This window comes from Telluria sp. ZT3P39 (assembly GCF_059685935.1).
On sequence record NZ_JCASIH010000004.1, the window covers coordinates 230,063 to 285,812 of the forward strand.

The window sequence follows — 55,750 nt, forward strand, 5'->3', positions numbered from 1 at the left end:
GTTTCATCTGGGTTGCGCCGGCGACCCTGGTCGGCTGGACGGAGGCGGTTTTTTCCGGCTGCGCGGTGACCACGTGGGCCGACATGGCGAAGGCCACTGCGGCCATGATCAGATGGTGCTTTTTCATTCGTCGTTTCTCCGAAACGGTTGGTGCCTTTGGCGCGTCCGGCAAGGCATGCCGGACAGGTCGCCCTTCGCAGCCCATTCTACAGGAAGCTGCAAGCGTGCAGAGCCAGCTTGTGTGCTATTGCGGCGCATCTTTAAGGCTGGCATAAGCCAGGCGTTCACCCTTTGACAAGCCCGGGCAGGCCGGCGCCGTATTTCATGGCCAGGACGGCAAGGAAGATGAGCGGAATCCATGGCCAGGAGCGCGCCGCCAGCCGCCAGTCCACGGGGGATGGCCAGAACGACAGGAACTGCGGCGCCAGGAACACCGCCAGCAAGAGGTCGAGCGGCTCGAAGGTCCAGCCGTGGCGGGTGCGCCACCAGGCCACCGCGAACGGCAGGCCCAGCACCGCCAGAGGCGCCAGTGCGCTGGGGGCCGCGTTGTACCAGCGCAGGTTGGCAAAGGTGACCGAGCCCAGTTCCCAGTTGTGGCCCTTGCCGGGACGCTTGATGCGGCGCGGCAGCACGCTCAGGCCCACCGGCTCGGCATTGGTCAGGAGGCCGACCGAGAAATGGGCCAGCTCATGGCAAAGCGTGCCGGCCGCGGTGAAGACGAAAAAAAAGGGATGGGCGCTCGAACCTATCCACAGCAGCAGCGCCAGCGCGCACGAGGGCGCCAGGTAGAGCAGCATGTCGACCGCGCCGCCTGGGGCGCAGGCCGCGGCCGGCAGCCAGGCAAGACAGCCGATTGCCGGCGGCATCGGGCTCAGCGCGCGTAGAAGCAGCGGCCGCAGGCCTGGCGGTAGCTTTCGTTGCCGCCGATACTGACCTGCTCGCCTTCGCGGATGCGGCGGCCATCAGGGTCGACGCGGATGTTCATGGTCGCTTTTTTCCCGCAGCTGCAGATGTTCTTGATTTCCTCGATGTCGTCGGCCAGCGCCAGCAGGTAGGCCGAGCCCGGGAAGGGCTCGCCGCGGAAGTCGCTGCGCAAGCCGTAGCAGATGACGGGAATGCCGCGCACCTGGGCCACCTGGTGCAGCTGCTGCACCTGCAGCGTGGTGAGGAACTGGGCTTCGTCCACCAGGATGCAGGAGACCGGCTGGGCGGCGGCGAGGAAGTCGGTTTCGCGCTCGAAAGTATCGACTTCGCGCTGGGGCCCCAGGCGCGAGGTGATCAGGCCGACGCCATAACGGTTGTCGATCGCCGCCGTGTAGAGCTTGACCGCCTGGCCCTGCTCTTCGTAGTTGTGCGCGACCTGCAACAGCGCGGTCGATTTACCGGCGTTCATCGCCGAATACCTGAAATAAAGTTTTGCCACGCCTGCCCCGGATGCAAGTGAAAAATTACCGCTGGAAACGCCGGATTATAGCAAGCAGCCAGGGTCCAGCACCAGCCGCCGGGGCGGCGGCCGCGGACCGGATCAGCTGCGGCGACGGCGCGTAAGGCAGCCCAGCACGCCGAGGCCCGCGAGCATCATCCCGTAGGTGCCGGGCTCGGGTACGGCTGCCGCCAGGGTCAGGTTGTTCGCCGTCGGCCAATAGCCTTCGCCGAAGGTGCCGACCACCACCGAGTTCAGGGGCGAGGTCGAGACAAAGCCGACGAAGCTGCTGATCTCGCTTTCCGGCAAGACCCAGGTGGTCGAGGTGCCGTCCAGCGCAGTCAGGATGATGGTCGTGCCCGGCGTGAACTGCCCCGCCAGGTTGCTGCCGAAGAACTCGCCGCCGAGCGCGTGGACCGTCGACGAGAAGTTGCTGAAGACCAGCCTGTCATAGCCGGAATTGGTCGACAGCCAGCCATCGCCTCCCTCCCCCGCGCCATACAGTCCCTGGCCGGCGGACACGGTATAGCTGAAGGCGCCTGCGCTGCGGTTCAGCGTTGCTGGATATTGCTGCACCAGCAGGTCATCGTAGGTATCGGTGCCGGCGGCGCCGGTGGCGGCCTGGAAGGCGCCGTAGTCGGTGTAGACGGCGATTTCGGCTTGCGCGGACACGGCGCAGCACAGCAGCGCGGCCAGGGTCAGGGTCTTTAGGCGGGTGGTCATCATTGCACTCCGGGGAAAGGAATATCGATCGGAAACGACGGTTCTGCCGGGTCCAGTAGACATCAGCTCGATCGGAGTTGCAGTGTTGCTAATCTTGTTTTTCCAGCATCTTGAGCTGGCTAAAAGAAGCGTCAGCTTGTCGGCACGCGGGCCGGGTTTCCCGCCAGCACTTCACTCTCCCGGGTGGTATTTCCGCTCAAGCGCCTTCTCGATGTCTTCCTTGTAGAAGAGCACGTCCTTGAACTCGCCGCGGCTGTACATCTCGGCCTGGTCGGCGAAATGCTTCGAGGCCGGGTTGTTGCTGTTGCCGCCGGCCAGGATGCTCTTGGCGCGCAGGCGCGGGCCGAACTCGACGACCGCCACGAAGCTGTTGCCGCGGTCGCCGTAGATGCGTTTGGTCTTTTGCTTGGCCACCATGCCGAACGAGGCCAGCGAGCCCCAGTTGGCCGAGGCGAAGCCCACCGGCCAGCTCGGCTTGCTGTCGTCATACTGCTGGTCGACATCGCCGCTGATGCGCTGGAAGCGGTTGATCTCGCCCCACGGAGTCTGCCAGGTGCCGAAGTCGGCGGTGAGCTTGTTCGATGCACGCGCCAGCGCGGCCAGGCGTTCTTCCGGGTTCAAGCCGGTGGTGATGAAATCGACTGTCGGCACGCCCGCGGCGCGGGCACGCGGCGCATGCTGGGCGAGCATGTCCTGCCCCCAGTAAATCGCCAGCGAGGTCGGCACCGAGGCGACGCCGAAGCGCAAGTCCCAGCCGCGCAGCGCGGCCACCTGGGCGGCCAGCGCGGACTTGCGCGGGTCGTGCGCGGGCAGCGCCTCGTAGTCGCCCAGCAGTTGGGGGACCAGCGGCTCGAAAGCAGTCAGGTGGCTGTCATAGGCCGCCGCGATCAGGCTCTCGAGGGTGAACCCCTTGGCGTTCCTGAGCACGCGCTCGGCATGGCGGCCGCGCGCATTCTCCGGGAGCGACCACATATAGGCCGGATAATCCTGGCGCCGCGGGCTGTTCGCACCCGATGAGCTGAACGGCCAGTTGTTGGTGTTCGAGATATAGCCGCTGGCCGGGTTGAACAGGGTAATGGTCTCGGGGATGGCGTGCAGGCCCTGCCATTCGGTGGCGCTCACGCTGCCGTCCACCGGCTTGTGCCAGTCGAAGCGCGGGTCGCGTTTCGGGATGAAATTGCCGTGGAAATAGGCGATATTGCCCTGGGCATCGGCATACACCGTGTTGTTCGAGGAATTGGTACGCAGCTCCATCGCTTTATAGAAAGCCTGGTAGTCGCGCGCCTTGGTGCGGGTGTAGGACTGGGTCAGCGCCTTGAGCGGCTCGTCCATCATCTTCACGGCCACCCACTTGCCGCCCTCTTCCCGCACGACCGGGCCATGGTGGGTGAACCAGGCAGTGACGGTCTTGCTCGCCATCGCACCAAGCGGCGTCTTGTAGGGCAGCACGATCGTCCTGGCCTGTACCGGCCGCTCCTGCCCGTCGTACTGGTAGAAGAACTTGCCGCCGCGTTCGCTTACTGTTTCCAGGTATTCGTCGATGACGTCCCCGCCGCCCGAGGTATGCATCCAGCCGGTCTTGTCGTTGAAGCCCTGGTAGATGAAGAACTGGCCCCAGGTCACCGCGCCATAGGCGTTCAGTCCCTGTTCGCTCACCATGTGCACTTCCGGACGGAAATAGAACGAGGTGTGGGGGTTAATCAGCAGCAGCGCCTTGCCGGAGGCGGACAGCTTCGGGGCGATCGCGAAGCCGTTCGAGCCGCGTGGTTCCGCATCCAGATTCTTGCCGGCCACGGCCAGCGCCGGCCGCGGGCCCTTGCCATAAAAACGTTCCAGCTCTTTCAGCTCGATCGATTCGATGTCGCCGCCGATGCTGCCTTCGCTGAAGCTCAGCGCCATCCAGGGCTCGAAGCGGGTGATCAGCTTCGGCTTGACCTCGGGATGGGTATGCAGGTAGTAGTTCAGGCCGTCCGCGAAGCCGACCATCAGCTCCTTGAGCCAGGCCGGGCTGGCGGCGTACTTGGCCTGCATGTCGCTCGGTGTGATGTACATCTTCATGCGCAGGTCGCGCCAGACCTCTTTCTCACCCTCGACCTCGGCCAGGCGGCCCATCGCATTGATGTAATTGAGTTCGACCCGGTTGAAGTCGTCCTCGGCCTGGGCATACAGCAGGCCGAAGACGGCGTCGGCGTCACGCTTGCCGAACACGTGGGGAATGCCCCATTTGTCGCGCATGATCGTTACCCGCCCCGCCGTCTTCTTCCAGCGCGCCAGTTCGGCGCTGTGGGCCGGCTTGGCCGCCGGCGCAGTGGCCGGGGCTGCCGAGGCCGGGAGCGTGGCGCCCAAAACGGCGAAGCCGAGGATGGCCGGGACGATCAGGCGGGATGCGGGCATGCGTTGTCTCCTGTTGTGGGTCCTGCGAATCTTCTTTTATCAGGCCAGGCCGGCGTGCACCAGGCGCTGCTTGAGCACTTCGTTCTCGGTCAGCAGGGTCGCGACGCGGTCTTTCAGCGAGGCCACTTCCGCCTTCAGGGCAGCCATCTGGTCCGCCGGATCCAGCGCCACGGTCTCCTTCTTCGGGCGGGTGGCCATTTTCTGCTCGCGCACCTGGCGCGCGGCCTGCTGCAATTCCTTGCGGCCGCCGGCCACGGCGGCAATCTGCATTTCTTCCGGCAGCTGGGCCACGTTGGCGGCGGCATTGATCGAGATGGTGCCGGCGCGCACGGCTTCGCGCAGCTGCGGCGTCGCGGCCTTCTGGATGCGTTCGATCTGGCTGATGGTATTGCTCGACACGCGCGCCGCCTTGGCCACTTCCTCGCGGGTATTCCACGGCGGCGGCGGGCGCGATTCCATATCGTCCGCTTCCGGCTGGGGCGGCTGTGACGCCAGCTGCTCGGCCATGCGCGCGGTAACGATCTCTTTCTTCTTGAGCGCCAGCACGCCGCGCTGAAAGTCCGACACGCTGCGGCGCGCCAAGTGGTTGTCGATCATCCAGAGCATCACGTCGTCGATCGACGCGAAGCTGTTGTTCTGGACGGTGCGGAATTCGATGCCGTGCTTGCGGCAGATCTCGTAGCGGTTATGGCCGTCGATCAGCGTCTCGCCCCACAGCACGAGCGCGTCGCGGCAACCCTCGGCCAGCAGGCTGCGCTCGAGCGCGGTGTATTCGATGGGGGTCAGCGGGTCGACAAAGGCGCGCAGGTCGTCGTTCAGTGTGATATTCAATTGGTGTCCTCTTGCTGCGGCGCCGCCAACATGAGGCGCCGTCCGGCATGCTACACCATACTCGGTTGAGGACCAATGGATGAGCCCACGGGATCGGCCGCAAGCGCTGGTTCGCCCGGGAAAAGTTGCATTTCCAACCCTGCCGAGCGAACGCATATGCTAGAATTCGCGCGCTGCCCCGATGGTGAAACTGGTAGACACCAGGGACTTAAAATCCCTTGCTCGTAAGGGCGTGCCGGTTCGATTCCGGCTCGGGGCACCATACAATCACAGCACCATGCATCCGCTATCGCGCCTGCCTTTACTTGCGCAGGGACGCGCCGGGATCGAAGGGCGTGAACACCGGCGGCATCGCCAGGTCGATGCCGTCGCGCACCGACCAGCGTTTGATATCCCCCAGCGTCAGCGCGAAATCATCGAGCAAGTCCGGCAGCGGCGCCAAAGGCTGGTCCAGCGACTGCGTCAGGTCGTCCCAATGGATCGGCAGCACGCGCCTGGCCTTGACGGCCAGCACCACCTCCTTCCACAGGCGCGCCCGGTAGGCCTCGGGCTGCTTGCCGAGCATGCCTGTACCAAGAAACACGACATCGGCCCGCCTGCCGGCGAGGGGCTTGACCGGCATGCCGGCGCTGCCGTGCACGAGCATGGTCGCGCCGGAGTCATGCTCCACCAGGATCGACCACACCTCCCCCTCTTTCCAGCGCAGGGCGTGCCGCGGGGGCGCCAGCGGCGCTTCGATGCTGCCTGCCGCTTCGAGCAGCTTCAGCGTCGGGCCGTGGCGCGAAGCGAGGAAGGTCAGCTTCCACTTCCCGAGGCGTATGGTTTCGTCCGCCACGACCTTGCGCATCCTGGCGTCCAGCAGGCCCTGGCCGCGGCCGATATTCAGCGTCGATTCGGAGCCGATCAGCACAGCACCGGTACGCTCGGCAACGACCGGGGAATCCATCGCATGGTCGTAATGGGAGTGGATCGGGACCACGGCCGCCAGCCTGGGCGAACCCAGCCGCTCAAGGTTGCGCTCGATGACGCCGGTATCCGGCGCGATCCGTCCAAACAGGGTTTTCAGGCCGCGGGGCCGCGAAAAGAAGCCGTCGATCATCCAGGCCGTTTCGTGGTCGTCGAAGAGCAGGGTCGAGACGCCGGCGAAGCGCACCTGGATGGGCGCGTCGGGAGCGGCGGCGGGCAGCGCCGGCACCGCCGGCGCCTCAGCCGGCGAAACGGCCAGGGCCGGCGGTGCGAACACCGCATGCAGGCTCGCTGCCAGCGCTGCCGCGCCCGCGAACCGGCCCAGCCGGCCCGCGATGCCGGCCCTTCCCGGCATGCCTAGCGGACCTCGCGCTTGAACCATTTTGCGAACGAAAACCGGTTATATTCGTGCAGGCTGGCTGCCGCCATGATGCTCAGTACCCGCTGTTTGTATCGCGGGTCTGCCATCCTCTGGTCGATGCCTGCTTCGGCCGCCTGCAGGCGTGCCTCGTAGTGGGTCCAATTCGCATCCGCGTCGTCTTTGCATTCGTTATAGTCGTCCAGCTTCGTCGGCGATACATACGTGGATCCGCCGCGGTTCAGGTCGAGGTCACGCAATGCTTCAGCAGCTTGCAGGTGACGGCATAGTTCAGGCCCGGTAGGAAGCTCGGGGGAAGGCTTGTATGCCATCATGGGTAGCGCAGCTGCGACCGGCAGGTGCAGGATCTTGCTGCCGAAATGGATGCGCTGTGCGGCCATCGGCCAATCCGTCGTCGAACCAATGTTGATTTCCTTCGCCGCTGTCCCGTGCGAGCGCAGTGTGACCGGATCGTGCGTATGGGCCGACAGGTAGGTCCATTGCGGGCCGCCGGTTTCCTCCATCAGGCGCATGAACGGCACCCGGTCGCGGTCGATGATGTCGTTCAGCGGAAAGTGGCCGGCGAACACCACCTTGCGGCCACTGCTGCGGGCGTCCTGTTCCATCGACCGGATCAGCGCGATCTGGCGCTCCTGCATGCAGCCTTTCAGTCCGAAGTTTTGCGCCGCATACCTGGCCGCCTGTGCCACCCATGGGCCAGGCAGCGATGCACATGCCGAGGTGTCGACCAGCACCAGGCGATGGGCCGTCCCGATGTCGACTGCCTGGACCATGAACGAATCGTAGGTCTTCATGAGGCCGTCGTCGCTACTGTCCGGACCGATCAATTCGCCCCTTAGCGAGTAGTTCATCGCCGCCAGTGGCGAGCCGGGTTTGCCGCTTCCCGAAAACAGCATTCTCCCCTTGTCCGCACCATCGGATTTCACTTCCAGCCCGGCGTCCGGGCCACTCAGCGAGCGGATGTATTTCGCCATCCACTGGATCTTGTGCATCGGCTTGCTGTTCGCGGCAAGACTCTGGTAACACAGGGCCTTCCAGCCATCCGAAGATTGCCGGGCCGGGGTCGCGACGTCGCCCCACCATGTTTCATCAACAGGAAGGCTCATGTTTTTAAACCCGGCCAAGTCTTTCGGGTCGTTCGAGCCTTGCCAGTAATTGATGGTTCCCATCAGGTAGCTGTCGTGGTTTCCATGAGCAATCAGCATCACCCTGTTGCCCTTGGCCTTGGCCGCAATTTCCATGAAACGGTCGTATTCGCCGGTGCAGGCAGCGTTGGTCGCATCGCCCAGGACAACCACCAGTGCGGGCTCCGTGGCATCCAGCCCGGCCGTGCCGCGCTCGATCAGGTCCTGCATGGCATACCGCGCAAGCAGGTTGGTTTCCGGATGCCGGCGTGCGACTCCCGACGCGAGGTCGGCCTCGGGTTTGGTCTGCAGCACCTTGGCCCCATAGACATTGTGGATCTGCGGGTCGGCGAAGAACAACACGGTTGGGCCACTGGTATCCGCCACCGGCGACCGGTCCATCATGCTGGTGGCGCAAGCCGACAACAGGGCTGCTACCACCATGAAGACAGGGAGTCTTTTCATTGTCATTTATCTTCTCCATGCTGCTTGGGGTTGATGAAATCGAGCACGGCCGTGATCAAGGCACGGCGCGGGAAATGGTTGTTGGTGCTGAAAGCGCGCATGCGAGGCTCGTCGCTATCTTCAAACGGCAGCGTGATCGACCAGTGGTCGGCCCGGAACATCCCCAGGAAACGGCTGCCCGGCAGGATCGTGTCTTCCAGCAGCACCTGTCCATCATTGCGTCCATCGAGCTTTGCCAATAGCTCATAGGACTTCTGGAGGAAGGGGTTGACGGCCCCCTCGTCGGCGATGGCGGCGATGCTATAGGTGGGATATGGCTTGTCCAAGGCTGCAAAGGTATTCCGTGTCTTCGATGCTGCGAGATAGGACAGGCTGGCCACGCCGCCGCCATCCTGGGCCTCGCATAGCGACAGCGGCATCCTGGCCAGCAGTGCCTCGTAGAGCTTGTCCCCATGGCTGGCCAGCGCGGTGCCGTTGACCACGCCGGCCACCGATACCAGGGCGCCGATGCGCCTGCTCCACGACTGGGCCTGGGGCTGGATGGCAGCCGTCATGAAATCGATCGTGCCTTTCGAATACGCGATCACGATCGCGCGCTCGACGGGGGTTTCGGCGAAGAAGCGATGGATCCTGGCGGCGTTCTGTTCGGAAGAACCACGGCCGGTGACGGGTATGACCACGACCCGGTAGCCGAGCCGCTCGAGCTCTTGCCGGTCACTGGAATACGGCCTTACCCATCGGCTGACGCACTCCCCGAATATTCCCGGGATGACGACGACGGTCGCCAGGGGTTTGCCGGCGGGGGAAATCTCAGGGGACGGGACCGATGCGGGCGCTTGGGCGCCGTGCAGCCAGCGCGCGCAAGCGGGATCGCCCGGCTGCTGGTAACGGAGGTAGTTGCGGCAGAAGACAGGCGTGAATTCGCTGCGCATGTCGGCGATGCCGGCCGCAGCCAGTTCGGTGCGTACCGTCGGCTGCGGGAAATCGGCGGGACGCAAGGCGACCGAACTACAACCGCCGAGGGCCAGCAACACCGTGCACAGCAAGGCAGCGAAACATCCTGAGATCGAAACGCGCATCGTCTTCCCTTGAAAGAACGACAGACGAAACCACGCCCGATGGAGGGCGGCCTGGAATCCTTGTTCGACAGCGCTGTCAGCTAGCTGCTACGGCCGATGACAAGTGCTCATATACTAATTGTTAATTGACCATTGTCAATACATTATTGGCCGAACTGGGCGGCGAACGGACAAAAAAAATCCGCCACCCTTTCAAGGGCAGCGGCGAATAACTCAGTCTGTACTGAGCTGGAGACACACGGAGAGGTAAACTATCCAAAAGAGGATGGAATAGAGATAGGGACGATGGTCCTGCTCACAAGCTCCGATGTGGCTCACCGTTTTGTCAGCCAAATCGCACACGCACAATGCAATATCCAGGCGAATACGGCGACTGCCTTGGCAGCTACAGGCTCTGCCAGGCCACCGCCAGGCAAACGATCGCGACAAAAAACAGCAGTCCGTACACGAAGATCCGCATCGACGAGGCCAGCCCGACGACCGCGCGGTTCGCGTCCTCGCTCAGCTTGCCACGGCGGCGCGCCGCGTTGAGCAACATCGACACGAAGACGAACAGCGTCGCCAGGATCAACACGAGTTTCATGGCGGGACCCTAGGTACGCCCGAGCACCAGGGCCAGCGCCACCAGGGCGAACACCCCTGTGACCCCGGTCGCCACGCCCAGCCACAGCAGCCGGCTGCGCGCCAATTCCATCTTGGCGATCAGCTGGGCGTTCTGGTCGGCCAGGTTGGCGATGATCTCGGATGCCTGCAGCATCTGGTTGCGCAGGTCGGCCAGGGTCGATTCGTTTTTCTCGACGCGCGAGACCAGGTTGCCGATCAGGTCTTCCTCCGGCTCCATGTCCATGACCGGCCCAGGGGCCATCCCTTGCGCGGCGCCCGACTTGCGTGCCACCGTATCCCACAGCCTGCGCGCGCCGGTCGCCACCTGCGGCGCGGCGTTGATGACTTCGCTCCAGGGCACGGTTTTCAAGACGCTCCACCAGCCAGTTGCCATACCGTTTTCTCCCTCGTTATCAATTCAGCCACGAGCATACCACTGCGCGCCGGGGCGGACCCGCGTGACGCCGGCCCTGGCGTGCCGCATGCTCTGCGGGGCTGCGATACCATGCGCCCATGTGTGGACGATTTGACCAGAGCCAGACGGCTCGTTACTACGCCAGCGTGTTCGGCTGGGCCGACGCCGTGTATGACAGCGAGGCTGCCCCTGCCTGGAATGTTTCCCCCGGCAGCTACCGGCCCGTCATGCACGTGCAGGACGGCGAGCACCGCGTCGACGACGTGTTCTGGAGCTACCGCGCCAAATGGGCCGAGGGCAAGGTGCCGATCGTCGTCAATGCGCGCATGGACAAGCTGACCAACCGCTACTGGAAGCCGCTGCTCAAGTCCGGGCGCGCGATCGTGCCGGCCGAGGGCTGGTACGAGTGGACCGGCGAGAAAGGCGCGAAGCAGCCCTGGCATATCCACCGCAAGGACCGCGCGCCGCTGTTCCTGCTGGCGCTGGCCAATTTCGGCAGCTTCAGCGAAAACCGGGCCGAAGCCGGCTTCGTGCTGGTGACCGACGACGCGGCGGACGGCATGCTCGACATCCACGACCGGCGACCGGTGGTGCTCGATGCGGCCGATGCCGAGCTCTGGCTCGACCCCGCCCGCACGCCCGAAGAAGCGCTCGACCTGGCGCGCCGCGCCGCCCTGCCCCCGGATGCCTTCGACTGGTACAAGGTCACCACGGCGGTGAACCGGGCCGGCTCGCAGGATCCGCAGATGGCCCTGCCCCTCCCCGACTGAAATTTTTTACGTGCCGGTCGCCGGCGCCGGCATGCCGGCGGTCGGCATGCCGGTCTCGGGATCGACCGTCGAAGGCACGGTGGGCGCCGCGGCCGGGGTCGACGATGCGCTTGCCGTGGCTGCCGGGTTTCCGCTGGCGGCAGCCGGCGTTTCCACCGTGGTCTCGTAGCCGGTCAGCTTGGCGGCCGGGGCTGGCACGGCTGCCGGCTGGCTGGCGCCGGCCAATGGGGATGTCGCCGCAGGGGCTGTTGCCGCCACTGCGGCCACAGGCGTTGCGCCGGCCGGCCCGGTCCTCGGGCTTGCCGCCACAGGCGCCGGCACGGCTTCCGGTGCGGGAACAGGCGCGGTGTCGACCGGGCTCGCCTCCACTGGATCGACGGCAGCCGATTCCGGCGCATCGGCACTCGCCACGCTGGTCACATCGGCTGCGGTGGCGGACTGCTGGATCGCGGGTCCGTCGTGGATCTCACCGCCGCAGGCCGTTACCAATACCGCAGCGGCACAGCACAGCGCCGTGTTGAGGCGGAAGCTGGAAGCAAAGCCGGCATATCGTTTCATGTAAGTTCCTCGCGTCATTGAATGAGTGAGTAGCTTTGAGCGGTGGAAACTTTCTAAGTTCAACTTTTGTCCGAAAAACCTGCCGTGTTAGCGCATCACCAAGGGAGGTTTCCGCAGTGAAATTAAGCACTTGTATGAGCCAGATCGAACGGTGGACGCAACCAAAGGCCGATCCGCACGGTCTTAATAGAACGCTACCAACCACGAGGAAATGTTATATGGGCGAGTTCATGCAAGTGCGGGCCATGCTGCAAGACGGCGAGGCCTATGCGGGTCTGATCCTGGGCAAGGAAGACCTTGATTATCACCTGATCCTCCTGCCGGGCGAAGCAGCCGACGTCAGCTGGCCGACGGCGGCCGACTGGGCGGGCGCACGCGGCGGCGCGCTGCCGACGCGGCGCGAGCTGGCGCTGTTGTTCGCCAACCAGCGCGAAGGCTTCGAGCGCAACTGGTACTGGTCCAGCGAACCGCACGAGACGCGCTCGCAATTGGTCTGGGGCCAGAATTTCGCCAGCGGCATCCAGACGATTTACGGGCGGCCGTACCGGGGTCATGCCCGTGCGGTGCGGCGCATTCCCGTGCCTTAATTAACCCCAGGTACGTTCGCGCGCCCGATCGGCTGCTCGATATTCGCCAGGAACCAGGTGGTCGCGGCCATCAGCGCCACGTGCCGGCGCAGGTGGTCCGGATCGACCTTGTCCAGCGTATCGGCCGGCGTGTGGTGATAGTCGAAATAGCTCGAGGTGTCCAGCAGCGGCGCGAAGCTCGGCACGCCTGCGCGCTCCAGGCCGGACAAGTCGCCGGTCGAGAGCGCGTCCTGGCGCTGGAACACGCCGGCGCCGATCGGCAGCAAGGCCGCCTGCAGCGGCGCGAACAGCTTGCTCGACGCAGCCGGCACGCTGGCGCGCAGGCCGAAGGGACGGCCGGCGCCATTGTCGCTTTCGATGGCGGCGATATGCTTGTCGGCATTGGCCTGCTCGGCCGCCAGGTAGCCGCGCGCACCGCGGGTGCCGTTCTCTTCGTTCATCCAGGCGATCATGCGGATGGTGCGGCGCGGGCGATAGTCGAGGTTCTTCAGTGTCTCCAGCACGGCCATGGCGCTGGCCACGCCCGTGGCATCGTCGTGCGCGCCGGTGGCCAGGTCCCAGGAATCGAGGTGGCCGGAGACGATCACGATTTCCTCCGGCTTGTCGGTTCCCGGCAGGTCGGCGATCACGTTATAGCTGTCGGCGTCCGGCAGGTTTTGCGGGGTCAGCAGCAGGCGCATGCTGATCGGGCCGCGTTTGGCCAGGCGGCTCATCAGCATGGCGTCTTCCGCCGTGACGGCAGCGGCCGGGATGCGCGCGCCGTCAACCAGCCCAGTGCCGCCCGTGTGCGGCAGGCGGTAGCTGGCCCCGCCCACCGAGCGCACCAGCGCCGCGGCCGCACCGAGTTCCGCCGCCAGGCGCGGGCCGTCGCGGCGGTAGGCCGAACCCTGCCCATAAGCCTGGCCGGCCAGGCCGCGGTCGGCCATGTGCTGGTCGAAAGCGACGTCGAACAAAACAATCTTGCCGCGCACCTCGGCGCCGCGCGCCTTCAGTTCGTCGAAGCTCTTCACCACCACGACCGGCGCGGTCAAGCCGGCTGCCGGTGTCGCGCTCGAGCCGCCCAGCGCGGTCAGCACCACGCGCTGCGTGACCCCGGCCGGCCGGCCCTGATACTCGACCAGCTCGCCCGCCTCCGCGCCGCGCACCCAGTGCGGCACCTTGACCGGCTGCAGCGTGACTTTCGCGCCCAGCTTGCGCATGGCGTCCGCCACCTGGGTCACGGCGGCGGCCGCCCCGGCCGAGCCGGACAGGCGTGGGCCGATCAGGTCGGTCATGTCCGCCGTGCGTTCCCATGCATAGTCGCTGGCCATGGCCGTATCGCGGATCCGCGCCAGCGCCGCCGGATCGTTTCCGGGGCTGGCGGCCCAGGTGGAAGGCGCGAGCAACGCCGCGGCGAGGACGGTCAGGACAGGGAGACGGCGGATGCGGCGGTTCATGCGTGGAATCCTTGGGTGAAATGCGAGGAATCCAAGCTTAGCGCATCCAGCATCTTTTCGCTGCGCAATATTGCCGTCTTTACACGATTGCCGGGCCGGCGACCAGCCGCACCAGCGTGATCTCCGACGGCGCCCCGAAGCGCTTGGGCGGCCCCCAGTAACCGGTGCCGCGGCTGATGTACACCCACATGTCGCGCACCCGGTGCAGGCCTGCGACAAACGGTTGCTGCAGCGGCACGAACAGATTCCAGGGAAAGAACTGGCCGCCGTGGGTGTGGCCCGACAGTTGCAGGTGGAAGCCAGCCTTGGCCGCCTCCGGTGCGCTGCGCGGCTGGTGCGCCAGCAGCACGCGCACCTGGACGTCCGCCGGGGCGCCGGCGGCAGCCGCGCGCGCATCGCTCTTATGGGCCGGATGAAATTGATGGGCGCCGTAATCGGCCACTCCGGCAATCATCAGGCCGGCATCCTGGCGGCGCCGGATCACGTGCTGGTTCATCAGCACCGTGATGCCGAGGCGCCGCACTTCGGCGATCCACTCTTCCGCCCCCGAGTAATACTCGTGGTTGCCGGTCACGAAAAACACCCCGTCCGGGGCGCGCAGTCCCGCCAGCGGCTGGGTGTGAGCGGCCAGCCGGTGCACGCTGCCGTCCACCAGGTCGCCGGTGATGGCGATCGCATCGGCGCCGAGCGCGTTGACGCGCTCGACGATGGCTTCCAGGTAGGGACGGCGGATGGTCGGACCCACGTGAATGTCGGACAACTGGGCGATCGCATACCCATGCAGCGCTTGCGGCAGGCCGGCGATCGGCACGTCGACATGCACCACCCGCGCCAGGCGGCGTGCGTTGACGAAGCCCAGCATGGTGACGGCAAGCGCAAGCAGCGGCGCCGCCACGGCGCTGCCGTAGATGACGCCGGGCGTGAGCATGCCGGCCAGGCGCAGCGCCAGCAGCACCAGGTCGCGCACCTGGGTGGCCACCAGCAGCGAGGAAAAGAAACCCATCGACAGCAGCCCGGCCCAGGCGACCGCCTCGGACCAGCGCCGCCGGCGTAGCGAGGCCGACAGCAGGCCCACCGGCACCAGCACGGTCAGCAGCACCAGGAGCAGGACCGCGGCGACAGCCGGCAGCACACCGAGCGCCAGGTCCGGCAGCAGGCGGATGCCGATATACACCTGCAGCAGCGCAAGCAAGGAGAGGACGATGGCAAAGGATCTGTTCACAGGCGGGCCCGGGCGGGGTTAAACGGTAACAATTGTTAGATGGGGCGGCCCGGCCTCACTGCAAGAGAGCGTTTTCCCTTGTTACGGCCAGTGTCCACTTGTAATAATCTGTATTAACGAGTGGCAGCGCGAAGGCATGGCCCTATAGTTCACTCCTGCCTGGCGTCGTCATGATCATCCTGATCCCCGCTGAGGTAATAAAAGGAAAAAGCCATGTGGAAATCCAAATGCTTTGGTGCGGTGGTGCTGGCCGCGGTTGCCGTTTCGCCTGCTATGGCGGATGACCGTGGCGTGAATACTGCAATCGGCGCCGTGGTCGGCGCAGCCATCGGCCACAGCGCCGGCGGCTCGGGCGGCGCCCTGATGGGTGGCGTGATCGGTGCGGCGCTGGGCAATTCGGTGTCGCGTCACAACGATCGCGGCTATCACGATAACCGTGGATACTACGATAACCGTGGTTACGACGACAACCGTGGCTACTACGACAACCGTGGCTACTACGACAACCGTGGCTACTACGACAACCGTGGCTACTACGACAACCGTGGCTATGCATCGGTCGGCTACGGCAACGGTGGCTACTACCAGCAGCGCCCGGTGTATGTCCAGCCCCGTCCGGTCTACGTCGAATCGCGTCCGGTCTACGTTCAGCCGCGCCCGGTGTATGTGCAGCCTCGCGCAGTCTACGTCGAGCAGCGCCGCGACTGGGACCGCCATGACCGTCGCGACCGCCGTGACTGGGACCGCGACGGCCGCCACGACCGCCACGATTGGGACCGCAACGACCGTTACGGTCGATAATCCAGAAAACCGCGCACTGCGCGGTTTTTTTTCGTTTCCACCTCCCCCCGCTAGCCATCCCCGAGGGCGCACGGCGCCGGTTGCGGAGGCAGGCATGAACCAGCAAGGCAGCATCGTTTCCCTGGCGCGCGGCCAGTATGTTTTGCGCGAGCGGCTCGGCGGTTCCGCCTATGGCCTGGTCTGGCGCGCCGAAGCGCCGGGCGGCGCAAGCGTCGCCATCAAGCTGGTCAACCGCGAGCAGATGAATCGCGCGCCCGCCGCCCTGCGCGGCCACTGGACCGACAGCGCCCGCAATGAAACCCGCTTCCTGTCCAGCCTCGCACCCTGGGATGGCCGCCACATCGTGCGCCTGCTCGACAGTGGCGAGCACGAAGGCTTGCCCGCGATGGCCCTCGAGCTGCTCGACGGCGACCTGGCTGGCCTGCTCAAGGCCGAACACGCCGCTGGGCGGCGGCTGGCTCCCGGCCAGGCGCTCGACTGGGCGGCCCAGGTCAACCAGGCCCTGGCCAAGGTCCATGCGGCGGGATTTCGCTATCTCGACCTCAAGCCCGCCAATGTGCTGGTCGAGCACCGCACCCGCAGCCTCAAGCTGGCCGATTTCGGCACCAGCCGCGCGCAGCAAGCCGCGCCGCTGCAGCCGTATGCCGGCACCGCCAGCTGGCAGGCTCCCGAGCAGTTCTTTCCCCAGGCCGGCGGCCTGTATGCGAGCGATGCGCGCAGCGACTATTTCGCGCTCGGCGCCCTGCTCTATTACCTGGCTTGCGGCCAGGTGCTGCGCTACAGCGCCGCCTGCGCCCAGGCCTATGCGGCGCACGGCCGCGACGGCGCGGCCTTCCTGCGCGAACAGCACGGCGGACTGCCGCCCATCCTGCAGCCGGACGAAGCGGCGCGCTTTGCCGGCTGTTTCAAAGGCGCGCAAGTCGACGCGGCGGCGCTGCTCCGATCCCTGCTGGCGCCCCAACCCGGCGAGCGGCCACGCCATGCGCTCGAGATCAGCCGCATGCTTGGCGCAGTACGCGACGACATGGATCGACTGCCGCTGTGGAGGGCCGCATGAAGGCGCGCCTGGCCTGGGCCGCATTGGCCCTCGGGCTCGTTTGCATGCTGCAGCTCGCGGCCCTCGTGCTGACGCCCCAGCGCTGGCTGCCGGCCGCCATCACGGTACAGCTCAAGCAAGGTGAATCGACGCGGCTGGGCCGCGCCGAGCTGGCCGCGCCGCGCGCCGGCAGCCACCATTTCACGGTGCGGCGCGACGCGCGCGGCGGCTGGTGGCTACAGAACGCCAACCCGGCGCAGCCGGCCGTGCTGCGCCGTGGCGAGGAACGCCGCCATACCGGCAGCACCGTCCTCGCGCGTAGCCAGGGCCTGCACATCGGCGCAGCGCTGTTCGAGGTGACGGGCTTGGAGGATGGACGCGCCGCACTGCGTGGCGCCGGCCACACCTGGGCCTACGACGGCGCGCTGCTGCTGCGCGATGGCGCCGTGCAGCCGGCCTGCCCGGATGCCGGCGCCGGCGCGCGCCTGGCCACTTACTGGAACCGGATCACGCCGCATGCGCTCGCCTTCGAACGGCCGCTCGTCTTCGGCGGCCATCTCCATTGCGGCAACCGGCTTGCCGTGCCCGGTCTCGACACCGGCAAGGTCACGCTCGCGCGCGACAGCGGCGGCGGCATCGCCCTGATCGTGCGCGGGTCGCAACCGGTGCTGGTACGCGAACATGGCCTGTGGCGCGATGCGGCCCAGCGCGAACATCCTCTGGAAGGCGTTTCCAGCCTCGCCGTCGGCCGCACCGCCTATGCGCTGTCCATCGACAACGGCGCCTTGCAGCTGCTGCCATCGGCCCAGGTCGAGCTGTTCGCGGAGCCGAAGACGGATTTGTCCGCAGCCGTGCGCTGGACCTGGCGCGAGCGTTCGCTGTGGCGGCCCGCCGCGCCGCCGGCCGCCGCATGGGGCGCGGCGCTCGCCGCGCTACTTCTGGCCGGCCTGGCCGGCTGGCGTCTCGGCGGACCGCGAGGCGACGCCATCCCCGTTGCCCGCGTAGTGGCCGGTGTCGCCATCGTCGTTCTATCCGTGCTGGTGCTGGTCATGCAGCGTACCGGCGCGGCCCCTGGCGTGGGCTGGACCTTGCTGCTGGCCTGGGCCGCGCTCTGGCATGCCTTGTTGTGGCCGCGCCGGGTGCCGGTGCTGGGCGCACTCGCCCTGCTGCTGTTGGCGGCCGGCCTGCTGGTGCAGCTCGAACTGGGCCTGGGCGCGCGCGACACGGCCTGGCTGCGCCACGTGGAAAACAGCTGCGTGCTGCTGGCGCTCGGGCTGCCGACGGGCTTGTTGCTGTTGCAGGGCCTGGCCCGCAACCGCGTCTCGCGCCCCGCCACCGAATGGCTGCTGGTGGCGCTGGCCATCGCGGCGCTGGCGGGCCTGGTGCTGCAGGTGGCGTTCGGCAACGAGACCGGCGTGTTCGACGTGCAGCCGGTGGAATTCGCCAAGCTCGCGCTGGCGGCCCTGAGCGCCCACTGCCTGGCCCTGGCCACCGGCGGCGCTGCGCCCGGCCAGCGGCCCTGGCGGACCTGGCTGCGCCTGATTGCGCCGGCCCTGCTGTTCGTGCTGCTGCTGGCGGTGGCCCTGGTCCAGGTCGACGACTATTCGCCGCTGATCCTGCTGCTGGTCTGGGCCGCGGTGAGCTTTCTCGCCTGGTGCCTGGCCAGCGGCCGCCGGCGCGGCGCCGCTGCTTTCGGCGCGCTGTGCCTGGCCGTGCTGCTGGGCGCCGCCGCCTTGCAGCAGGCCGCGCCCAGCCTGGGCGCCGCCGGTTTCTACACCGAGCGTTTCCAGGTCTGGTCCGACCCCACCGCCCACCCGCATACCGGCCAGCAGATGCTGATGGGCGCGCGCGCCGTCGCCGACGGCGGCTGGCTGGGCAGCGACGGGCTGTTCGGGGTCGCCTCGCTGGGCCAGGCTGCCGGCGACGCGCTGCGCATCCCGGCCGTGCAGGACGATTTCGCGCCATCCTTCCTGCTCAATCGCCACGGCCTGCTGGGCGGTCTGCTGTTGTGGCTGCTGCAAGCCGGCCTCTTGGGCGCGCTGCTGCACGCGGCCGGCACGGCCTGGCAGGCGGCGCTGGCGGCCGGCGACTTCCGGCGCGCCTGGCTGGGGCGCTTCCAGTGCTTCGCCCTGTGCGGCGGCGCGGCCTTCCTGGCCGGGCATTTCCTGCTGTCCTGGGGCACCAACCTGGCCCTGTTTCCCATCATGGGCCAGCCCATGAGCTTCCTGTCCGCCGGCGGCTCGCACCTGCTGTTTTTCATCTGCCCCCTGCTAGCGTTCGGCATGGCGAGCGTTCAATCATTCGAGGAGAGTCAATCATGCCGGTCTACGTCCAACACGAAGTCCTAGCCAGGGTCAGCGACGTGTTCAATGCCGAGGCGCTGTGGCAGGCGCCCGGCCTGGCGCTGTTCTCGCGCCGGCCCCTGCTGCGCGACCTGCTGGAGCGCTCGCCGCGCGAACAGCGCGGGCGCGCCGCCACCCGCTGCTTCTCGCACGTCACGCTGATGCTGCCCCAGGACGAGGTCGACGACGACCGCCACCTGACCCGGGGCGCGCGCGTGCGCGACCTGGCCGCTTCGCTCGCGGCCCTGCACCAGAAGGATTTCGGCGACCTGTTGCAAGGCGACGAAGTGCGCTACCAGGTGGTCGGCGCGGACGAAGTGAACCAGGGCGAGGTCAAGGTGAAGTTCGGCCACGCCGTCTACCTGCCAGCTCCCGGCGAGCAGGTGCTGTACACCGTCAGCGCCTCGCGCGACAGCGCGATCTGGCAGCCGGTGTGCGCCATCTACCCGAACCAGCGCTTGAGCGTGGTCGGCCAGGACGCCGCCAGCGCGACCTTCGGCGTGCCGGGCTGGCCCTTCGCCCTGGAAGGCGGCGTCCTGCTGATCAACGACGGGGCGGACGCGCCGATCGAAGTACAGGTGCGCCCGAAGGACGCCCTGGACTGCCAGTTCGACGAGGCCAACGGCTACTACGTCATCCGCAGCAAGCGCGGCACCGGCGACACCGCCGGCCAGCGCCTGCTGCTGCGGGTCACGCGTGCGGCCGGCGCGCCGCTCCCGGTACCGGTGAAGCAAGACAGCACCACGCCGGCGCGCGCGCCGGCGGTATGGAAGACGCGCGCGCTCGTCCCTGAGATGGCGGAGGGCGACATGACCGCCATGCCGATCAATGACGAGCCACCCGCCGCATCGGCCGCCTTCGAGAACGACGCCACCTACGCACCGGTCGCGCGCCACCGCATCACGCTGGCCGCCCTGGCCTTGCCGCGCCTGAGCCGCTACCGCGACACCGGAGCCGAGGCGCTGGAAATCGGCCTGGGCGCCACCCTCCTGCCCGCCGCACCTGGCAAGGAGAACCTGATTGGCTTCGCCGTCGACCATGCCGACGAAGTACATGCGATCACCAAGGCCGGGCGCCAGCGGATCAGCGTCCCGTCGAGCTTCGCGCCCTTCGATGGCGGCAGCGTCCAGCTGCACGCGGTGCCGCCGCAGATGGCCGACCGTTACTGCGCTTTGCTCGGGCTGGCCGCGGGACCAGGTCAGCCGGCAGCTTCCGGCACCCGGCTCGTGTTCGGGCGCGGCATGCCCGCACTGGCCGGCCTGCGCGTGCTCGATGCGCCGCAATTCCTGCGCCAGCAAGGTGGCGGCCTCGCCGCCAGCGCGGACCGCCTCGGCCTGTCGCGCAATGCCTTCAGCTGGGAAGCCGCCGGCGACGGCATGCGCATCGTGCGCCTGTCCGAGACCCAGGCCCTGTTCCATCTGGACTCGGACCTGCGCCTGGTCGCGCAGGTCGATGTCGCAACCAGCGAGCAGCCCTATCTGATCCCGCCCGGCCACCACCTGGTCGCCGGCCATTACGTGCTGCGCTTCGACGCGTGAACCCCGCCATGTTCTCCGCGACCATGATCGCCGCCTGGGTTGGCGGCCTGCTGCTCTCGCTCTGCCTTGCGGCCTGGCTCACGCCGCGCGCCTGGTGGCGCCGGCCCAATGCGCGCGCGCTCGCCGTGCTGGTGTGCGGCACGGCGCTGTTCGGGGCGCTGCTGCATGGGATGTTCGGGCCGGCCGCGACCGTGCACGCGGCCGCGCCGCCGGCCAGGCCGGCTGCACTGGAGACCCCGGTCGCCGGTGAACGCTACCGCGTGCGCGACGACCTGAACCTGCGGGCCGCGGCCGGCGTCAACGCGCCGCGGCTGGGGATCGTCCCGGCGGGCGCGCAGGTGACGGCGACCGGCCAGTTCGAGGGCGACTGGTGGCGGGTTACTGCCCAGGTCGAGGGAAGACGGCAGGAAGGCTGGGCCAGCAGCCTGTGGCTGCGCCGGCGCCAGGAAGGCTCAGTCTTCTAGGGAGTCGAGGCGCATCGGGTTGAAATACAGGCCCTTGGCGCACTGGGTCGGGCCGACCCGCACGAAGCCGAAGCGTTCATAGACCGGCACCGCGAAATTCGAGGAGTTGACGGTGAAGCTGCCGTCGCCGCCGGCGGCCAGCGCCGCATCGCGCCCGGCGTCCCACAGGGCGCGCGCCACCCCGCGCCGGTGCCAGCGCTTGCCCACGAACAGGTGGAACAGGTGGCTGCGGTCGCGCACGGCCACGAAACCGGCCAGCTCGCCATCGATGACCGCCACATGGTAGACGTGGCCGCGCGAGAGAAAACCGCGCACGCCCATCTCGTCGTTCTCCGCGAGGAAGGTGGATGCCCCTTCGGGCGTCGACTGGTGCACGATGAATTCGCGCGCGAGCTCGCGCAGCAACGCAGCCACGGCCGGAATGTCCGTGACCGCCAGTGGTCGGATCAGCATGGCCGTCAATACAAGATGTTTTGGGAACGCCACAATATCATATTAAAGACTTTCCTCAAGGCAATTTTATTGACCTCCAGCACGGAACCCTTCTACACTGTGCTGACCATGTCCAACCCCAGCAACAGCGCCGCGCTGTCTCCTCCCACCACCCGCCGCAAAGTCGCCCTGACCCGGCCGCTGCGGCACCGGCGTTACCGCAATATCTGGCTGGCCAACATGGTATCGAACCTCGGCACCTGGATCCAGACCTTCGCCTCGGCCTGGCTGGTGGCCTCGATGTCGCAATCCGCCTCGATCACCTCGATGGTGCAGACGGCGACCTATGTGCCGATCTTCCTGTTCGCCCTGCTCGCCGGCGTGGTGGCAGACGGCGTGCACCGTCCCAAGTTCCTGTTCTTCTGCAATCTCTACATGGCCTTGTGCGCCACCGCCATGGCCGTGCTGGTGACGACCGGGCTGGTGTCGAGCCGCGCGGTGCTGGCGATTACCTTTTGCGTCGGCATCGGCACCGCCTTCGTCTGGCCGGCCTGGCAGGCGGCGATGTCGGGCCTGGTGGAGCCGGACGAAGTGGAAGCGGCGGCCACCCTCAACAATTTGTCCTACAACCTGTCGGCCATCATCGGCCCGGCGCTCGGCGGCCTGCTGTTCGGCTGGATCGGCGCCAGCGCCCTGTTCCTGGCCAATGCGCTCTCGTTTGCCGGCCTGCTCGGGGTCTACTGGTCGTGGTGGCAGGAGCGCACGCCCCAGGCCAGCGTACGCGAGAGTTTCACGCAGCGCTTCCGGCTCGGCATGTGCACCGCCTTCGGCTGCGCGCGCTACCGGCGCATCCTGCGCAACGTCTGCTCGGTGTTTTTCGCCACCATCGCCTTCGCCAGCCTGCTGCCGGTATTCGTGCGCGACGTGCTGCACCGGGAGTCCAGCACCTATGGCCTCCTGATGGGCTGCCTGGGCGGCGGCGCGGTCATCGCGGCCTTCTTCCTGCCGCAGGTACGCGCCCGGGTCGACAAGACCGGCGTGCTGGTCGGCGCGCTGCTGGTGTATGGCCTGATGCTGGTGACGATGGCCAGCACCCGTTCGCTGTCCCTCCTGGCGCCCTTGATCGTGTGCGGCGGCATGGCATGGTCGGCCACGGTCTCGACCCTGAATGCTGCGGCCCAGCTGTCCTTCCCGGCAGAGGTGCGGGCCCGCACCCTGTCGATCTATCTGTTCGTCATGTCCGGCGGCTATGTCGTGGGCAGCGTGTTCTGGGGACAGGTCGCGGATCGCTGGGGCGTGCCGGCGGCCCTGGGCGCGGCCGGCGCCTGCGTGCTGGCCAATGCGCTCATCCTGGCCACGGGAAACCGGAAAAACCCCATCTGATCGGCGCTTTGCCCGATCTTGTTCAGGTGTAAAGTGGCAGGATAGCCACGATTTTCATCCGAACCATGCAGCCTGCCTTGCTTGACCTCCTGTCCGCCTTCCAGTTCGCGCCGCGCTACGACGTCGCCGTCGCCAGCCGGCGCGGCAGCGGCACAAACCAGCGCGCCGAAAACCAGGACAATTTCGTGGTCATCGACTTTGCCGGCAGCGCCTGGCATCTGCTCGGGCAGGCGCCGCGCCGCACGCAACTGGCCGGCTGGCCCGCGGGCCACGGCCGGGTTGCGGTGCTGGACGGGATGGGCGGGCACGGCCATGGGCGCGAGGCGGCCGAAGCGGTGGCGGCCGGCCTGCTGGCGCTGCCGCCCTGCCGCACCACGGACGAGCTGTCGAGCCAGCTCGACCTGCTGCACGCCAGGCTGCAGCGCCAGTTCGCGGGCGAGCCCGGCGCCCGGCCCGGCACCACCTTGACCCTGCTGGAGCTGCCGGCCGGCGGCCAGCCGCTGCTCTACCACGTGGGCGACTCGCGCCTGTACGAGATCAGCCTTGAAGGCGCCCTGCCCTTGACCGTCGACCACGTGCCGGCCACCGCCGCGGCGATGAGCGGGCGCATCGGCGAACACGCCTGGCGGCAGCAGGTCCACGGCGCGCATTCGCCGCAGATCGCCCAGGCTTTCATTCTCGGCAACACCTTCAGCCACCCGTCCCGGCTGTCCGACCCCCTGGTCGAACTGACGCCGCCGATGCTGCCATCCTGGCTGCGCCAGCTGCCGGACCGGCGGGTGCTGAGCCTGCGTCCTGATTGCGCCTACCTGCTGGCGACCGACGGTTTCTGGTCCTGCGCCGCGCCCGACCGGTTCGTCGGCCGCTGGCCGGCACTGCTGGCGGACGCCCCGACTGCCGCCGCGATGGTCACGCGCCTGTTCAATGCGCTCGACGAGACGCCGCCCACCGGGCTGCAGCCCGATAACCTGACGGCGCTGGTCGTGCGTGCACTGGCTCCCCTTCTGGATGAGACGGCCTTGCCGCTTGATGCCGGGACTTAAAGAATTCCCGATAGAAAATAATGTTACTTATCAATGATTGCGGCGCGCCGCCGGCTTCCAAAAGCGCATAAACTTGCGCATGCGCTCGCCAACCTGTCGAAAGCCCGTTCCGGACCATGAACCGCTGCCGTAATCCCGACCATCCGCACTGCACCGTCTGGGTCATGCCCGGCGAGGGCGTGTGCGCGCACGGGCATGCGCAGCCGGTGAGTGAGCCTGCCGCCATGGCGCCGCCGCCTCCCATGGTGGCCGGCGCCGGTCTGCCCTCGAGTTTCGATGCGATCAGCGCCCTGCGCGCCGGCCGCGGCCCGGTCGCGGCAACCGTGTTCGCGCCGCAGCCGCCGTCGCGGGTCCAGCTGCAGCGCCCGCAACTGCACATCAGCGGCTTCGACCCGCGCGCCGCCGGCGGACGCCAGGCCATCAAGCTCGAGCTGCGCGGCATGCCGATGGATTGCGCGCCGGAAGTGCGCATGCTGGTGCATACCGCCCTGCGCCTGCGCGACGCCGAACACCATGTCTTCCAGCGCACCTCGCGCGGCGACTGGCGCCCGGTCTTCCTCGAATTTTCCTCGCGCGGACTGGAGCACGGCCAGTACCGGGTCGAGATCGAACTGCACAGCCGCCACCCGCAGCGCCTGGACGCCGGGCGCACCTGGACCTGCAGCCCGGTGATCCTGGTGCCGCGCCAGGACGCCAGCCTGGGCGAGATCCACCAGGCTTTCCTGGCCACCTGCAAGAATGTGCGCGTGACGGCCGACGACGCCGGCATCGCCCGGGTGCAGGCGCCGGGCGGCGGCCGGGTCGACATCGACGTCACCGCCCGCAACGCCTCGATCGCGCAGGTCAACCTGGGCGAAGACACCGGCAAGATCGACCTCGGCTTTTCCACCATCGCCTGGGATGAAGACCTGATCGAGATCGACGTCCCAAGCGAGGCGCAAGACCACCCCTGCCCTGGCAGCGCCGCCTGCCTGGTGCACGCCGAGCCCGATGCGGCGGCGCCGCGCCACCTGCGCCTGTTCGCGCTGGACGAATGCGTGCTGGGACGCCTCGAAGAATCCGGGGCGCAAGCCGACCTGCTGCTGGCGCATCACGGCGAGCATGGCATGGAGCGCGGCGGCCTGACGCGGCGCCTGTCCGGTCGCCATGCGGTGATCCGCCAGGGCCGCCACGGTTTCGAGATCGAAGACGTCTCGCGCTACGGCCTGCTGCTCGACGGCGTGTGGCCCGGCAAGCACGCGCCGGTGCTGCTGCGCCTGGGCATGCGCATCGGGCTCACGGCCAGCATCCGCGGCGTGGCCGAACTCGAAGTCACCGCCCTGCTGCCGCACGGGGTCATCCTGCACCGCGTGGATGCGGGCGCGGGCGCCGAAGCCTTTTACATCCTGGCGCCGGACACCGATCCGGTCAAGACGGCCATTGCCACGCAGCCGCGCGCCGCCGCGCTGCCGCTGCTATTCCACCGCGACGGCGGCTTCTGGCACCGCGACCCGCTGTCGGGACAGGACACGCCGCTGGCGCCGGGCACGGCCCTCGACCGCCTGCGCGGCGTTGGGCAACAGCGCCGCTTCGCAGCGCAGCCGTATCCGGAAGCGCGCGATCTCAAGGTGCGCAGCAGCGAGCGCCGCCGCACCCTGCCTGCCTGGCTGGACGCCTGAATCGGTCCGGGGCGCTTCAACCGCCTGGCGGACGCAGTATCAGGAAGACCAGCGAGGCGCCCGCTATCAATGCCGCCTGCAGGGCAAACACGATGAACGGTATCTGGAGGTGTTCTGGAATTTTCATGGCGCATCCTTTCGCGCGTGACATAAAAACCCGGGATGGGATCACCAGCTTACTCCTTTCGCGCACGCCGTGCGCGCGTCAACCTTGCCCGTGCCGCCATGCCGCCGGCCAGGCCGGCAGAGGGATACGCTCGTCGTCGCCCGGCACCGGCGTGAAGCCGCCCGCCTCCCAGTCGCGCGCGGCCTGCACGATGCGCTCGCGGCTGGACGAGACAAAATTCCAGAAGATGTAGCGGCGGCCATCCAGCGGCGCGCCCCCCACCAGCACGAAGCGGGCGCCGGCGCTGGACGACACCCGCACCGGCAAGCCGGGCTCGAGCATCGCCATCGTATTGGCGGGGATCGCTTCGCCGTCGACCTCGATCGCGCCGATCGGTGCGTACACGGCGCTTTCTTCGGGCAGGCCGCCCAGCTCGATCGAGGCGCCCGGCGCCAGCTGGACGTCGAGGTAGAGGGTCTGGCTGAAGGTCGGTACCGGCGAGGTTTTACCGAAGGCCGTGCCGACCAGCACGCGCACGGTGGCGCCTTCGAATTCGACTTCGGGGATCTGGTCGGCCGGCGTATGCGAGAACGCGGCCGGCGCTTCTTCGTGCTCGCGCGGCAGCGCCGCCCACAGTTGCAGGCCGTGGGTGCGGCGCAGCTTCTGCAGCAGGTCGTCGGGCGTGCGCTCGGAGTGGACGATGCCGCTGCCGCCGGTCATCCAGTTGATCGCGCCGGGCTCGATGCGCTGCTCGGTGCCCAGGCTGTCGCGGTGCATGATGGCGCCCTCGAACAGATAGGTGACGGTGGCCAGGCCGATGTGCGGGTGCGGGCGCACGTCGTGGCGCGCGCCCGGCTGGGCTTCCACCGGCCCCATGTGGTCGAAAAACAGGAAGGGCCCGACCGACTGGCGCGCGGCCGCCGGCAGGATGCGCCTGACCGTGAAGCCGCCGCCGAGATCCTTGTCATGCGATGTGAGCAGGTGCGCTATGGCCATGGCGGGTCTCCCGAAGGTGAATGGTCTTGTTACTCTACCATCCTTCAGGCCAGCTCGCGCACCACCCGGAAGCCCACGATGTCGGTCGCGAGAGAGCTGGAAAAGGCGTTGCGCAGCGCCGAGCGCAGGTAGCGCGGGTTGTACAGCCAGGAACCGCCGCGCAGAATCCGGCGGCCCGGGTCGCCGCCGCTCTCCCAGGCGCTGCCGTCGAGCGGCGCGCCTTCGTAGTTGGCGTGCAGAGCGTCCTGCACCCATTCCCAGACATTGCCGTGCATGTCGTACAGCCCCCAGGGATTGGGCGGGAACAGGCCGGCCGGGGTGGTGCCGCGGCGGTAGGCGCCGATCGGCCCGCCGTTGTAGCTGAAGCGGCCATCGTAGTTGGCCAGCTCCGGGCTGATCGTGTCGCCGAAGCTGAAGGCGGTCTTGGTGCCGGCGCGGCAGGCGTATTCCCATTCCGCTTCGCTCGGCAGCCGGTAGGCCATGCCGGTGGCCTTGCCGAGCCAGTCCAAGTAGGCAATCGCGTCGTCCCAGCTCACTCCGATCACCGGGTGGGCGTCGGTCTGCGCAAAGCCAGGGGCATCCCAATGCACCTCGCCCTTCGGCTGCCAATGCGTGGCCTGGACGAACACGCGCCACTCGGCCACCGTCACCGGATAGCGGCCCATGGCGAAGGGACGCTCGATGCCGACCCAGCGCTGCGGTGTTTCGCGCTCCAGCCACTTCTCCTGCGCGCCCGCCTCCATCGCAATTTTGCGCTCGTGCTCGTGGGAGCCCATCTGGAAGCGGCCGGTCGGAATCAGGACCAGCGCCGGGCCGAACCCGGCGCCGTCGAGGAAGGGATCGCGCAGCACGCCTTCGCCATCGGGCACCGGGTGGTCGAACGCCGGCGTCAGGCGGGCCAGGTCGTCGGCCGTGCGCGCCGCCTGCAAATCGCGCACCCGCTGTTGCTCGGCCAGATAGATTGCCGCGGCGCGCGCCTGCGTGAGCTTGTGCTGCGCCGCCTCCTGCGCCAGCCGGGTCCTGGCGGCTTCTTCGTCGCGCCTGGCCAGCAGCTGCCGGCGCAGCGCTTCCTTGCGCGCGGCCCGTGCCGCCTCCTCGGCGGCGCGTTCGGCGCGCTGCTGCTCACGGCGCTGGCGGTCGATCTCCGCACGCGCCGCCAGTTTCGCCTGCTCCTCGAACTGGCGCCGCATGGCCAGTTCGCGTTCGCGCTTTTCAAGCTCCGCGCGCGCGGCCGCTTCCCGCACCGCGATCTCTTCAAGCGTCGGGCCCACGGCGCCGCGCAATGCCTCCAGCAAGGCGCGCACGCTGGGCGGACGCGCGGCCGGATCGCGGGCCAGGCCGCGGCGCAGCACCTCCCACCGGTGCGGAGCGAGGGCGACGGGGGCCACGCCTGGATCGCGCGGCAGCGCGCCGTCGAGCATCTGGTAGACCATCATCGAAACCGCGTACACGTCCAGCGCGGGCGCCGGCTGGCCCGGCTTTCCCGCTTCCGGCGCGCGGTAGCCGGCGGTGCCCGAGGTCCCAGGCGCGTCCGGCGGCAAGGCCACGCCGCCGCCCGCACGGGCGCGCGCCGCGATGCCGAAGTCGAGCAGCTTCACCTCGCCGCGTTTGGTGACGAAGACGTTGCCCGGCTTGATGTCGCGGTGGACCAGCCCATGCTTGTCCCAGGCGTAGTCGAGGGCGGCCGCCACCGGTTCCAGCAAGGCCAGCACGCGCTCCAGGGGCAACCGCCCTTCGCGCGCCAGCAGGCCGTCAAGGTCTTCGCCTTCGAGGCATTCCATGATGATGAAATAGCTGGACGTCGCCGGGTCCTGCGCCCATTCATAGACGCGCACGATGTGCTCGTGCGCCAGGCGCCGCGCGCGGGTGGCTTCCTGGATCAGGAGCTTGGCGTGGCTGGCCGATTGCGTCAGCTGGGGCGGCAGGATCTTGAGCGCCACCTGGGCGCTGTGGCCCAGCTCCGCGTGGGTGGCCAGGTCGGTGGCCTGCCATACCTGGCCCATGCCGCCCTGGGCGATCAGGCACTCCAGCCGGTAGCGCCGGTTCTGCGGACCCAGTTCCTGGCCGGCCATCAGGCCGATCTCGGTGCCGGGGCGGAAGGACTGTGCCTCTTCGTACGGCACCGCCGGCGCCTCGTCCGCCATCGGAGCCGGCGCGTAGACCGCATCGAGGATGGCGTTCTTGCGCTGGTCGAACTCCTGCCGGCTGAGCAGCCCGTCCTCGTGCAGTGCACGCAGTTCGCGGATCTTGTCGATGGCTGTCTGCATCGCTTCCGTCAGCTTGCGACCGGCGCGCCGCAGGACGCGCAGAAGCGGTCGCCCTCGCGCGCCGGATGGCCGTGGGCGCACTGGCGCACGGCCTGCACGATCCCCGCGCCGAAACGCGCTTGCGTGGCCAGCAGCTCGACCTGGTGGCGGCGGTCCTTGTCCACTTCGGTTTCACGGCGCGCCTGTTCCTGCCGTACCTGCTCGAGCGCTTCGGCCGGCGTCAGGCGCCCGGCGCCAACCACGCCGGCCAATGCCGCCAGCTGGCCGGCGTCCATGGTCGCATGCACGCGGGTCTTCATGAAATCGTTCAGCGCCTGGGCATTCGGCGCGGCTGCCAGCGCCAGCCTGGCGGTATCGTCCATCGCGGCAAACGCATCCATGCGGCGCAGCTCGCGCTGCGACTGGGCGTCGCCCTCCTGCAATTGCAGCGCGTGGCGGCGTTCCTCGGCTTCGAGCTGGACCGCCTGCTGTTCGCGCGCCTGGCGCGCATCGAGCTCGATCGTGCGCTGCAGCTTGTCCTGCTGCAGCGCGGTGCGGGTGGCGTCGACCTGCTGGCGCGCCTGCTCGTCTTCCCATTCCTGCAGCCGTTCGGCTTCGCGCCGCCGGGCGGCGTTGGCGAGGAGCAGGATCTGGTGGCGGGCGACATGTTCTTCTTCGTCGATCGCGCGCGCACGCCGGGCCGCATCTTCTTCGCCGGCGCGCAGGCGCACGAGTTCGGCCTGCCTGCGCGTGGCGTCCTCGATCAGGACGGCTTGCTCGATCTTGTTGCGGATCTGCTGCTGCAGCAAGGCTTGCGAGAAGCGCTGGCGCGCGACCTGGCGGGCCTGCTGGGCTTCCTGCTGCGCCACGTCGAGTTCGGAACGCATGCGCACCTGGGCCAGCGCGCGCAGGTGGCGCCACTCCTGGGCTTCATCCAGCCTTGCCGCGCTTTTCTTGCCCAGCTCGTGCTCGAGTTCGGCCAGCACCTCGCCGGCGCCGCGCTCGAGCGCCTGCTTGCGCGACCCGGCGTCGAGGATGCGCGCGTACAGTTCGATCTGGCGCGACCGCACGGCATGGGCGCGCCCGGCCCCGGCAAGCGACAGCTCGGCGCGCGCGATGGCGTCATCCTGGCGCAGCTCGGCCTCGCGCTGGCGCACGCGCGCCTGCTGCTCGCTGCGGCGCAGGCGCTGCCATTCCTCGGCGTCGTACAAATCGTCCAGGTGCTTGCGGTGCTCGACCTGCACGTGGCGCTCGTCGGCCGCCAGCCACAGGCTGCCGACCCTGGCGCGGTTGGCGTCGTATTTGTCGTGGCGCAGTTCGACGGTATCGACCTTCACCACCGCCAGGCCGTATTCGAGCAACAGCAGTTTGAGGCCGCCCTGCAGGCGCTCATCCAGCTGCTCGCGGAGTTCCCGGTTGCCCGCCATCTCGCGGATCGAGCGGGCGCCGACGAATTCCTCGGCCAGCTGGCGCACCGGCGCGGCCAACAGCTCGGCCAGTTCGCGGCCGCCGATGGTGCCGGGCATGGTCATGAAATGACGGGCGAAGGCCGGCACGTTCTCGATGCGCAGGCTGACCGTCAAGCGGGCGCTGACGGCCAGCTGTTCGGAGGTAGGAACGTCGTCGAAGCGGAATTCGACGGGCAGCGCGCCGGTGCGGGTGACCAGGATTTCGGCGTGCTGGTCGCGCAGCAGGTGGTTCAGGCGGGTGAAAAAGCCTTCGATCTCGTATTCGCCATGCGGCACTTCGGTGGTCTTGTCGCCCTGCAGGATGAAGGCGCGGGCGGTGGCCGGCACGCGCAGGGTCTTGACGAACACGCCGGAGAGTTCGCGCACGCCGAAGAAGACGGCCAGTTCGTCGGGTCCGGCCACCCAGCGGTTCTCGCGCAGCACCGGCGCATTACGCGGGGCGCCGAGGATCATGCCGCAGCCGGCGCAATAGCGCGCATCGCTCCCCTGCTTTTTCTCGCAGCGCGGGCAGCTGGCGCCTTTCACTCCGAACATCTGGAACATATCCGACTCCATTTCATTACATGCAACAAGCTGCTTCAATCGATTTTAACAGGGGCAAGGGCGATTCAAATGATGCCGATCCGCTCTACGCACGCAAGACTGGCCCCGCGCTCGCGCAAGCTGTCCCTCCAGCCGGGCGGCAGGTCCGGCTCCCAGCTGCGCGGCACCAGGATGCGGTCGCCCGGCGCCGCTTCGCGCAGCAGCAGCGCGCATTTCGGCGCCAGGCCATCGACGGTCTCGACCCGGCCCGCGTGCCAGCTGGCCGACTGTCCCGTGGCCAGCACCCGGCCGCGCGGCAAAAAGTCGCGGCCGCGCGCCATGCGGTCGGCCATGACCAGCGCCAGCTCGAAGGAACCACCCTGGAAGCGCGCTTCGCCAAAGCGCACCGTGGTGCGCCACTGGCCCATGCCGCGCCCGTCGTAATGGCGCGCCCCCGCCAGCACGGTGCGCACCCTGGCCTGCAGGGCCGCGTCCACGCCAGGGGCCGCAATGCTCGTTTCCTCGTCCCCGGCGTGGGCCGCGGGCCGCACGCTCACCTCGACCCAGCACAGGGTGTCGCCGCTGCCGCCGCTATGCAGCGGGAACCAGGCGCGCGCCGTCGAGATCGCGGCGGCCGGGTCGGGATGGCCGCTCAGGGCGCCCAGATGCGGCAAGCCGTCGCCGCCCGCCAGCACGCCAACGGGTACCTCGCGCAAGCCGTGGCCCTCGATGCGGCCCAGATGCCAGGCGTCGGACCAGCCGTTCGCCACCACCGGCCTTTGCGGCGTCCATACGCCGCGCACGATGCGGTCGGCCAGCACGGCGGCCAGTTCCCAGTCGCGGTTCTCCGGCGCCGGGGCGCGGTCGAGGCTCAGCACCACCTGGTCGCGGCTGTCGAAGCGCGGCTCCGTATGGCGCGCCAGGCGCACCACCTGCTGCATGCGCTGGGCCAGGTCCGGCGCATCGGGCACGCTGCACTTGACTTCGGCGCGGCCACCGCGCGGGCGCACCGTGGCGGTGATGGTCAGGAGCGAGCCGTCGGGCGCGATGCTGCGGCAAGTCACGCTCGGCGCGTTCATGCGGCCTCCTCGCGCAGTGCGCGGCGCGCCGCGCAATCGCATTCAAGATTGGCGACGATCCGGTCGGCCTCGTCCAGCAGCAAGGCGACCCTCGCGCCCTCGCAATGCTGCATCCGCGCCAGCAAGGCCCAGGCCTCATCCAGGGCGCCGGCTGCGCGCCGGCTGGCACGCGCACGGCGCAACTGTTCGCCGGCCGCCAGCGGCTCGTTGGGCGCGGCCAGCGCCAATGCCGGCATGGTGCCCACCGACAGGCTGGCCAGGTCGAGCCGGCGCAGCAGGTCCTGGTGGCGGCGGAAGGTCGCGCAATCCGGCGGGAACACCGCCAGACGCAAACCGCACATGACGCCGGGCAGTTCCAGGAACAAACGGCGCAGCGACCTCGCATCTTCCGCGGCCGCGTCGAAGGCTTCCGGCGGCGGCGGCGCCGCCATGACTGGCGCGCCCTGCAGCGCCAGGCGCGCACCCAGGAGGGCCGCCAGGTCGCGCGCGGCGCCCAGGTCGACCGGCACGCAATCGTCCACCATCACGCCGTAGCGGGTATAGAGCAACTGGTTGAAACCGGTGCGGAAAACATTCCACTCTTCGAAGCTGGTGCAGGGCGGCAGGTCGAGGTTGCCCTGCGCCAGCTCGCGCTGCAATGCGGCCTGCAGATCCGCCACGAAACCATCGAGCGCCACCTGCGGCCCGCCTTCGCTGGCCAGGAACAGGTCGAAACGCTGCCGGGCCTCGCGCGGATCGGCGCCGTCGATGGCAAAGCGCACGCGCAGGCCGATTTCGGGGGCCGCCGCAAACGGCGTCAGCTCGCAATCATAGGGCCCGGGATGGACGCACCAGGCGGTTTCGCCGTCCAGGATGCCTACGCGCGCACCTTCGCCCAGGCGCCGGGTATGGCCTTCCCGATTGGCCAGCACCGCGAAGCAGCCCTCCGGCACCGTGCTTGCCTTGGCCAGCGGCAGCGCGATGAAGGCCGCGCCCAGGCCGGTCAGGTCGGGGGACGGCTGGCGGAACGGCCGTGTGAACAGGTTCAGCATCTCAGTTCCCGGCCGGCTCCACGCAAAAGCGCGCGCCGTGCTGCTGGAAATGCCGCGCCGGGGCCTGCGCGAAGGGCCACGGGCCTTCGCATTCGCCGTCGCTGTCGAGCTGCCCCTGCAGCACCACTGCGCCGGCGCCGTCGCGCACCCTCAGGGGCTGGCCGCCACGCAGCAGCGCTGCAGCCAGGTGCGATTGCGGGTCGAGCTGCAGGATCACGCGGTCGTGCACGAAGTGCAGGCGCCAGGCGCCGTCGTCGGTGACCAGGGTGTCGAGCGCGGCGCCGCCGTCGGCTGCGCGCAGCATGCCGGGGCTGCCGCGCCAGGCTGGGGGTGCAGCGAGAGCACGGCGCCCATCGGCCAATACCTGCAGCCGCCGTGTGGTGAGCGGCGAGGCCTGCAGCGCCGCGCGTTCGCCCGCGGTCAAGGGCCGGCTGCCGTCGAGCGCCCCCAGGAGCACCGCGTCGGCCAGCACCAGCCGGTCGCCCTCCACCCTGGCCCCGGCCAGCAGTCGTGCCTGCAGCTTGCGGTCCAGTCCCGTCATGTCCATCATGTCTCCTCCTTCATGCCTGCCGCCGCGCCAAGGCGGGCAATGGCGGCGTCGCGCCGTTTGCGCAAGGTCGGCAGCGAAACGCCGTCGAGCAGCGCGAGCTGCTGCATTGTCGGCAATTCGCCCGTTTGCGGATCGAGCCATTCGGCCGGATAGCTGTCGTCGAACAGCCCGAGCAGTTTGGCGTAGACCGCCAGCCGCACCGGCAGCGAGTCGTCCGCCATCGTGCGCATTGCCCAGCTGCCTGCTTCCTGCGCCGCCGCTGCCATTTCAAGATAGCGGGGGGGCAGTGAAACGCGTTGCGCCAGGCAGGCATCGAGCAGCATCGGCGGTTCGGACGCGGCTTCAGGCAGCTCGCCGTCAGGCGCGGCCAGATCGAATTCATCCTGGCGCGCTTCCAGGACCTGGTCCGGTCCCGGCGTGCCGGCCGCTTCCGATTCGCCCAATACCCGCCAGTAGTCGTCGAGCCAGGCCGTGGCCTCGTTCGCGTCCTGCAGCCAGTCGCGGTCCCCGTTGGCCGAGAGGGTTTCGTACTCGCCGATCTCGCGCAGCATGGCGCCGATCTTGTCCGGGTTCGTTTTCAGGCTCGCGAAACGCTTGGAGCGAGTGTGCAGCGGACCCGCAGCCCCCGTAAACGCTTCCAGCGTTTCGCTCCAGCGCATGATCCACTCCGGGCGGCAGCCGCTGACCGAACGCAGCTGGCGCGCCTCGATCGGTTCCGCGTCGAGCGAGCGCCCGAGAATGACGCCGACCTGGTCGCGGTGCCCGCGCCAGGCCGCGAACAGGCGCGCCACCTCGCCGTAGGCGGTGTCGAGCATGCGGTAGGCGTACATGCGGTTCGGGCTGCAGGCACGCCCGCAGGCGGCCTGGTAGTTGTCGCTGTCGACCTTGTCGCGCAGGACGGCGTACAGGTCGTTGAATTTCTTGCGCAGCAGCGCCTCGCCGCCGGGCGCGGTCCAGAACGCATCGACGCGCGCATGCTCGGTCGCTACCGCCGCGCACAGCGCTGCCCAGTCGGCGGGACGCGCCTGCAGTTCGTAGACCAGGGTGAGCGCCAGTTCGCGGGCGGTGTCGCCGTAGCTGTTGCCGGGCACGGCGCCGCGGCTGCCGCTCCTGCCCAGCAGGCCGGCAACGGCATCGACATACTCCGCCAGGGCGTCATCGATGCCCGGCCCGGTCAGCCGAGCAGGATCGAGCCGGGCGAACGCGGCCAGCGAGCATTGTCCCAGCAATTTGCGGACCTGCTCCCAACCGTGTTCCTGGTACCGGGTTCCCGGCAAACGCATGCTTTCCTCATCCTCGGTGGCGACCCGCAAAAGGGCGGATTGTCAACAGATGATGCCATACAAACACATCTTCGAGGCGCGCAGGAGAAGGCTAATCCGGCTTCTGTTCGGGCGACCGGGCCTGCATGGAACGCAGCAGCGCGGCGACGATGGGAGCCGCATGGGCGCCGCCCGTCAGGCGCGATTCGCTGACAAAGGCCGCAAAGGCCAGTCGCCGGGTCTGGCCGGGAAGCGTGCCGGGCTCGATCCAGCCCATGAACCAGACCGTCGCCATGCCGTCCTCGCCGGTGGGCGCGGTGCCGGTCTTGCCGAACAGGCCGGGGCGCAGGCGGTCGAATTCGCCGGCGCGGAAGGCGCCGGCCGCCGTGCCGGCGTCGACCACGCCCTTCATGCCGGCCCGGATGCGGTCGAGGCGCACGCCCAGTTCCGCTCCGGGCTGGGCGATGGCCTCGCGCCCGTCGAGTTCCAGCAACAGGCGCGGCGCCACCAGCCGGCCCTGCCCGACCGCCGCGGCCACCAGCGCCATCTGCAGCGGGGTCGCCTGCATGCGCAGGCCGATGGCCATCTGGCGCACTTCGTGGCGGGTCTGGATCGGATCGAGCATCGCGGCGCTGCCCTGCAGGGCATCCCAGCCGGACCAGCGGAAGCTTGCCGGCAGCAGGCCGCCGTCGAGCCGCAGCGGCGTGCCGAACCCCAGCTTGCGCGCCATGCCGGCCACCGGACGCACGGCGTCGAGCGCACCCGGCTCGATCTCGCGCACCCCGGGCGCCCCACCCTGCGCCTGGCCGCCGAGGCTGCGGTCGCCCAGTTCGGCGGTCCAGGCGAACCAGGTATTGACGCTGTGGGTCATGGCTTGCGCCAGCCCCAGGCGCCCTTCGCTCGCCCGGGCTCCGGCCAGCTGCTCGCGGAAATTCGTGATGCGCGCGCCCCCGTCGACCGGGTAGCTCGGCGCGCCGGTGCGGAAACCGTAGCCTTGCACCTGGGCCTGGCGGTCGATGTCGGGGAGCAGCATGCCCGCCAGCAGGCGCTCCAGCCGCTTGTCGCGGCGCGCTGCGTCTTCCAGCCCCAGCGCGCTGACCACCTTGAAGGTCGAGCCGGGCGCGCGGTGTGCGCCGCCGTCGTGCTGGAACGCCGGCAGGCGCAAAGGGCTGCGCGCCGGGTCGGCGCGGTCGAAATCGCGCACTTCGGGCCAGCGCGCGGCCGCGACGCTGCCGGCCCCAAGGCCGGCCGCCGCCAGCACGTCGCCATTGCCCGCATCGAGCAACACCAGCCCGCCCTGGCGTCCGGCCGGGACACCACCCCCGCCGGCACACTGCCTGCCATCCCATTTCCCCTGGCGCATGCCGATGCAGTCGAGCGCCGCCTGGCTTGCCGCCTGCAGGCGCAGGTCGAGCGTGAGGCGGGCTGCGTGCGCCGGCCCGGGAATGCGCGCCAGCATGCCCGCCACGCTGGACGCGTGATCGCGGTGCACGCCCAGCAGCGTGCCCAGCCCCGCCGCCTGCGCGGCCGTACTGGCCAGGCCGTCGCTCCATACCGTATCGCCATGCCGGTCGGCCAGCCGCACTTCGGCCATCGCCGCGTGCGCTGCCACTTCGCCAACCGGCAGCGCATGCCAGCTTAGTTTCCCGCCGTCGACCCGCAGGTGACGGTAGGCAGCGTCGGCATTGCCGGAGAGTGCGCCCAGGTCGAGCGGCTCCACTTCCAGCACGATGCGCCGCGCACCCGGCTGCGGCGCCAGGCGCAGGTGCTGTACCGCGCCGCGGTCCGGGCAGGCGCGTCCATCGCATTCGCCGCGGATGCTGGCCGTGGCGCCGGCAATCTTGCGCACCCGCCCGGCCAGCAGCAGCTCGACCGGGCCGGCAGCGTCCAGGGCCAGCACGGCCGCGCCCTTGGCGCCGCCATCGTCCCAGGCCGCCACCCGCCGCCATGGCGCCCAGCCTTCCGGCAGGCGCGCGAACAGCCGCATGGCGGCCACCGGCAGCGTATCGAGCTGGGCGACCGGCGTGCCGGCGACGCTGGCCTGCCATTGTGCGGTGTTGCCGGGGCGGACCCGCCAGGCCAGCAGGCGGCGCTCGCTGTTGAATACCCGAACCTGCTCGCGCACGAAGGCGCCGTCGGCGCGGTAGTACAAACGGTCGAGCAGTTTGCGTCCTGCCTCGCTCAGGCGCACGCCCTCCCAGCCCGGCAGCGGAGCGCGCCCCTCCGGCTCCGCGGCCTGCCATGCGCCGAGGTCGCGCGGCGCCATCTCGGCCAGACCGCCCGGCCCCAGGCGGATGAGTCCCTGCTCCTGCAGGCGTTCGAACAGCCGCGCATCTTCCAGCCCGCGCGGCGCGGCCGCCGGCACCCGGTACTCGCCGGGCGCCAGACGCAGTGCCGGCAAGGCCGTGCCCACCCCGAAGGCCTGCACCAGGGCGGCCCCGCCGGCGCCGGGCGCGTAGCGCTGCACGAGCAGCTCGCCCGCCTGCGCGCAAGTGCGGCTTGGACGGCGCGTGAAGCGCAGGGCGCCCTCCTTCCAGACCAGCCAGCCGGCCTGGCCCAGCCGGCCCTCGCCGTTTGCGCCGCGCAGCACCCGGCCATTGCCGGCGTCGCTGATCCATGCGGCCTTGCCCGCGCCCCCGTGCCAGCCCAGGCCCAGGGCGCCGCGCGCATCGCCGCGCAATTCGACGCGCGGCATGGTCGAGCCGGGCGCGGCGACCAGGGCGTTGCGGGCCGACACCCCCGAGGCCGCGCTGAAGGGATAGCCGATCCGCAGCGGCAGCAGGGCCGGGCGCCGCGGGTCGGCCAGTTGGGTGCAGAGATCGATCCGCACCGGCGCCTGCGCCTGCATGCCGGACGCCACCACGAGGGCCGCGCCGCCGTGCTGGCTGAGGGCGATCCCGGGTTCGCCCGGCACCCGGATGGTGACGCCCCCTAATAGTGGCTGGAGCCCGGCCAGCGCCGAGGCCCCTTCGGGCGCGGCGCCGCCGGCAGCGGCGGACAACGAGCGCGCCGCCTGCGCCAGCACGACGCCGCCCAGCAGCACGGCCAGGCCGGCGAGCAGCAGCCACAGGTTGAGCTTCACGCGCCGCCCCGCCGCCGGGCGCGTGCCCGCACGCAGGTTGCGCGCGCGGCGCCAGGCGGTGCGGGTGGTGGCGATCTGTCCGGCTAGTTGGCTGAAAGTGGCTGTCATCGAGGCTCGGCTGGCTGGCGCAGCCCTGGATGAGCCGCATCGACCAGGCCTAGCGGGGGGATGCTGAAAACCATCCATTGCACGCATGGCGTGCGCACGTTCGCGTGGGCTTTTCGACAGCTTGTTCCGCGTTTTCCGCGTCTCGTCGCAATCGGCTCGCGGCGCGTGCGGCCCTGGCCTACATTGCACACATCGACAAGCCGTCGACAACCAGCTCCAGGGAGAAATACCATGAACGTCATGAAGCATATGGAAGCCGTCTTCGTCACCGCGATCTGCCTCGCCGTCTCCGGCAGCTACCTGCTGGAGAGCATCCCGGAAGCGCAGGCCCGCAACTACAGCCTTGATACCGCCCTGGTTGCCAGCGGCGACAAGGTGGCCGTGGTCACCGTGACCGCCAAACGCCTCACTGACGAAGAAAAACAGGCTGCAGGGAGCCGTGGATGAGTGCCGCAGGCCGCCCGGCTGTCGCGCAAGGGCGACAGCCGGCGGCTCGCAGCACAGCCATTTGTATCAGCGCCCCCAGCAATTCCCACCCCCATCTGTTTCAGATGTAAGCATCCGCTTCAAGCCTCCATTTCCCGCACCGCCGGCGATATAGTGGGTCATCCATTTTGGATCTGGAGACCGACATGAAACGCACTCTGACCCTTGCAGCCCTGATCGCCATTGGCGCCGCCTTCGCGCCGCTGCCGGCCCTGGCGCAATCCGACTTCCAACTGTATATCGGCTCGGCCCCGCCGGAACCGATGTACGAGCGCATTCCCGTCGCACGCCATGGCCACGTCTGGGCTCCCGGCTACTGGGAGTGGCGCGGCCACCGTCACCACTGGGTGCCGGGCCATTACATCGTCGCCCGTCCAGGCTATGTGTATGCACCGCCGGCCTGGCGCGAGCGCCAGGGCCGCTGGCACATGGAACCGGGCCGCTGGAGTCAGCACGGCGGCCGTGACCGCGACCGCGACGGCGTGCCCGACCGCTTCGAGCGCCGCGACTACCAGCCGGTGTATGCCGGCGGCTACCGTGACGGCCGCGACGGTTACCGTGACGGCCGCGATGGCTACCGTGACGGCCGCGATGGCTACCGCGACGGCCGCCGCCACGACCGCAACGGCTACCGCGATACCGACCGTGACGGCGTCCCGAACCGCTACGACCGCGATCTCGACAACGACGGCATCCGCAACGAGTACGACCGTGATCGCGACGGCGACGGCGTGCGTAACCGCTGGGACGACCGTCCGAACAATCCGTACCGCCGTTAATCCGCTCTAGCGGGTCCGGAATGGAAAAGGCGCCCTCGGGCGCCTTTTTGTTATGCTCCTGCCCATGACCGACCGTGACGCCGACTTCGCCAGCCTTCTTGCCGCCGCCTTCAAGGGAGAACTCGCCGCCAGCCGCAAGCTTGCCGAACGCACTGGCGTACCCCAGGCCGAAGCCCTGCGCACGACCCTGAGCCTGCGCGCCGGCACCGCGGGCCTTGAGCATTTGTTAAGTACCCGTGCGGCAGCGCGCGAGCATGGCGAGATGCAGGCCGCGGTCCGGCGTGCCCGCGCCGCCGCTTCCGCGGCCCGCCGCCAGGCGCCCGCCTCAGCGCCAGACTGGCGCGCCTGGTTCGACGGTTCCGCCCACCCGAATCCCGGCCGCTGCACCATCGGCGCGGTTCTCGAAGGCCCCGGCGGCGTGCTGTCCGAATTGTCGCGCGCTTGCGGCTATGGCAACAGCAGCGAAGCCGAATACCTGGCCCTGATCGCGCTGCTCGAAGCGGCCGTGGCGCATGGCGCGGGTCCGCTCGCGATCCACGGCGACAGCCAGGTGGTGATCGACGACATCAATAGCCCCGACTGCGCCGGCGCCCCCAGTCTGGCGGCCTACCGCGCACAAGCACGCGCGCTGCTCGCACGCCTGCCTGGCGCCACTCTGCGCTGGATCCCGCGCCACAAGAACACCCGCGCCGACGCGCTGTCGCAGCGCGCCGTCCTTTCCCTCCTTGACGAAGAACCGCATGAACCAAGCGCCGAACACGCCTCCTGAACCCGATACCGACCTCGCCAGCTGGCGCCCGCGCCTGGCCGCGCTTGCCGCGGGCGGCAGCGGGGGCGACGGCGCCCATGACGCCAACCACCTGGAACGCGTCTGGCGCAATGCCCAGGCCCTGCTCGAGCAGCATCCGGAGGCCGACGCGCTCGTCGTGATGGCGGCCTGCTACCTGCACGACCTGGTCAACGTGCCGAAGGACGACCTGGCGCGCGACCAGGCCTCGCGCCGCTCGGCCAAGCTGGCGCGCCACCAGCTGGCATGGCTGAACTTCCCGCCCGAGAAGCTGGACGCGGTGGCGCACGCGATCGAGACGCACAGCTTTTCCGCCAACATCCCGGCCGAATCGCTGGAAGCGAAGATCGTGCAGGATGCCGACCGGCTCGACGCCCTCGGCGCCGTGGGCCTGGCGCGCATGTTCTATACCGCCGGGCGCATGGGAAGCGGCCTGGCCCATCCGGACGACCCGCTGGCGACCAGCCGCGCGCTGGACGACCGCGCCTATTCGCTCGACCATATCGCGGCCAAGCTGGCCACCCTGCCCGGCAAGATGCAGACCGAGGCGGGCCGCGCGCTGGGCCTGGCCCGCCTGGCACTGCTGGAATCCTTCCGCACCGAATTTGCCGCCGAATGGGGTGAAGCAAAAGATTCCTGAATGCATAGTGCAGTGCTAAGATTGGCGCTTGACCCCAACCCGAGGCCAGCATGACCAGCACCAGCGCGCTTCAGACGTCCAGCACCGGCAAGCTCAATTTCGTCCTGGTCTGCATCTTCATCGACATGCTCGGCATCGGGCTGATCGTCCCCGTCATGCCGCTGCTGGTCGGGCAGTTCGTGACGGCCAAGGAAGACCACGCGTTGTGGTTCGGGGGGCTGGCGGCGACCTTCGGCGTGCTGCAATTCCTGTTCATGCCGGCCCTGGGCGCGCTCAGCGACCGCGTCGGACGCCGCCCAGTGCTGCTGTATTCGATGGGCGGCATGTGCCTGAACTTCCTGGTCACGGCCTGGGCGCCCAGTCTGGCATGGCTGTTCGTCGGCCGCATCATCGGCGGCATGTCTTCGGCCAGCATGTCGGTGGCCGCGGCCTATGCCTCGGACATCTCGACCAAGGAAAACCGCGCCAAGAGCTTCGGCAAGATCGGCGCCGCCTTCGGCCTGGGCTTCATCTGCGGCCCCATGCTCGGCGGCCTGCTCGGCAACAACGACCTGCACCTGCCCTTCTACGTGGCAGCGCTGCTGAGCGGGGCCAACCTGGTCTACGGTTACTTCATGGTGCCCGAATCGCTGGCGCCGGGCGAGCGCGCGCCCTTCGCCTGGGCGCGCCTGAACCCGCTCGCAGCCCTGCTGCGCCTGGTGCGGCGCCAGGACATCCGCGGCCTGGTCGTCGTCGTCACCCTAATCACCTTCGGCCAGATGATGCTGCAGTCGACCTGGGTGCTCTACACCACCTTCCGCTTCGGCTGGACCCCGCGCGACAACGGTCTGGCCATGTTCTGCGTGGGCCTGGTCTCGGCGGTGGTGCAGGCCGGCCTGCTTGCGGTGCTGATCCGGCGCTTCGGCGAAGTGCGCCTGTCGCTGCTGGGGATCGCCTCGGGCGCGCTCGCCTTCGTGGGGTATGGCCTGGCTACGCAAGGCTGGATGATGTACGCGATCATCCTGTGCAATGTGCTGGCCTTCGCCGCCGGGCCGGCGCTGCAGGCCATCATCTCGAAGACCACCCCGGCCAACCAGCAGGGTGAGCTCATGGGGTCCTTGCAATCGATCAGCAGCCTGGGCGTGATCATCACGCCGCTGGTCGGCACTGCGATCCTGGCCGGCGTCAGCCACCTGCCACCCGGCGACTGGCGCATCGGCAGCCACTTCCTGCTGTGCGCGGCGATGCAGGCGGTGGCGATCTTCGTGGCCTGGCATTACTTCCGCAAGCACCACGTCCACGCCGGGCCGCAAGAAAGCCCACAGGAAGAAGAAGCGCCGGCCGGCCGCAACACCGCCTGAGGCCTCAGAACTTCATTTCCAGCGTGGTGCGCAGCTTGACGCCGCCCGGATAGGCCCAGCTGCGTTTTTCCAGGCCGCGCACCGGGTCCGCATATGACACCTCGAAGCCGCCGTCCTCGCCGAGCAGGTTGGAGAAGGCCACCCGCCACTTCAGCTTCGGATTGAAGGTCCACAGCACGTAGGCATCCAGGTCGGTGCGGGCATAGTTGTAGAAGCCGCGGTTCACCGCCACCCGGATCGGCCCGCCGCGCCGGTGCGCGACGCTCGCCCCCAGCGCCATTGCGCCCGACTTGTAATCGGCGCCCGCATTGGCCGTGAGCGGGGTCTGCTGCTCCATCCGGTTGTTCGGGCCCGGCACCGATTCGACCCGCGACCAGTTGCGGCTCACGCTGGCGCGCACGTCGATGGCCGGCGCATTCGCCAACAGGGACTTGAGCGGGAACCTGGTCTCGACTTCCAGGGTGCGCAGCATCGCGCGGTCATCGTTGACCGGCGTGAAAATCCAGCGCAGGCCGTCGAAATAGATGCGGTTGCTCGTATAGTCGTCGATGCGCTTGACCGAGCCGCTCACCGACACCATCGCGCCCTCGGCCCAGTAATGTTCGTAGCCGGCGTCGATGCCCCAGGCCATCTCCGGCTTCAGGTCCGGGTTGCCGACGAAATCGGCCTCGGTGGCGCTGTTGTTTTCCCAGGCCGAGCGGCGCGGCACGAGGCTGTACAGGTCCGGCGCCTTGTAGGTGCGGCTCAGGGCCAGGCGCAGCTGGTCGCCGCTTTTCTTCCCATCCTTGTCCGCGAACTTGTACAAGGCCTGGAGGATCGGGCTCAGGACTCCGGAGTCGATCCGGGTCGGCTCGAAGCCACTGCCGGAGACGCGGGTGCGCCCTCCCTCCCAGCGGCTGCCGAGGTAGACCGACCACTGCGGATCGAGGGTCCATTCGTCCTGTACGTAGAGCGCGGCGCGGACGGCCCTGGCGCGGAAATGCTCGTCCAGCGGCGTACCCAGGGGCTGCCCGGGCGCCAGCAGGCGCAGGCGGTCGCGTTCGACGCGCACGTCCGAACTCGCGTTCACGCCGATGTCCCAGCCGAGCGACAGCGCATGGCCGCCTTCCAAGGTGCGCGTGGCCTTGCCGGTCGAATTCGCGCCACGGGTATGGGTATCGAGCAGGGTCGAGCCGTCCGATTCCGGCAAGCCGGCGCCGTCCCGTCCCAGGCGGCGCACGAACATCTTGCGCGAGGACCACTCCAGGCCCAGCTTCGCATCGAGCTTGGCGCCGGTGGGCAGCTCCCTCGCCCAGCGCAGGTCGGACTTGGCCATGCGGTCGTCGAATTCCCCGAAGATCCGCAGGTCCGGGGTCTGCGGCGGCGGGCCGACCAGGGTCGTCACCCGCGGTTCCGGATTATTGCGGAAGCTGCTGCTGTTCAAGACCGTTTCCCAGGCCAGCTTGTCGCCGTTGTCCAGGGTCCAGTTCAGGGTGGGGCCGAGGTTCAGGCGGTTCATGTGGCCACGTTCCTGGGCGAAGGTGGTGCGGCGCATGTCCACCACCCCGCCAGGGCCGATGTTCTCTTCGAAGCCGCTCCATTCGCGGTCGAGGGCGTCGTGGTTGCCGCTGGCGGTGAGCGACCACGACGAGGTGTCGCCGCGCTCGGCCAGCTGGCTGCTGAAGGTCGGCCCGCGGAAGTCGTTGGATAACAGGTAGCCCAGCTTGGCCTCGCGCTCGCGCTTCCTGATCGTCTTGCGCAGCACGATGTTGATGGTGCCGGCCACCGCCGCGGTCGAGAACTCGGCGCTGGCCACGCGCAGCACTTCGATGCGTTCGATGGTCTCGGGAGACAGGTTGTCGAGAGTGAAGCCGGCGGGCGTGCGCTCGCCGTTGACCAGGATCTGGGTATAGCCCGCGCCCAGGCCGCGCATCCGCACCTGGGTGCTGCGACCGGCGCCGATGGTGACCGTCACCCCGGGAATGCGCTTGAACACGTCCAGCACGCTGGTGTCGCCATAACGCGCGATCTCCTCGCGATTGAGCACGATGCGCGAGGCGGTGTCGTCGCGGCGCGGGTCATAGGTCTCGCTGCTGCCCTTGACTTCCACTTGCGGCACCGGAGCGCTGCCTGGCGCCTCCTGGGCGAATGCCGGGGCATATAGCCCGGCGATGATGAGGGCGAGGCAACGGGGGCGCAACAAGGTCATTTACCAGTCTCCGGAAATAGTTATTCGGCTTATGCGAATGACTATATGCTAGGACTGAGCAATCTGTAAACATTGTTAGGTATATTTTATTGCTATTACATAGCAGTTCACAGTTCCCCCCTTCAGTGGCAGGCATCGAAAGCCCGGTTGCTCTAGGGTGGGCGGGTCTCCCGCCCGCGCGTCCAAATCACGGTGCTGCTGCCTGTGCGGCTATTCATCCCATAACTATCACCGCGCGGGCAGGAGACCTTCCCACCCTACGATTCCCGGCGAACTCTAATGCATCGGGCACGCGGCCAAGCCACACCCACGATAAGGCAGCCTAGAACTTCACCTCATACGTCGCCCGCACCCGTACGCTGTTCGGGAAAATCACCGCCCGCGTCTGCGCACCGATCTGCTCGTCCCGGTAGATGTTCTCGGCCAGGTAGTCCTCGTTCAGCACATTGGCCAGCGCCACGCGCAGTTGCTGCTTCGGGTCGATCTTCCACAGCGCGTACAGGTCGAGGTCGCGCCGCGCCCAGGAATAGGCGTACTGGTTCAGCGAGGAGCGCACCAGGCCTCCGGTGCGGAAGGCGAAGCTGCCGCCCGTGGTCCAGGCCCCGAGCTTGTAGTCGGCGCCCAGGTTGACCGTGAGCGGGGTTTGCTGGTCGAGGCGGTTGCCGGGCCCCGGCACCGAGTCGACGCGCGACCAGTTGCGGTTGACGCTGGCGCGCAGGTCCACCGCCGGCGCGTCCTTCATCAGCGCCTTGAGGGGGAACTTGGTCTCGATTTCGAGCGTGCGCGTGACGGCGCTGTCCTGGTTGCTCGGGGTAAGGACCCAGCGCTCGCCGTCGAAATAGGTGAGGAAGCGCGTGAAGTCGCTGATGCGGCGCATTGATGCGCTGGCCGAGACCAGCGCGCCTTCGGCCCAGTAGTGCTCGTACGAGAGGTCGATGCCGAAGGCCAGTTCGGGTTTCAAGTTCGGGTTGCCCTGGTAGTCCTGCTGGGTCGGGCTGTTGTTTTCGTTGGTATTGCGGCGCGGGCTCAGGTTGCCGATGTTCGGCGCCTTGTAGGTGCGGCTCAGGGCCAGGCGGAACTGGTCGCCGTTCTTTCCATTCGCGCCCGGGATCTTGTAAAGCGTCTGCATGATCGGGCTCCAGACGTTGGAGCCGTTCCTCGCCGTGCCGAAGGTATTGCCCTCGACATGGGTGCGGATGCCCTCCCAGCGCGCGCCCAGGTACATCGACCATTGCGGCGTGATGTTCCACTCGTCCTGGCCGAACACCGCCAGGCGCTTGACGCGCGCATCGGCGAATTCGTCCAGCGGCTGCGGCCCGCCGAGCAGGCGCGCTTCGCGGCGCTCGTCGTCGCGGGTGTCCAGGCCGCCGTCCCAGCCGAAGGCCAGCGCATGGCCCGCATCCAGGGTGCGGGTGTACTTGCCGGTCGAGTTGATGCCGCGGTCCCTGCTTTCATTGACGATCACCGTATCGAGCTGCGGCGCGCGCCGGTGCACCTGGTTGGCGGCCTCCCCGGCGGACACGCCCAGTTTCATTTCCAGCTTGGCGCCGCTCTCGAACTTGCGGGTCCAGCTCAGGTCCGAGCGCAGGGAGGTCCCCTCGTTGTCGGTCCGGTGCAGCAGGTCGGGCTGCGGCGCCGGCGTGCCGATCAGCGTTTTCGTCAGCTGCCGCAGGTCGTTGTGGAAGCGGTTGTTGTTGACCCAGGTCTGCGAGGTGATGGTGTCGCCGTTGGCCAGCGTCCAGTTCAGGCGCGGATTGATGTTCAGGAAGGTAAAGCCCCCGTCCTGTGCCATGGTGCTGGTGCGCAGCAAGGTGGTGCGGCCGTCCGGCGCGACGATGAAGTCCAGGCCAGGCGGCACGTTCTCGAAGCGGTCCTGGGCGGCATTGGCCGACACCGAATACGAGAAGCCGCCGTCGCGATCCGACAACTGCAGGCTGGCGTTCGGGCCGAAGCCCATGCTGGACGCCTGGGCCGCCAGCTTCAGCTCGCGCAGGCGGTTCTTGACCGAACGCTTGAGGATGATGTTGATGGTGCCGGCCACCGACTGGGTCGAGAACTCGGCGCTGGCCGCGCGCAGCACTTCGATGCGCTCGATCGAATCGGGCGCCAGCGACTCCATCGAAAAGCCGGCCGGGGCGCGCTCGCCGATCACCAGGATCTGCGTGTAGCCGCTGCCCAGCCCACGCATGCGGATCTCGCCGCCGCGGCCGTTGGCGCTGTTGACGGTGATGCCGGGCACGCGCTTGAGCACGTCGAGCACGCTGGTGTCGCCGTATTTCGTGATCTCGTCGCTGTTCACCACGACCTTGCTGGCGGTGTCGTCGCGGCGCGGGTCATAGCTGTCCGCCGTGCCTTTGACTTCCACCCGCTCGATCTTCTTGCCCTCGCCCTCCTTGAGGGACTCGGCTTTCAACGGGGCCGTTTTGGCCTCCTGCGCGAGCGCGGGCAGGCAGAGGCTGACGGCGGCGGCAAGCAGGCCGAGGCGGATCGGGTAAATACGGGTCATGTCGTGCTTCTCGGATGCAGGGGCCGACATTGTCCCAGAAGCAATTCCTATTGTCGCGGTAAATCGCATATGCATGCAGCGAGAAACATGTCATTCCCATACATTAACGCCGTTATAATTCGCCATCGAACCAATATTCAGAGGCCCATCAAAGTGTCCCGTTTAAAAGTCTTGCCCCAGTATGTGATGCCGAAGACGGCGCTGACCAACTTCGCCGGCCGCGTCGCCGGCGCCAAGGGCGGCGCCATGACGACCCGCCTGATCCGCTGGTTCGTGGGCAAGTATGGCGTGAACATGGACGAGGCCGCGAATCCGGACGTCGCGAGCTACAGCAGCTTCAACGAATTCTTCACCCGCCCGCTGCGCCCCGGTGCGCGCCCGCTGGCGCAAGCCGACTTCGTCTGCCCGGTGGACGGCGCCATCAGCCAGTTCGGCGACATCGATGACCACCACATCTTCCAGGCCAAGGGCCACAAGTTTACCTCGGCGGAACTGGTCGGCGGCGACGAGAAACTGGCCGCGCACTTCCAGCACGGCCACTTCGCCAACCTCTACCTGAGCCCGAAGGACTACCACCGCATCCACATGCCTTGCGACGGCCGCCTGACGCGCATGATCTATGTGCCGGGCAAGCTGTTCTCGGTGAACCCGACCACGGCGCGCGGCGTGCCGGGCCTGTTCGCCCGCAACGAGCGCGTGGTCTGCGTGTTCGAGTCCGATGAACACGGCCCCTTCGTGATGACCCTGGTGGGCGCGACCATCGTCGGCAGCATGGCCACCGCCTGGCATGGCGTGGTGAACCCGCCGCGCATGACCCGCATCTGCGAGTGGAATTACGAACCGGGCCAGGTCAGCTTGAAAAAAGGCGAAGAAATGGGCCGCTTCCTGCTCGGCTCCACCGTGGTGATGCTGTTCAAGAAGGGCGCGATCGCCTTCAATGGCGAGTGGGCGCCGGAGCGTTCGGTGCGCCTGGGCGAGACCATGGGCAATCGCCCCGCCTAAACGCTGGTCGGGCGGTGTCCGCGCTCGCGGCACTCCCCTTCCATCAAATCGAGGAAGGCCCGGGTCTTGGCCGGCATCAGCCGGCGCCCCGGGAACACTGCCCAGCCGCTGGCCACGGGCAAATCCCATTCCGGCAGCACCCGCACCAGTTCTCCCGTCGCCAGGTAGGGACTCGCAAAAGTCTGCGAGCTGCCCGCGATACCGGCGCCGCGCGAGGCGATGCGCGCCAGCAGGTCGGGCGAATTGGCGGTCAGCCGCGCCGCCAATTGCCGTTCCCATTTCATCTTGCCGCGTGTGAGCACCCAGGTTGGGGCCGCGCCGCTGCGATTGAGCATGCACAGCAAATCGTGTTCGAGCAAATCGTCCGGATGTTCCGGCAGGCCGTGCCGGGCCAGGTAGCCAGGCGAGGCGTACAGCCCGAAGTATTCGAGGTTGATCGGACGCGCATTGAGCGAGGCATCGTCCGGCAGATCGCCCATACGGATCGCGATGTCGAAGTTTTCCGCGATCAGGTCGACCCGCCGCGGCGACAGGTCCATTTCGACCGACACCGCCGGGTAGCGCGCGATATAGCGCGCAATCACCTCGTGCAGACCGCTGTTGGCGAAGTCGCCCGGTACCGACATGCGCAGCTTGCCGCTGGGTTCAACCTGGCGGTGCTGGGCCAGGGCCCCGGCCGCCTCGACCTCTTCCACGACCTTGCGCGCGTGTTCGAGCAGGCTGGCGCCGAACTCGGTCACCACCAGTTTGCGCGTGGTCCGCAGCAAGAGGCGCTCGCCCAGCTTCTGTTCGAGCAGCGCGATGCGCCGCGAGACCGTCGATTTGGGCAGCTGCACGCGCTCGGCGGCGCGGCTGAAGCTGCCCGCCTCGACGATGCGGGCAAACAGCAGTAAATCATTCGGTTCGACATCCATGATTGTTCCACCAGCAGGATAATGTTATCCATTCTACTGGCTTCCAGATCGTTTATGGAACCGTTACAGTGGGTCCATCGCTTCACTCTTCGAACAAAGGGACACACCATGAACATCCTGCACATCACTTCCAGCGTCCGCGGCAACGATTCGGAAACGACCCGCGTGACCAATCTCGTCGTCGACAAGCTCCTCGCCGCCAACCCGGGTGCAAGCGTGGTGCGCCGCGATTTCGGCGCCCAGCCGCACCCGCTGCTCGACGGCGCCGCCGTCGGCGCGCTGTTCACCCCGGCGGAGCAGCGCTCCGCCGAGCAGGCCGCCCGCGTGGCCCTGGACGACGCCCTGATCGCGGAAGCGCAGGCCGCCGACGTGATCGTGATCGGCGCCCCGATGTACAACTTCGGCATGCCGGCCCAGCTCAAGGGCTGGTTCGATGCGATCGCCCGCTCGGGCGTGACCTTCCGCTATACCGAGACCGGACCTGTCGGCCTGCTGGCGAACAAGAAGGTGTATGTGGCCACCGCACGCGGCGGCGTGTACCCGCCTGACGCCGACCCGCAGGTGCCGCACATCCGCATGCTGCTGAACTTCCTGGGCTTGAAGGACCATACCTTCATTTACTCGCATGGCCTGAACATGGGGCAGGAAGCGGCGGCCAAGGGCCAGCAGGCAGCCAACGAGGCGGTGGAAGCGGCACTGGCCTGACCCGCCCCCGGGGCGGTGCAACAATGGATCAACCAACAGGAGAACAGCATGACCGAGCAAACCACATTCGCCACGATCGCGACATCGCGCGGCGTCGAACGCCTGGTCAACGGCCAGTACGTGATGGACGGCGCGGGCGTGAAGATCAACCGCGTGTTGACCGGCGTGTTGCAGCGCCGCCTCGATCCCTTCCTGATGCTCGATGCCTTCGGCAGCGACAAGGCGGGCGACTACATCGCCGGCTTCCCGGAGCATCCGCACCGCGGCTTCGAGACCGTCACCTATATGCTCAACGGCAGCATGCGCCACCGCGACAGCGCCGGCAACGAGGGCCTGGTGACGAACGGCGGCGTGCAGTGGATGACGGCCGGCCGCGGCGTGATCCACTCCGAAATGCCCGAACAAAGCGAGGGCCTGATGGAAGGCTTCCAGCTCTGGCTCAATCTGCCGGCCAAGGACAAATTGACGGCGCCCTGGTACCGCGACATCCCGGCCGAAGAGGTGCCGCGCTTTACCAACGACGATGGCGTGACGGTGCAGGTGATCGCGGGCGCGACCCACGGCGTGGCCGGGGCGGTGCAGCGCGACACCACGGCGCCGCTCTACCTCGACCTGGAGATCCCGGCCGGCGTCACGTTCGAGCAGCCGATTCCGCAGGGGCACAACGCCTTCTTCTACGTGTATCGCGGTGAAGTCGTCGTCGATGGCAAGGCCGTGGGCAAGACGCGCATGGCGATCCTCGACAATGCCGCCGGCGCCGACGGCGTGCGGATCAAGGCAGTCGAGCCGACGCGTTTGATCCTGCTGGCCGGACGGCCGCTGAACGAACCGATCGCCCAGCACGGGCCCTTCGTGATGAACACCACGGAGCAACTGCACCAGGCCTTCGACGACTTCCGCGCCGGGCGCTTCGCGTAACACCCTGGCGGGAAGACTGCATGCACGCAGCCTTCCCGCTTGCGCTACACTGCCGGCATGACGTATTCGCACCGCTTCCCATCATGCCCTTGATCGATACTGTTTCGGATTTACTCTCGCGCGCCAGCCGCGCGCTGGGCCTGGAGACGGTCGACTCCTTCCCGCCCGGCCATGCCTATGCGCGCACGCGCTGGAACAAGGCTTACTTCGACATCCCCTCGGACATGAAGCCCGACGCGATCGAGCACACGCTGTGCGAAGCCATCGCCAACACGCCTCTGGTGTTCGGCGAAATCCTGAATCCAACCCCGCGCATGCAGCGCGCGCTGCTGGCGCTCATCGAACAGCGCTTGCGGCGTGGGCACGGGGCGCCGCTGGACCTGGCGCAGCTGCTGGTGGCGGCGTATCGGAGTCCGCATACGGTGGAGACGGTGCCGGGGTTGCGGCAGGCGATTCTCGACACGGCGAGGTTCGAGCCGCAGGTGCAGGCCAATGCTTTGCTGGCGTTTTTGGCGGATGCGCCGGCGGCGTTTGGGGTGATCGAAGCGCGGGTTTGAATATGATTTGCGACGAATTTGAAGGCGGTTGAACGCGCGGGCGGGAGACCCGCCCACCCTACAAGGGCATCCGTAGGGTGGCCGGGTTTCCCGGCCGCGCGTTCAATTACATGGTGCGTTGTCGTGAATCCGGATGCAAAGCATTACTCGGCACATACCGCTCCCTTAGCCACATGAACGGCGTCTCCACCAGCTTGTACAACAACCACCCCGTCAGCACCGACAGCGCCAGCATCGCCACGATGGTCACAGGATGCTCCGCCCCGAACCCCTGCCCCGCCATCCATTTCGCCCCCAGCACGCACACCTGCTTGTGCAGCAGATAAATCGCATACGACCACAGCGCCAGCGGCCCCGCCCCCGGCACCCGCAAGCCGCGCAGCAGCGAGCCTTCCGCCACGGCGGCGACGATCAACATCGAAAAGCCCAGGGCGAGCAGCGGAAACCCGAACACGGTGACGAATTGGCCATACCGGTCGTCCAGGAAGCCCGAGAACGTCGCCCCGCACACCGCCAGCCCGGCCAGCCCCATCAGGTTCCCGTGCCGCGTCAGCCGGCCCCACGCACCGGCATGATGGTTGCGCAGCAGCGCCAGCGCCACCCCCGCCAGCAGCTCGTCGAAGCGGCATAAGCTCGAGTAATAAATGTACTTGAAATAGAAGTAAAGCTTATGCTTCTGTCCCGCCATCTCCTGCCACAAGTCGGCGCGGATCAGCATTCCCGCGATAAAGGCCAGCGCGATCGCCACCCAGGCCAGCCGGATCGAGCCCTTGCACGCCGCACCAAGCAGGGCGAGCGCCGGCAACAGCATATAAAACTGCTCCTCGATCGCCAGCGACCAGCTGTGCGAAAACGCACTGCCCGGCTCCAGCCCGACGTTCTGGATGAAGCTCAGGTACTCCCACAGCGGCAGCAGCGGCGCCGATCCCCGAAAGGCGGGCCACAGGAAGTACAAGGCCAGCACCACCCAGTAATTCGGCAGCGTGCGCAGCAGCCGGCGCGCGTAGAAGTGCCGCAGCGAGAAGCCGCCAGGTCGCTTCATCGCCGCGAAAATCTGGTTGCCGATCAAATAACCCGAGAGCGCGAAGAACAGGTCCACCCCGACCCAGCCGATCTCGCCGACCCAGCCGAAGGTGGGCGCGTCGCTCGCGAACAGCACGTAATGGTGCAGCACCACCAGCGTAACGGCGAGCGCGCGCAGGGTGTCGAGGCCGTGGACGCGAATGGTGGAAGTGGCGTGCTGCATGCGTGGGCTGTGGATGCGGAAGTGCCGGATGATGCCACGGCGCCCCGCCGCATGCCAGCTTTGTCCGCTAGAATACCGGCACCCGAGACATCCCGAGCATGCCACCGCAATGACCTCTTCCAGCAAATACCAGTTCAAATCCGTCAACTACACCGCCCTGGCTTCGGGCCCGCGCGTGATCATCATGGGCGCGACCCATGGCAACGAGATCTGCGGCACCCAGGCCATCCTGCGCGTCATGAGCGACATCGACAGCGGGCGCTTGCAGATCGCGGCCGGCAGCGTCACCTTCGTGCCGGTGGTGAACCCGAAGGCCTTTGATCAGAACACCCGCAACGGCGACCGCAACCTGAACCGCAACCTGTTCCCGAAGGACGACCCGCAGGACTTCGAGGACCACATCGCCAACTGGCTCTGCCCCCTGCTCGGCCAGCACGACGTGCTGCTCGACCTGCACTCGTTCAACGCGACGGGCGGCCAGCCCTTCGTGATGGTCGGGCCGCCCGACAACGCGGGCCCGCTGCAGCCGTTCCAGCACGCGGCAAAAGAACGGGCATGGGCGCGCCGCCTGGGCGTGAAACGCTTCGTGGACGGCTGGCTGGCCGCCTATGGCGACGGCGTCAAGCGCCGCAGCCGCGGCGATGCGGCCGAGCTGGAGACGGTGCTGCGCTACGGTGTGGGCACCACCGAATACATGCGCACCACCGGCGGCTATGCGCTGACGCTCGAATGCGGGCAGCATGAGGACCCGAGCGCGCCGGAAGTCGCCTACCGCGCCATCATGAACACGCTGGCGCATTTGAAACTGATCGAGGCGCCGGATCCGGAGCCGGTCCCCTTCGACGAGATGGAAGCGCTGTCCATGGTCGTGGTGCATGACAAGCTGGACGCGGCCGACCGCTTCACCCGCCAGTGGGCGAGCTTCGATCCCGTCACCGAGGGCGACGAGATCGGCGTGCGCGCCGACGGCACGCCCGTGACGGCGGAATTCTCCGGGCGCATCCTGTTCCCGGATGCGAAGGCGAACGCCAACTCCGAGTGGTATTACCTGACCCGCCCGAATCCAGGCTTCGGACGGGAGCAAGACCTCAGCCCGGCGACAGGAACTTGAGCATGACGATGCCGGTGACGATCAGCGCAATCGCCCCGAGGCGCATGGCGCCGGCCGGCTCGCCCAGCATCACCATGCCGGCAATCGCAGTGCCGACGGTGCCGATGCCGGTCCAGACCGCGTAGGCGGTGCCCAGCGGCAGCTGTCGCAGCGCGAGCCCCAGCATGCCGATGCTGCCCAGCATGGCCAGCAGCGTCCACAGCGACGGCATGAGTTTGGTGAAGCCTTCGGTGTATTTCAGGCCGACTGCCCAGGCGATTTCCAGCAGCCCGGCAATGAAGAGATAGAACCAGCTCATGCGTTACCTTTCGCGGCGTGTGCGCCCTAGTGTCGGAGGGCGCCGAGTATACCACCGGGCCCGGCCGTGCCCTGCACCGTAAAACGGCCGTCCGCCAGCAAGGATTTTCTGAATATCGTAAGATGACGATATTCGGATCGAAAGAACCCGATACAAGGAAGAACTCATGGACATCGACGCGATCCACAAGGCCCTGGCCAACCCGGTACGGCGCCAGATCCTGCAGTGGCTCAAGGATCCGCACCAGTATTTCGCCGAGCAGGAGCATCCGCTCGATTTCGGCGTCTGCTGCAAGCTGATCGACCAACGCGCGGGCCTGTCGCAATCGACGGTCTCGGCCCATTTGGCGACGCTCCAGCGCGCCGGCCTGGTAAGCACTCGGCGCGTCGGCCAGTTCATCTTCTTCCAACGTAACGAGGAAACCATCCAGGCCTTCCTCGGCCAACTGAATGACGGATTGTAGGAGTATTTCAATGACGACCATGTTTGATCCACTGCGCGTTGGCGCACTCGAACTGCCGAACCGTATCATCATGGCGCCGCTGACGCGCGCCCGCGCCATTGGCGGCGACCGCGTGCCGAACGCGATGATGGCCGAATACTATGTACAGCGCGCCTCTGCCGGCCTGATCCTGTCGGAAGCCACCGCCGTCACTCCGATGGGCGTGGGCTATGCCGACACCCCGGGCATCTGGTCCGACGAGCAGGTCGAAGGCTGGAAGATCGTTACCGATGCCGTGCACAGGGCCGGTGGCCGCATCTTCCTGCAGCTGTGGCACGTGGGCCGCATCTCGGACCCGCATTTCCTCGACGGCCAGCTGCCGGTGGCGCCTTCGGCGATCGCGCCAAAGGGTCATGTGAGCCTGCTGCGCCCGATGCGCGACTTCACCACCCCGCGCGCCCTCGAGCTGTCCGAGATCCCGGGCATCGTCGCCGCTTACCGCAAGGGCGCCGAGAACGCCAAGCTGGCCGGTTTCGACGGCGTCGAAGTCCACGGCGCCAACGGCTACCTGCTCGACCAGTTCCTGCAGGATTCCAGCAACCGGCGCACGGACCAGTATGGCGGCTCGGTCGAGAACCGCGCTAGATTGATGCTGGAAGTGACCGACGCCTGCATCGAGGTCTGGGGAGCCGACCGCGTCGGCATGCACCTGGCGCCGCGCCGCGATTCGCACGACATGGGCGATTCCACTCCGGCCGACACCTTCGGCTACGTCGCGCGCGAACTGGGCAAGCGCGGCATCGCCTTCATCTGCGCCCGGGAAGCCATCGGCGACGACAGCCTGCGCGCCCACCTGAAGAAGGAATTCGGCGGCGTGTACATCGCCAACGAAAAGCTGACCAAGGAAAGCGCAGAAGCGCTGATCAAGTCCGGCGAAGCCGATGCGGTGGCGTTCGGGGTGTGGTTCATCGCCAACCCGGATCTGCCGAAGCGCTTCAAGGCGGATGCGCCGCTGAATGCGCCGAAGCCGGAGCTGTTTTATGGACCGGGGCCTGAAGGCTATATCGATTATCCGGCGCTGGCTTGAGCTAGCGGTTCGCTACTAACTTGGGTTCCGCTGGACCCCAAGTTAGCCGCACACCACCAAAGCCTCCCCACCCATACATACGTCCTACAAACCGATATGTATGTGGTGTAAACAACAGCCCACCCATGCTATTCTTGCGCGATTATTTTTATCGCGCACCTAGCCTGCGCTGTCCAGGAGACTTCGTGAACAACTTCGCACCCCTCGTGATGGCGCTCGCCATCGCTTCCGCATTCGCATTCAACGCCGCTTGCGCCGCACCCGCACCGGCGCGCGCCGAGAATGCCTACCTGTCGCAAGCCGATGCCGCCGCCCGTTCGGCGCGCGTGTCGAACGTGGACTATGTGCTGGACTTCACCCTCACCGGCAAGGAAAGCTTCGCCGGCACCACGACCGTCAGCTTCGACCTGGCCGACACCGGATCGGCCGTCACGCTCGACCTGGACAAGGCCACCATCACCTCGCTCACCGTCAACGGCAAGCAGGTCGCCCCCAAGTACAACAACTGGTTCATCACCCTGGCCCCGCAAGACCTGGTCAAGGGAAAAAACACCGTCACCGTCGGCTACGAGCGCCTGCACAGCACCAATGGCGAAGGCCTGCACCGCATGGTCGACCCGG

51 protein-coding genes and 1 tRNA gene (2 of these 52 cut by a window edge) are annotated in these 55,750 nt (G+C 68.0%); 24 read left to right on the forward strand and 28 right to left on the reverse strand.

The window, feature by feature from the left end; genetic code table 11:
- The 6 genes from AC56LR_RS06670 to AC56LR_RS06695 all read right to left on the reverse strand — a co-directional run.
- Positions 1-127, reverse strand: the 5' portion of a protein-coding gene (locus tag AC56LR_RS06670; RefSeq protein ID WP_497128823.1) for a carboxy terminal-processing peptidase. It extends 2,144 nt beyond the left edge of the window; 127 of the gene's 2,271 nt are visible here — the first part of the coding sequence; it begins with the start codon at positions 125-127; the stop codon falls past the left edge of the window.
- A 157-nt stretch (positions 128-284) separates the two neighbouring features.
- Positions 285-866, reverse strand: a complete 582-nt coding sequence (locus AC56LR_RS06675) for a hypothetical protein (RefSeq protein ID WP_497128825.1) — start codon at positions 864-866, stop codon at positions 285-287.
- A gap of 5 nt (positions 867-871) precedes the next feature.
- The gene (locus AC56LR_RS06680) at positions 872-1,423 is read right to left on the reverse strand and encodes a thymidine kinase (protein WP_497128827.1); all 552 of its coding nucleotides are present in this window, start codon (positions 1,421-1,423) and stop codon (positions 872-874) included.
- Positions 1,424-1,525: 102 nt separating this feature from the next.
- Positions 1,526-2,149 (reverse strand): PEP-CTERM sorting domain-containing protein, encoded by a 624-nt coding sequence (locus AC56LR_RS06685; RefSeq protein ID WP_497128829.1) that lies wholly within the window; start codon positions 2,147-2,149, stop codon positions 1,526-1,528.
- A gap of 168 nt (positions 2,150-2,317) precedes the next feature.
- Positions 2,318-4,540 carry a penicillin acylase family protein gene (locus tag AC56LR_RS06690; RefSeq protein ID WP_497128831.1) on the reverse strand — a complete coding sequence of 741 codons (2,223 nt, stop codon included), beginning with the start codon at positions 4,538-4,540 and terminating at the stop codon, positions 2,318-2,320.
- Positions 4,541-4,579: 39 nt separating this feature from the next.
- Positions 4,580-5,371 carry a hypothetical protein gene (locus AC56LR_RS06695; protein WP_497128833.1) on the reverse strand — a complete coding sequence of 264 codons (792 nt, stop codon included), beginning with the start codon at positions 5,369-5,371 and terminating at the stop codon, positions 4,580-4,582.
- 175 nt (positions 5,372-5,546) lie between these two features.
- Here AC56LR_RS06695 and AC56LR_RS06700 point away from each other — a divergent pair.
- Positions 5,547-5,633 (forward strand) — tRNA-Leu (locus tag AC56LR_RS06700).
- Between the two features lie 39 nt (positions 5,634-5,672).
- Here the strand turns inward: AC56LR_RS06700 and AC56LR_RS06705 are convergent.
- From AC56LR_RS06705 to AC56LR_RS06725, 5 genes are all read right to left on the reverse strand, one after another.
- Complete coding sequence (locus tag AC56LR_RS06705; RefSeq protein WP_497128835.1) at positions 5,673-6,692, reverse strand: MBL fold metallo-hydrolase; 1,020 nt, start codon at positions 6,690-6,692, stop codon at positions 5,673-5,675.
- A gap of 2 nt (positions 6,693-6,694) precedes the next feature.
- On the reverse strand, positions 6,695-8,311 hold the full coding sequence (locus tag AC56LR_RS06710; protein ID WP_497128837.1) for a hypothetical protein: 1,617 nt from the start codon (positions 8,309-8,311) through the stop codon (positions 6,695-6,697).
- Positions 8,308-9,384 carry a hypothetical protein gene (locus AC56LR_RS06715; RefSeq protein WP_497128839.1) on the reverse strand — a complete coding sequence of 359 codons (1,077 nt, stop codon included), beginning with the start codon at positions 9,382-9,384 and terminating at the stop codon, positions 8,308-8,310. The genes AC56LR_RS06710 and AC56LR_RS06715 overlap by 4 nt, the downstream gene beginning before the upstream one ends.
- 385 nt (positions 9,385-9,769) lie before the next feature.
- Positions 9,770-9,967 (reverse strand): hypothetical protein, encoded by a 198-nt coding sequence (locus AC56LR_RS06720; protein ID WP_497128841.1) that lies wholly within the window; start codon positions 9,965-9,967, stop codon positions 9,770-9,772.
- A gap of 9 nt (positions 9,968-9,976) precedes the next feature.
- Positions 9,977-10,381, reverse strand: a complete 405-nt coding sequence (locus AC56LR_RS06725; protein WP_497128843.1) for a hypothetical protein — start codon at positions 10,379-10,381, stop codon at positions 9,977-9,979.
- Positions 10,382-10,500: 119 nt separating this feature from the next.
- On the opposite strand from AC56LR_RS06725, the gene AC56LR_RS06730 reads away from it, so the two are divergent.
- Positions 10,501-11,172: an SOS response-associated peptidase gene (locus tag AC56LR_RS06730; protein ID WP_497128845.1), complete on the forward strand. Its 672-nt coding sequence runs from the start codon at positions 10,501-10,503 to the stop codon at positions 11,170-11,172.
- Positions 11,173-11,178: 6 nt separating this feature from the next.
- On the opposite strand, the gene AC56LR_RS06735 is transcribed toward AC56LR_RS06730, so the two are convergent.
- Entirely contained in the window at positions 11,179-11,730 is a 552-nt protein-coding gene (locus AC56LR_RS06735) for a hypothetical protein (RefSeq protein ID WP_497128846.1), read from the reverse strand.
- A 218-nt stretch (positions 11,731-11,948) separates the two neighbouring features.
- Here AC56LR_RS06735 and AC56LR_RS06740 point away from each other — a divergent pair, with 218 nt between their 5' ends.
- Positions 11,949-12,317, forward strand: coding sequence for an Lcl C-terminal domain-containing protein (locus AC56LR_RS06740; protein WP_497128848.1), 369 nt, complete (start codon positions 11,949-11,951; stop codon positions 12,315-12,317).
- Here the strand turns inward: AC56LR_RS06740 and AC56LR_RS06745 are convergent.
- The gene (locus AC56LR_RS06745) at positions 12,314-13,753 is read right to left on the reverse strand and encodes a M20/M25/M40 family metallo-hydrolase (RefSeq protein WP_497128850.1); all 1,440 of its coding nucleotides are present in this window, start codon (positions 13,751-13,753) and stop codon (positions 12,314-12,316) included. The genes AC56LR_RS06740 and AC56LR_RS06745 overlap by 4 nt on opposite strands.
- A gap of 79 nt (positions 13,754-13,832) precedes the next feature.
- The gene (locus AC56LR_RS06750; RefSeq protein ID WP_497128852.1) at positions 13,833-14,975 is read right to left on the reverse strand and encodes a metallophosphoesterase; all 1,143 of its coding nucleotides are present in this window, start codon (positions 14,973-14,975) and stop codon (positions 13,833-13,835) included.
- Positions 14,976-15,266: 291 nt separating this feature from the next.
- Between AC56LR_RS06750 and AC56LR_RS06755 the strand changes: the two genes are divergently transcribed.
- The 5 genes from AC56LR_RS06755 (at position 15,267) to AC56LR_RS06775 (ending at position 21,156) form a co-directional block, all read left to right on the forward strand.
- Positions 15,267-15,776, forward strand: coding sequence for a PXPV repeat protein (locus AC56LR_RS06755; RefSeq protein ID WP_497128854.1), 510 nt, complete (start codon positions 15,267-15,269; stop codon positions 15,774-15,776).
- Positions 15,777-15,870: 94 nt separating this feature from the next.
- Positions 15,871-16,833 carry a protein kinase domain-containing protein gene (locus AC56LR_RS06760; protein ID WP_497128856.1) on the forward strand — a complete coding sequence of 321 codons (963 nt, stop codon included), beginning with the start codon at positions 15,871-15,873 and terminating at the stop codon, positions 16,831-16,833.
- Entirely contained in the window at positions 16,830-19,160 is a 2,331-nt protein-coding gene (locus tag AC56LR_RS06765) for an FtsW/RodA/SpoVE family cell cycle protein (protein ID WP_497128859.1), read from the forward strand. The genes AC56LR_RS06760 and AC56LR_RS06765 overlap by 4 nt, the downstream gene beginning before the upstream one ends.
- Positions 19,130-20,692: a hypothetical protein gene (locus AC56LR_RS06770; RefSeq protein WP_497128861.1), complete on the forward strand. Its 1,563-nt coding sequence runs from the start codon at positions 19,130-19,132 to the stop codon at positions 20,690-20,692. The genes AC56LR_RS06765 and AC56LR_RS06770 overlap by 31 nt, the downstream gene beginning before the upstream one ends.
- Before the next feature lie 8 nt (positions 20,693-20,700).
- On the forward strand, positions 20,701-21,156 hold the full coding sequence (locus AC56LR_RS06775; RefSeq protein WP_497128863.1) for an SH3 domain-containing protein: 456 nt from the start codon (positions 20,701-20,703) through the stop codon (positions 21,154-21,156).
- On the opposite strand, the gene AC56LR_RS06780 is transcribed toward AC56LR_RS06775, so the two are convergent.
- Positions 21,145-21,609: a GNAT family N-acetyltransferase gene (locus AC56LR_RS06780; protein WP_497128865.1), complete on the reverse strand. Its 465-nt coding sequence runs from the start codon at positions 21,607-21,609 to the stop codon at positions 21,145-21,147. The two genes, AC56LR_RS06775 and AC56LR_RS06780, sit on opposite strands and share 12 nt — an antisense overlap.
- A 108-nt stretch (positions 21,610-21,717) precedes the next feature.
- Between AC56LR_RS06780 and AC56LR_RS06785 the strand changes: the two genes are divergently transcribed.
- The 3 genes from AC56LR_RS06785 to AC56LR_RS06795 all read left to right on the forward strand — a co-directional run bounded on the left by AC56LR_RS06785 (position 21,718) and on the right by AC56LR_RS06795 (position 25,672).
- Positions 21,718-22,971, forward strand: coding sequence for an MFS transporter (locus tag AC56LR_RS06785; RefSeq protein WP_497128867.1), 1,254 nt, complete (start codon positions 21,718-21,720; stop codon positions 22,969-22,971).
- A gap of 77 nt (positions 22,972-23,048) precedes the next feature.
- The gene (locus tag AC56LR_RS06790) at positions 23,049-24,014 is read left to right on the forward strand and encodes a PP2C family protein-serine/threonine phosphatase (RefSeq protein ID WP_497128868.1); all 966 of its coding nucleotides are present in this window, start codon (positions 23,049-23,051) and stop codon (positions 24,012-24,014) included.
- A 116-nt stretch (positions 24,015-24,130) separates the two neighbouring features.
- A complete protein-coding gene (locus tag AC56LR_RS06795) occupies positions 24,131-25,672 on the forward strand; it encodes an FHA domain-containing protein (protein ID WP_497128870.1) in 1,542 nt (513 codons plus the stop codon).
- Between the two features lie 205 nt (positions 25,673-25,877).
- Here AC56LR_RS06795 and AC56LR_RS06800 read toward each other — a convergent pair whose 3' ends face one another.
- The 8 genes from AC56LR_RS06800 to AC56LR_RS06835 form a co-directional block, all read right to left on the reverse strand.
- On the reverse strand, positions 25,878-26,774 hold the full coding sequence (locus AC56LR_RS06800; protein WP_497128872.1) for a pirin family protein: 897 nt from the start codon (positions 26,772-26,774) through the stop codon (positions 25,878-25,880).
- Positions 26,775-26,818: 44 nt separating this feature from the next.
- Positions 26,819-29,041 (reverse strand): SUMF1/EgtB/PvdO family nonheme iron enzyme, encoded by a 2,223-nt coding sequence (locus AC56LR_RS06805; protein WP_497128874.1) that lies wholly within the window; start codon positions 29,039-29,041, stop codon positions 26,819-26,821.
- A gap of 8 nt (positions 29,042-29,049) precedes the next feature.
- Complete coding sequence (locus tag AC56LR_RS06810; RefSeq protein ID WP_497128876.1) at positions 29,050-31,032, reverse strand: hypothetical protein; 1,983 nt, start codon at positions 31,030-31,032, stop codon at positions 29,050-29,052.
- A gap of 65 nt (positions 31,033-31,097) precedes the next feature.
- Positions 31,098-32,090, reverse strand: a complete 993-nt coding sequence (locus tag AC56LR_RS06815; RefSeq protein WP_497128878.1) for a hypothetical protein — start codon at positions 32,088-32,090, stop codon at positions 31,098-31,100.
- Positions 32,087-33,121, reverse strand: a complete 1,035-nt coding sequence (locus AC56LR_RS06820; protein ID WP_497128880.1) for a hypothetical protein — start codon at positions 33,119-33,121, stop codon at positions 32,087-32,089. Before AC56LR_RS06820 ends, AC56LR_RS06815 begins: the two co-directional genes overlap by 4 nt.
- 1 nt (position 33,122) lies before the next feature.
- Complete coding sequence (locus AC56LR_RS06825) at positions 33,123-33,671, reverse strand: hypothetical protein (RefSeq protein WP_497128882.1); 549 nt, start codon at positions 33,669-33,671, stop codon at positions 33,123-33,125.
- Positions 33,668-34,954 carry a hypothetical protein gene (locus AC56LR_RS06830; protein WP_497128884.1) on the reverse strand — a complete coding sequence of 429 codons (1,287 nt, stop codon included), beginning with the start codon at positions 34,952-34,954 and terminating at the stop codon, positions 33,668-33,670. The genes AC56LR_RS06825 and AC56LR_RS06830 overlap by 4 nt, the downstream gene beginning before the upstream one ends.
- A 91-nt stretch (positions 34,955-35,045) precedes the next feature.
- Positions 35,046-38,123, reverse strand: a complete 3,078-nt coding sequence (locus AC56LR_RS06835) for a penicillin-binding transpeptidase domain-containing protein (protein WP_497128886.1) — start codon at positions 38,121-38,123, stop codon at positions 35,046-35,048.
- A gap of 231 nt (positions 38,124-38,354) precedes the next feature.
- Between AC56LR_RS06835 and AC56LR_RS06840 the strand changes: the two genes are divergently transcribed.
- The 5 genes from AC56LR_RS06840 to AC56LR_RS06860 all read left to right on the forward strand — a co-directional run bounded on the left by AC56LR_RS06840 (position 38,355) and on the right by AC56LR_RS06860 (position 42,155).
- The gene (locus tag AC56LR_RS06840; RefSeq protein WP_497128888.1) at positions 38,355-38,570 is read left to right on the forward strand and encodes a hypothetical protein; all 216 of its coding nucleotides are present in this window, start codon (positions 38,355-38,357) and stop codon (positions 38,568-38,570) included.
- 185 nt (positions 38,571-38,755) lie between these two features.
- Positions 38,756-39,388: a YXWGXW repeat-containing protein gene (locus tag AC56LR_RS06845; RefSeq protein WP_497128890.1), complete on the forward strand. Its 633-nt coding sequence runs from the start codon at positions 38,756-38,758 to the stop codon at positions 39,386-39,388.
- A gap of 64 nt (positions 39,389-39,452) precedes the next feature.
- The gene (locus AC56LR_RS06850; RefSeq protein ID WP_497128892.1) at positions 39,453-40,157 is read left to right on the forward strand and encodes a ribonuclease HI family protein; all 705 of its coding nucleotides are present in this window, start codon (positions 39,453-39,455) and stop codon (positions 40,155-40,157) included.
- Positions 40,129-40,815 carry an HD domain-containing protein gene (locus AC56LR_RS06855; protein WP_497128894.1) on the forward strand — a complete coding sequence of 229 codons (687 nt, stop codon included), beginning with the start codon at positions 40,129-40,131 and terminating at the stop codon, positions 40,813-40,815. The genes AC56LR_RS06850 and AC56LR_RS06855 overlap by 29 nt, the downstream gene beginning before the upstream one ends.
- Positions 40,816-40,865: 50 nt before the next feature.
- Positions 40,866-42,155, forward strand: a complete 1,290-nt coding sequence (locus AC56LR_RS06860; RefSeq protein ID WP_497128896.1) for a TCR/Tet family MFS transporter — start codon at positions 40,866-40,868, stop codon at positions 42,153-42,155.
- 4 nt (positions 42,156-42,159) lie between these two features.
- Here the strand turns inward: AC56LR_RS06860 and AC56LR_RS06865 are convergent, their stop codons facing one another.
- Together AC56LR_RS06865 and AC56LR_RS06870 are read right to left on the reverse strand one after the other, a co-directional pair.
- Positions 42,160-44,343: a TonB-dependent receptor plug domain-containing protein gene (locus tag AC56LR_RS06865; RefSeq protein WP_497128898.1), complete on the reverse strand. Its 2,184-nt coding sequence runs from the start codon at positions 44,341-44,343 to the stop codon at positions 42,160-42,162.
- Positions 44,344-44,665: 322 nt separating this feature from the next.
- Positions 44,666-46,849: a TonB-dependent receptor plug domain-containing protein gene (locus AC56LR_RS06870; protein WP_497128900.1), complete on the reverse strand. Its 2,184-nt coding sequence runs from the start codon at positions 46,847-46,849 to the stop codon at positions 44,666-44,668.
- Positions 46,850-47,020: 171 nt separating this feature from the next.
- Here AC56LR_RS06870 and asd point away from each other — a divergent pair, with 171 nt between their 5' ends.
- Positions 47,021-47,851, forward strand: coding sequence for an archaetidylserine decarboxylase (gene asd, locus AC56LR_RS06875; RefSeq protein ID WP_497128967.1), 831 nt, complete (start codon positions 47,021-47,023; stop codon positions 47,849-47,851).
- Here the strand turns inward: asd and AC56LR_RS06880 are convergent.
- Complete coding sequence (locus tag AC56LR_RS06880) at positions 47,848-48,765, reverse strand: LysR family transcriptional regulator (protein ID WP_497128902.1); 918 nt, start codon at positions 48,763-48,765, stop codon at positions 47,848-47,850. The genes asd and AC56LR_RS06880 overlap by 4 nt on opposite strands.
- A 108-nt stretch (positions 48,766-48,873) precedes the next feature.
- Here AC56LR_RS06880 and AC56LR_RS06885 point away from each other — a divergent pair, with 108 nt between their 5' ends.
- Genes AC56LR_RS06885 through AC56LR_RS06895 form a run of 3 tightly spaced genes read left to right on the forward strand, consistent with a single transcriptional unit; the run spans position 48,874 to position 50,945 of the window.
- On the forward strand, positions 48,874-49,470 hold the full coding sequence (locus AC56LR_RS06885) for an FMN-dependent NADH-azoreductase (protein WP_497128904.1): 597 nt from the start codon (positions 48,874-48,876) through the stop codon (positions 49,468-49,470).
- 48 nt (positions 49,471-49,518) lie between these two features.
- Complete coding sequence (locus AC56LR_RS06890) at positions 49,519-50,388, forward strand: pirin family protein (protein WP_497128906.1); 870 nt, start codon at positions 49,519-49,521, stop codon at positions 50,386-50,388.
- Positions 50,389-50,408: 20 nt separating this feature from the next.
- Positions 50,409-50,945 carry a hypothetical protein gene (locus tag AC56LR_RS06895; protein WP_497128908.1) on the forward strand — a complete coding sequence of 179 codons (537 nt, stop codon included), beginning with the start codon at positions 50,409-50,411 and terminating at the stop codon, positions 50,943-50,945.
- Positions 50,946-51,051: 106 nt separating this feature from the next.
- Here the strand turns inward: AC56LR_RS06895 and AC56LR_RS06900 are convergent, their stop codons facing one another.
- The gene (locus tag AC56LR_RS06900; RefSeq protein ID WP_497128910.1) at positions 51,052-52,191 is read right to left on the reverse strand and encodes an acyltransferase family protein; all 1,140 of its coding nucleotides are present in this window, start codon (positions 52,189-52,191) and stop codon (positions 51,052-51,054) included.
- A gap of 109 nt (positions 52,192-52,300) precedes the next feature.
- Here AC56LR_RS06900 and AC56LR_RS06905 point away from each other — a divergent pair, with 109 nt between their 5' ends.
- Positions 52,301-53,302 (forward strand): succinylglutamate desuccinylase/aspartoacylase family protein, encoded by a 1,002-nt coding sequence (locus AC56LR_RS06905; RefSeq protein WP_497128913.1) that lies wholly within the window; start codon positions 52,301-52,303, stop codon positions 53,300-53,302.
- On the opposite strand, the gene sugE is transcribed toward AC56LR_RS06905, so the two are convergent.
- Complete coding sequence (gene sugE, locus AC56LR_RS06910) at positions 53,280-53,600, reverse strand: quaternary ammonium compound efflux SMR transporter SugE (RefSeq protein ID WP_497128915.1); 321 nt, start codon at positions 53,598-53,600, stop codon at positions 53,280-53,282. The two genes, AC56LR_RS06905 and sugE, sit on opposite strands and share 23 nt — an antisense overlap.
- A gap of 166 nt (positions 53,601-53,766) precedes the next feature.
- Here sugE and AC56LR_RS06915 point away from each other — a divergent pair, with 166 nt between their 5' ends.
- From AC56LR_RS06915 to pepN, 3 genes are all read left to right on the forward strand, one after another.
- Positions 53,767-54,063: an ArsR/SmtB family transcription factor gene (locus tag AC56LR_RS06915; protein WP_497128917.1), complete on the forward strand. Its 297-nt coding sequence runs from the start codon at positions 53,767-53,769 to the stop codon at positions 54,061-54,063.
- 10 nt (positions 54,064-54,073) lie between these two features.
- Positions 54,074-55,129 (forward strand): alkene reductase, encoded by a 1,056-nt coding sequence (locus AC56LR_RS06920; RefSeq protein WP_497128919.1) that lies wholly within the window; start codon positions 54,074-54,076, stop codon positions 55,127-55,129.
- A 185-nt stretch (positions 55,130-55,314) separates the two neighbouring features.
- Positions 55,315-55,750, forward strand: the start of a protein-coding gene (pepN, locus tag AC56LR_RS06925; protein WP_497128921.1) for an aminopeptidase N. Its footprint extends 2,210 nt past the window's final position; only the first 436 of its 2,646 coding nucleotides appear in the window; it begins with the start codon at positions 55,315-55,317; the stop codon falls past the right edge of the window.

What these genes read in the sequence shown, in the direction of transcription:
- AC56LR_RS06810 (WP_497128876.1), bottom strand. Translation starts at nt 31,032, where the DNA reads ATGTTCCAGATGTTCGGAGTGAAAGGCGCCAGCTGCCCGCGCTGCGAG.
- AC56LR_RS06855 (WP_497128894.1), top strand. Translation starts at nt 40,129, where the DNA reads ATGAACCAAGCGCCGAACACGCCTCCTGAACCCGATACCGACCTCGCC.
- AC56LR_RS06860 (WP_497128896.1), top strand. Translation starts at nt 40,866, where the DNA reads ATGACCAGCACCAGCGCGCTTCAGACGTCCAGCACCGGCAAGCTCAAT.
- AC56LR_RS06850 (WP_497128892.1), top strand. Translation starts at nt 39,453, where the DNA reads ATGACCGACCGTGACGCCGACTTCGCCAGCCTTCTTGCCGCCGCCTTC.
- AC56LR_RS06825 (WP_497128882.1), bottom strand. Translation starts at nt 33,671, where the DNA reads ATGATGGACATGACGGGACTGGACCGCAAGCTGCAGGCACGACTGCTG.
- AC56LR_RS06685 (WP_497128829.1), bottom strand. Translation starts at nt 2,149, where the DNA reads ATGATGACCACCCGCCTAAAGACCCTGACCCTGGCCGCGCTGCTGTGC.
- AC56LR_RS06865 (WP_497128898.1), bottom strand. Translation starts at nt 44,343, where the DNA reads ATGACCTTGTTGCGCCCCCGTTGCCTCGCCCTCATCATCGCCGGGCTA.
- AC56LR_RS06720 (WP_497128841.1), bottom strand. Translation starts at nt 9,967, where the DNA reads ATGAAACTCGTGTTGATCCTGGCGACGCTGTTCGTCTTCGTGTCGATG.
- AC56LR_RS06690 (WP_497128831.1), bottom strand. Translation starts at nt 4,540, where the DNA reads ATGCCCGCATCCCGCCTGATCGTCCCGGCCATCCTCGGCTTCGCCGTT.
- AC56LR_RS06770 (WP_497128861.1), top strand. Translation starts at nt 19,130, where the DNA reads ATGCCGGTCTACGTCCAACACGAAGTCCTAGCCAGGGTCAGCGACGTG.
- AC56LR_RS06795 (WP_497128870.1), top strand. Translation starts at nt 24,131, where the DNA reads ATGAACCGCTGCCGTAATCCCGACCATCCGCACTGCACCGTCTGGGTC.
- AC56LR_RS06885 (WP_497128904.1), top strand. Translation starts at nt 48,874, where the DNA reads ATGAACATCCTGCACATCACTTCCAGCGTCCGCGGCAACGATTCGGAA.
- AC56LR_RS06920 (WP_497128919.1), top strand. Translation starts at nt 54,074, where the DNA reads ATGACGACCATGTTTGATCCACTGCGCGTTGGCGCACTCGAACTGCCG.
- AC56LR_RS06800 (WP_497128872.1), bottom strand. Translation starts at nt 26,774, where the DNA reads ATGGCCATAGCGCACCTGCTCACATCGCATGACAAGGATCTCGGCGGC.
- AC56LR_RS06785 (WP_497128867.1), top strand. Translation starts at nt 21,718, where the DNA reads ATGTCCAACCCCAGCAACAGCGCCGCGCTGTCTCCTCCCACCACCCGC.
- AC56LR_RS06745 (WP_497128850.1), bottom strand. Translation starts at nt 13,753, where the DNA reads ATGAACCGCCGCATCCGCCGTCTCCCTGTCCTGACCGTCCTCGCCGCG.
- AC56LR_RS06715 (WP_497128839.1), bottom strand. Translation starts at nt 9,384, where the DNA reads ATGCGCGTTTCGATCTCAGGATGTTTCGCTGCCTTGCTGTGCACGGTG.
- AC56LR_RS06740 (WP_497128848.1), top strand. Translation starts at nt 11,949, where the DNA reads ATGGGCGAGTTCATGCAAGTGCGGGCCATGCTGCAAGACGGCGAGGCC.
- AC56LR_RS06765 (WP_497128859.1), top strand. Translation starts at nt 16,830, where the DNA reads ATGAAGGCGCGCCTGGCCTGGGCCGCATTGGCCCTCGGGCTCGTTTGC.
- AC56LR_RS06895 (WP_497128908.1), top strand. Translation starts at nt 50,409, where the DNA reads ATGCACGCAGCCTTCCCGCTTGCGCTACACTGCCGGCATGACGTATTC.
- AC56LR_RS06890 (WP_497128906.1), top strand. Translation starts at nt 49,519, where the DNA reads ATGACCGAGCAAACCACATTCGCCACGATCGCGACATCGCGCGGCGTC.
- AC56LR_RS06870 (WP_497128900.1), bottom strand. Translation starts at nt 46,849, where the DNA reads ATGACCCGTATTTACCCGATCCGCCTCGGCCTGCTTGCCGCCGCCGTC.
- AC56LR_RS06705 (WP_497128835.1), bottom strand. Translation starts at nt 6,692, where the DNA reads ATGCCGGGAAGGGCCGGCATCGCGGGCCGGCTGGGCCGGTTCGCGGGC.
- AC56LR_RS06845 (WP_497128890.1), top strand. Translation starts at nt 38,756, where the DNA reads ATGAAACGCACTCTGACCCTTGCAGCCCTGATCGCCATTGGCGCCGCC.
- sugE (WP_497128915.1), bottom strand. Translation starts at nt 53,600, where the DNA reads ATGAGCTGGTTCTATCTCTTCATTGCCGGGCTGCTGGAAATCGCCTGG.
- AC56LR_RS06675 (WP_497128825.1), bottom strand. Translation starts at nt 866, where the DNA reads ATGCCGCCGGCAATCGGCTGTCTTGCCTGGCTGCCGGCCGCGGCCTGC.
- AC56LR_RS06760 (WP_497128856.1), top strand. Translation starts at nt 15,871, where the DNA reads ATGAACCAGCAAGGCAGCATCGTTTCCCTGGCGCGCGGCCAGTATGTT.
- AC56LR_RS06835 (WP_497128886.1), bottom strand. Translation starts at nt 38,123, where the DNA reads ATGACAGCCACTTTCAGCCAACTAGCCGGACAGATCGCCACCACCCGC.
- AC56LR_RS06780 (WP_497128865.1), bottom strand. Translation starts at nt 21,609, where the DNA reads ATGCTGATCCGACCACTGGCGGTCACGGACATTCCGGCCGTGGCTGCG.
- AC56LR_RS06840 (WP_497128888.1), top strand. Translation starts at nt 38,355, where the DNA reads ATGAACGTCATGAAGCATATGGAAGCCGTCTTCGTCACCGCGATCTGC.
- AC56LR_RS06820 (WP_497128880.1), bottom strand. Translation starts at nt 33,121, where the DNA reads ATGCTGAACCTGTTCACACGGCCGTTCCGCCAGCCGTCCCCCGACCTG.
- AC56LR_RS06905 (WP_497128913.1), top strand. Translation starts at nt 52,301, where the DNA reads ATGACCTCTTCCAGCAAATACCAGTTCAAATCCGTCAACTACACCGCC.
- AC56LR_RS06730 (WP_497128845.1), top strand. Translation starts at nt 10,501, where the DNA reads ATGTGTGGACGATTTGACCAGAGCCAGACGGCTCGTTACTACGCCAGC.
- AC56LR_RS06725 (WP_497128843.1), bottom strand. Translation starts at nt 10,381, where the DNA reads ATGGCAACTGGCTGGTGGAGCGTCTTGAAAACCGTGCCCTGGAGCGAA.
- AC56LR_RS06900 (WP_497128910.1), bottom strand. Translation starts at nt 52,191, where the DNA reads ATGCAGCACGCCACTTCCACCATTCGCGTCCACGGCCTCGACACCCTG.
- AC56LR_RS06735 (WP_497128846.1), bottom strand. Translation starts at nt 11,730, where the DNA reads ATGAAACGATATGCCGGCTTTGCTTCCAGCTTCCGCCTCAACACGGCG.
- AC56LR_RS06830 (WP_497128884.1), bottom strand. Translation starts at nt 34,954, where the DNA reads ATGCGTTTGCCGGGAACCCGGTACCAGGAACACGGTTGGGAGCAGGTC.
- AC56LR_RS06775 (WP_497128863.1), top strand. Translation starts at nt 20,701, where the DNA reads ATGTTCTCCGCGACCATGATCGCCGCCTGGGTTGGCGGCCTGCTGCTC.
- AC56LR_RS06710 (WP_497128837.1), bottom strand. Translation starts at nt 8,311, where the DNA reads ATGACAATGAAAAGACTCCCTGTCTTCATGGTGGTAGCAGCCCTGTTG.
- AC56LR_RS06805 (WP_497128874.1), bottom strand. Translation starts at nt 29,041, where the DNA reads ATGCAGACAGCCATCGACAAGATCCGCGAACTGCGTGCACTGCACGAG.
- AC56LR_RS06815 (WP_497128878.1), bottom strand. Translation starts at nt 32,090, where the DNA reads ATGAACGCGCCGAGCGTGACTTGCCGCAGCATCGCGCCCGACGGCTCG.
- AC56LR_RS06880 (WP_497128902.1), bottom strand. Translation starts at nt 48,765, where the DNA reads ATGGATGTCGAACCGAATGATTTACTGCTGTTTGCCCGCATCGTCGAG.
- AC56LR_RS06915 (WP_497128917.1), top strand. Translation starts at nt 53,767, where the DNA reads ATGGACATCGACGCGATCCACAAGGCCCTGGCCAACCCGGTACGGCGC.